This is a genomic window from Oligoflexus sp., assembly GCF_035638955.1.
In the GTDB taxonomy this organism is placed as follows: Bacteria; Bdellovibrionota_B; Oligoflexia; order Oligoflexales; family Oligoflexaceae; genus Oligoflexus.
Window position 1 is genome coordinate 1 of sequence record NZ_DASQYZ010000486.1, and the last position, 56,588, is coordinate 56,588.

A 56,588-nucleotide genomic window follows, 5' to 3' on the forward strand; every position below is an offset into this window, starting at 1 on the left:
GGCTGGCTTTTGCATCTTTACCAAGCACTCAAACGGACGCTTCAAAATTCAACTGTATTTTGATCACCAACTGCGGGTGATGAGGCAGGATACGATCAGGTGGGGACGGAGTCTAACCGTGACTTGCTGGGGCGCTTACAATTAAATAACGCGGTGTCGCTGGATGCACCTGAAGGGAAGGGTAGTGAATATTCCTTCTTATTGAAAACGAACGTGTACTTACCCGCACCATCACAATAAACGGGAATTCCATTTAGGCGGTCGCAGAACAGTCCGTCGTCATTGAAAAGGCTCGATTCACCTTGAGAAGCAGCACCTGAAGGTCCACATCCTGACTGTGAGAGTAGCGACAGCGCTAAACAGAGAGGAGCAAGCGTTGAAAACCTTGATTTTAAATCTCTGGATTCCACAGCAAGCAGTGACCGTTCGGGGGAGTGGGTAGGTCTTTTAAGTGCAGCGAATGGGAAGGAAGCCGAGGAAATTTTGGAAGCTAGATTGCGGTATGCTTGAAGTGAGTGTGGTGTCATTGCTGAATCTCCGTCCATTAGCCGTGCAAACCACGGCGGTGCAATGGAGATAACAACCCGCCTATCGTTCTCGCAACAAACTCATGAATCGAATCCGCAAAATCATCTTGCATTGAAAACTTTTGAATAGTCGATTTTGACTACTGCTGGTTCTCACGATGGAAAGCTTAAACAAATACCAAGGGTTCATTTTTTTAATCTGCAAACTCAATAAGTCAATTTTGCCAACGCAAATGACTTATTTTTTCAAATGATAAACCAAATTAACCGTGGCAAATTTTTGGTTGGAGAACGAAATTAATCGTCCCGGTTCATCTACCCGTTGACCCGCCATAGCTTCACGGGTAAGTCCATTGTTTCAAGTTGAAGTCGGGAGGGATGATGGAACCCATCGCAAGATTGCTCTCACTTCGGGTGAAAGAGTACGTTGATTCCAAGCATGCCGGGAATATCAACAAAGTCGCAAATATCCTGAAAGCTGATTATAATAACGTGTATCGCCTCTATCATGGCACACTCAGTAATGCCCCGTTCTTCCTTGCATACGAAATCCTCAAAAAAACAGATCCAGACCATTTTAGAACTATCATGTTCGACTACTTTCCAGTGGAAATGGCAAAGGTCGCTGAAATAGCGACACCAGATACTGATCCATTGGAGGATTTAAACAAGAAGATGATGGTCGCTTTTGGCTCGGACGTGGCTTTTATTCTTTATATCCGATCTCAGGAGCAGGAAAACCTTCTAACGATATCAAACGTTAAAGAGGAATTTGGCACACTGGGGTTATCAATTATCGACAAGATGGCCTCTGTTGGTATAGTGGTAATCGAAGGTGACCGAATCCTGAGCCCGTTAAAAGGCAAGAATTTGACCCCGTCTGAAACACACATTAAAGAGCACGCCAAGAAGCATCTTCAGTTCATAAACTTGGCTCTGCCAGGAACTTTGGTTGTGAATCGGTTTGGTGGGCTCAATGATCACGGTTCAAGACAAATATTCAAGATTCTTGAATCGGCGGTTGAAGAAATTGATGCTGTCTATGCAAACAGTGCATTTTCAGGACCCAACATAGTCCTAAGCACGATCGCAAGTGGCCTTTTTCTAGCGACCAATAACGGGAGTGAACAATGAAATCTATATCACTCATCTCCATATTAGGCATCTCTACAGCCGCGGCAGCTGGTGGTACAGGAGGAATTAATCCGCCTGCACGAGAAAAACTGTTAGAGGAGCTAGTACAGGCTCAACCTGGGTCCGGTGGATTGTTCGATGCCGGTAACGGTAATCTGGGCTTGGGAATCAAACACGCGCTGAACCCTGAGCTTATTCTATCTCGTTACAATCCAATGTCTGGGATACCCCTAACAGATATTGATTTTTCGGCTTTAAATGCCCGAAAAGGCAACATTCATGTCGAAAGTATTTCTGCTAGCAACACTTTGAATTCGACATCTGGCGTTCCATCTACCCTTCATGCTTCATACAGAATTGAAGATGGGAATACTGCAGACACATTACTACTCAAAGACCGTCGCGTGCTTATGCGAAATAGTGTCAATGAAGAAAGCGCTGTCAAAACACCTGAAGCCGCGAAAAAATAGAGGGATCGATCTATGATCCATTGGTGCTACAGCCATCTTTCCTCGCTTAACATGGCTTATGGCTGCAGCCCATCAAACGTCAGGTGTGGACGGCTGGCCTGCTCAGCCCAAACATGGGGAATACGATCAATCGGTGTCCAAGCTTGAACGCAAAGACAGTTTCCTCTTTCGCCCTCTTTTGACTAGCATTGGTTGGAGTTTCGCATTATGTATTCTTCGCAAGTGAAATGCTCGAAGACGGTTTCGCAGAAGTGCCGAGATTGAGCGTTACAACACAGCCCATAGTCGCAGTTAAACTTTCCATAGTGATCACACTGGAAGCACTGACACCCGCTTTGGTAAAGATTACGAACCTGGGGTTCACCTTTCCACTCCTCACAGTACAATCTGTAAGATGCAGAGTTGCTCCAACCATCCGCGTAAATCATGTTTCGATTGCCGCCTAGCGGTCTGGTCTTTGATTTCATCGGTTGGCTCTCTGCATAGCCTCTAATCGACACTTAGAAATGGCCACTCTATAGACCGGCTGCGTAAAGATATGTCCAGCAGATTCATCCACGATGACGATAGCTCTTAGTAGCATTTTTCCACCCCAATTGATTTGGAAATCTAAAGACTTACTCTGTCGAAGATAAACTTATACTGATAACGATAGAGCTTTATTGCTGGAATGGTTTTCACTGCAAACACTATTTTTTTGTCGAAATCACTGGCAACCAGGATTCCGCGAACAAGCTCATTTTGCTCGTCGTTAAGAGAAGACATATATGCCAGGATTTGAGTCAATGAGGATGGTCTGGCTGGCCCAGCTTTCAGCTCAATCACGACCGTCTTGCCTGAAGCATCTTTTGCAGTTATATCAATTTTTCCTGCTTTAGTTTCTCGTTCCTTCCCACCATCGCTGATCTCCAGGCCTTCTTCGAGAGCGCCAATGTTTTTTCGAAGGGCGACTTGCAGATCTCGTTCCAACTTAAAAGTAGATGTCAGTGCTGGGTCAATGCCGTTAACAAGAGTGCCGTCCGGCCGAATATCAACATAAGTTTTGGTGGCTAGGTCGAAGATCCGAAGGGTTCCATCATCAAGCTCATCCCACTTTACTTCGTTTTCCTCTATCTCTTCCTTCTCTCCATCTTTGTATGACGTTTCTGATTTAACGTGCCCATTCTCACCAATGATGTATATATCGATACATTCATACGTAATTCCGGTTGGCTTGTGTGTGTAATAGTAAGGATCACTCTTGATGATTTTAGTCATGAAAATTTTCCATTCGCTTAATCAATAAACTCAATAGTGATGCGATGGGCATTTTGAAATGTCATGCTTCTTAAAGATTTCTTTGGATGTTGCATGTCTTCAGGTTCTTCGGATCCAAAAATCAGATATTCGAAACCGCATCCTAGTGCCCGAGCAACCTTCCTAACGTCGGAAAGGTTGTGGGGCTTAACACCAGTCGCCCAACCCCCTATGGTACTCCTAGGAACGTTCGATTTCTGGGCCAATGCTTTTGCCGTAAGGTTCTGCTCCTTCATGAGCTTGTGAAGAACTTCTGGTAGTCGATAGGGATAGGATTTTTCTTGCTTTTTACGCACCAAGCTCTTCCACCTCGCGCGATGAAGCACTGGAATTGAGTTAGTTGACAAACCTATTTTTCTTTCGCTGACGTAAATTGGAAAGAGCATGCTGTACTTACGGCAGGAATTCCGTACAGTCGGCTCAGAGAGCGGCTCGCCAACGGCCTCTTTTGCGAGTGGACTCAGGGTACTGTAACAATGCTGGGTTTCAAGGTTGTGAGCAGAATGTTGAACTGGTAGCTGTACTCCCGGCCTTTGAAGTGTTCCATGTCTCTGCATTGAAGAGCGACTTGCCTGCCGCAAACAGTCCGACATTTCATCGCTGCTGCGTGTGATCCATGCGAGAACGTTAGCTGAGATGCGCTGGAATAAGCCCTGCCCATTTCTGCTCGGAAGACTAAATTGTAAAGAGGGCAGGTCTGCAGACATGCCCCCTCAATAATTTGGCAAACAAAACTTACTTTATGTAGCCCTTGCTGGAGATGAAAGGGGTCGATCGCAGCTCTCAGCGAGTACTACACTTCAAGAACCTCTGCAAACCAGCCCTTCTGACCACTCTCTCGATCACTGTTGGAGAATGGTCCTGGACTTTCATCCAAGCCTCACCAGCTCATGCACAGAGATCTCTGACCCCTCCCAGATTAACCCGAGGGTGCTGGTCTTCGCAGAAACCATTGCAATCACAAAGCGAGAAGATTTTGCCGTCGACTGGAAATTTCGCAGCAGACGTTTTACACGTGGAAGAAAAAGTATGCCGGCCTTGGAACATCGGATGAGGAGGCTGAAGCTGCTTGAGGACGAGAATCGCAAGCTCAAACGTCTTGTGGCTGACCTGCCCGTTATCCTCTGACGTGACCCCAGGGTGTTGCATCATCTGACCCGCCCGGTAGTAACGTTGTCCAGCTTTCCGATCTTATCCAGCGTCCCCAAAAACGGGATCTACTAAAAACACCACTGAATGCTGACATATTTTTCGTATGTTAAAATCGTCTAATATATTATATTTATTATGATTTTTTAGACTACACGCATTCGAACTCACATCGAGTACCCGTGGATTTTTTTTCTATTTGGGAGAATTTGAAAACATAAGCATGCACTTTTTCGTTTTCGAATGCTTACAGGCCCTTCACTAGTTTTTTCAAACGGTCACGATTTCTATTGCACATTGTTGAACGGAGTGAAAGTTGAGCACAGTTAATCGCAGAGCAAAGAAGTTGGGAGTGTCATATGATCGAGTCAGTACACACGACCAGGCATTCGAGGAAGACGGTTCGGTCAAACATGATGGTTCAACAGAGGCGCAGCAGGTACGCTGCCACCATCATGTAACCTATCTTTCTCAGAAGACCGGCATCACCCACAAATTGACCGAGCAACTTTCGGATAAGGCATTCTCTGGTAAGGATACGAATCGACCAGGATACCAGCGACTTTGGAATCTCATTAGTGAACAAAAAATTGACTTCGTGGTGGCAACGGAACTCAGCCGGCTAAGCCGTTCGGTCATCGATTTCCTTGCTTTTGTCGCACACTGCGAGGTCAATAAAGTAGATTTGTTTATTATTGGATTGGATCTCGACACATCAACTCCTTTCGGAAGGATGATGGTGGTTGTTCTCGTCGCCTTGGCTCAATTTGAAAGGGAGATGACGGCGGTTCGAGTTCGGGAAAATGCGCTTGCGCGGTTACTGCGAGATGGGAAAATCAATGGAGCTGCGGAAATCTTGGGCCTCGACCGTGACCCTCAACTTAGGGGGCATTTCGTTGCCAACCACGACGAACTCCTTCAAGTCGAAAGAATCCTGAAAATGTTCGTGACTTTATCCAGCAAGAAAAAGGTGCTCGACGAAGCCAAACGGCAGGGGATCACCGGCAAGGGTGGACGGGATTTGAACCTCTTCATGCTAGAGCAGATCCTGGAGAACGTCCGTTGGAGATACCGAGGTCAGTGGTTTGCCAACCGCGAGAATCAGGACGAAGACACACTCGATCTCCCCGAGTCGAGGAAGTACCAAACCGTTAGCCTGCCTCACGGCCAGTTGATTGATGCTACCTTGCTGGATAATGTTCAAAGAATCCTGGACGATCCCGACCGGAAGTACAAACGCACCGGAAAGGACGAGTATGTCTACTTACTGTCTCATCTCCTCTATTACCATGACGGGACGAAATTCACCGGAGCAATAGGCAATAGCACATACCGCTATTACCACAACAGTAAACGTAAACTGAGAATCCACTGCGACCCGCTGAACGCGGCAATCGAGGAAGCCCTCCAGCAACACCTGCTTAACCCACAACGGTTCTCCGAACTCCTCGACGTTGCCCACGAACGCAGAAGCCAGCAGCTACCCGCTCTGGAAACTCAGATCGAGGAATGCCAAAGGGAATTGAAAGCCATCGACAGCGGCCTAGCTACCGCACGACTGCGGCTAGTCGATCCCGACACAACTGCCAAAGCGGCCAATGTTTGGATGATGGAAATTGAGGCCTATCATGAACGAAAGGACCAGAAGTCGATGGACCTGGAATACCTGCATCGCTTGCGGGAAGAGATATTGACGAAGGACAACCTGTCCCAACTGAAGTTCACAGCGTCGGAGCTGCTTAAAACATACAACAGGCAACCTGGAACGGAGCAGCGAAACATTATAGAGCGATTGGTTAAGAGAATTGTAGTTGGAGATAACAATCTGATTTCAATAGAGCTTTATGGGGTTCCGCCAGCCACTCAGGAGCTGAGTGTTAATCTACGGAAAAAGAGTTCAAGTGGTGGGAAGCATGGCTCCTCAGGACGGGCTCGAACCGCCGACCAGGTGATTAACAGTCACCTGCTCTACCAACTGAGCTACTGAGGAACTTGCTAGGCTTATGTAACTACATGGGTTGCTTCGGGCTGTCAAGACTCGAAGCGGAGAAATTGAATGAAAAGTTCAAGCCTGCACACGCTTCAGCGCCTTAGAGACGGCGTGGGCCATGCTCTCCAGTTCGAATGGCTTGGTGATATAGTCATCACAACCCGCTTCGAAACCGCGCTCCACGTCTTCCTTGCCACGACGACCCGAGCAAAGGATAAGCGGGGTCAGGCGTAACACCGGATGCTTCTTCAGCAGGGCACACAGCTCGAGACCATCCACCCATGGCAGATTGATATCCAGCAGGATCAGATCGAGCTGGGTATGCTCCAGGACCTTCGACAGGGCCATGGCATCTTCAGCCAAAATGACTTTATAACCTTCGTTTTCAAGGATCCGCTTCATGGCATTGCGCATGATTTCCTCATCATCGACGACGAGGATCGTGGGCGCCTGAAGTTCCTTGCGCAGGTTCCGGAAGTCGTTCAGATCGACGACCTGCTCGCGGACCATGCGTTTACGTTGAATCGCTTCGATCTGGCGTCGTAGCGAAGATTCACCTTTTGAACCAAATCGTGGACCGCTCATGCGTAACTCACTCCATCCCTTCCTGGGCGATGCAACTACATAGCTGCACCGGTAAGACATCCTTTCTCACTCCTCGACATTCTGTTATGAAACCTGAGCGGCAGGTATGAGTCTGCCTTTGGTTGCTTCCGCAAAAAACAGGAGGACTCATCCCATATGTCGGCTCCTTACCCGATCGCGCCGCTCACAGTCAGCTGGGCCATGCCGGATCCACCTATGCCGGCCAAGGAATATTTCAAATGGCCGGATTTGCCATTAGGCGACGCCACAGAACTGGAAAAAAAGCTGGGCTGGCCGGCAGGTACCCTGCGTGTTCTGGATGAGGCGTTCCAAAGGCAGCTGACCCGGAAATATGGTTGGGAAATCTCCCGCAGCTCGCGGCAGGCACCGTTTCAAACGGCCGCTCGGGTCTTTCGCCGAGGCGTAGCCATGAAAGATCAGAAGCCGGAGCAAAAACAAGGGCAGTATCCCATCCGCTTTATCAAGGCGCTGAACTGGAATGAACTCCTGCCCCACAATCAACTCTGCATCATCGATCAGACCGTGGCCACAGCCCATGATATCAAACCCAGGCCCAATCGAATTTTCATTCGCCTGGATGAGCACAGTAAAACACTCGATAGCGTGGCCGAGCTGCGGCTGCTCGCTAAAAAATCCGGACTCCAAACACCGTGGACGATTGTTGGTGGCGGCATTCTCGCTGATACTGCGGCCTTCGCGGCGGCACTCGACGGTCAAAGCTTTCGCCTGATTCCAACCACACTTTTATCCATGGTCGATGCCTGCATCGGCGGTAAAACGGGTGTGAATTTTTCTCCCTATGGAAAAAATCAAATTGGACTGTTTGCCTTCCCGCAGGAAGTTCTGATCGCTTTGGATTGGCTGCAGACTCTGCCGCCGCGTGAGTATCTCGCCGGCCTTGCAGAAAGCTGGAAACATGCGGTTCTGCGCGGCGATCCCATACTGGCGGAAAAAGTCGCTCAACTCGATCGCAGGACTCAGGATCTCCATCTGTATCTGCGGGATCTCGTCGCCGTGAAAGCCGAGGTCGTAGAGCAGGATCCAACAGAACAAGGCCTGCGTGCGTGCCTCAACCTCGGCCATACCCTGGCCCATGCGATCGAACGCATCAGTCAGGATAAAAATCCCCAGAATTCCATTCTTCATGGCGAAGCGGTTGGCATCGGCCTGCTCTTTTGCATCGATATGAGTCATTCCCTGGGTTACTTGAAGGACGACGCCTGGCAGTCGATGACCACGCAGTTGAAACAATCGAGGATTGTTCCATCCCCGGACGCCTTACGCCGTTTTTTGGCCGCAGATGATCTGCAGAATCCCGATCTCATCCAGGAATTATTAGTCGGCATCAAGCAGGATAAAAAGAATATGGAAACCCATGCGAGCGAGTGGGTGCTTCTGCAGGGCTGGGGAACGCCGGTCCAGGACAAAGGCCGTTACACGATTACTGTTACCGATGACGACTGGCGCCGATCGTATCAGTCTTTCATCCATGAATGGCAAAACAGCCAATAAAAAACCTGCCGACTCGTGCCGGCAGGCACTGGAAATTGCTCCTGAAAAAAGAAAGAACAATCAGACCAACTGTTTTTGAACAGCCATCAGTTCTGCTTCCAATCCAGTGACCACCTCAGCGACTCCCATGAAGTCGCCAATGCGCGCTAAAGCCTGCATTTCAATGGCTCCCGTGAGCATGCGAACCGCACCGATTTTCAGTGCGTTCTGCGTCAGAGCCTGGGCTAATTGATCCAGACCCGCTTGGTCTCTTTGCAAAACCAAATGCTGAGCGAGGCGCAAATCATAGCCAATCTTTTGCACATTCGATGTGAGCAAATCAGCAAAACTCTGGTTGCCGCCCGCTTCCTGGAGGCTACGCAGCATTTCCAAAAGGCTGGTATCCACAGCAGCAGCTACCCCATCTTCATGAACCGTGTTCATTTCCTTTGGCCGGACAACTTTCGATTTCCTGGCATTAAAATCCATAATACCCCCTTGGTTCATCGGTCTGCCCGATCAAGTTTTTCTCGTCAGCCTGATTTGGTTATGAAGTTGTCAAGATTTCCTGATCGCTAAGGATCAGTTGTATCATAGGTCGGGACAGCGAGCCAAGATCATGTCTTTGGATAAAATAAGATGGGCAAATGAACTCCAGGGCAACTCGCAGGGGTATAGGTACGGAAACAGCAGGAGTACAACAGGAACGTCACAGCATTTCGTGAGAACATCCCCCATCTTCACTATGTATAAAGCAAAGCGCGTTCCACTTGGAGCGATTCTGAAATTTCCGTATAGATCAATCATTCCTAAGCATTATAAAGTCTTACACGGCATCAGAAAAAAGGCCCACTGTCAGAATTTTGACACCCATTTACATCGCGCCTGCGTAGTTGGTGAGAACATAGCGGAATGAGCCAACAACTGTCAGCCTCTCCTTTTTCATGCCCACCGGCAGCGGTGTAAAAGGAGCAGCCAGACGAATCGCTTCAACCACTGCATCATCCAGAATACGGTGTCCGGAGCCATCGAGTACTTTCACGCGCGCTACGGTTCCATCTTTCAGAATGGTGAATTCAACTTTTACTTCACCCTGCAGTCCCCGCTGGACAGCCTCTGAAGGGTAAGTCCAAACCAACTCAAACGCTTTGCGAAGGGATGTGAAATACGCCAGGTAACGGAAGTTGCTGGTATTCAGATCAACGCGTTCGCCTTCTTCGACATTATCATCCACATAATCCTGATAGCCCGCGGCCACCTGCTTGCGCATTTCTTCGGCCTGCGGCATCAACGATTCGTAGACGTTACGTGGTTTGCGATCAGGCTTGTTCACGCTAACGCTGCCATTCGGCGATAAAAGCAGTTCCGTTTTTTTCTTCGGCGCAAGACGCTCAGGCGTCACCGTCATCTGCTGAGGATGCAAAGGCTGGGCCTGCTGCGCTGCAGTCTTCTGTTTTTCCTGCTGAGTTTTTTTGTCAGAGCCAGTTGAACCAGCATCAGCAGCTTTGGGCCGCGGTAACAGATTGGAAACACGGGTTTCCTTTTCTGCGATGTGATCCTGCGCTCCATCAAAACGCGAAACCTTCGGCGCCTCGGTGGGAGTCATGGGAGTTTCAATGATCTTCTTTTGCTTTTCCGCAGGCGATTCTTCTTCGACCTTTTCTTTGAGCTTGGGCTTCTCTGTGATCTTGACCGTCACTTTAGAAGGCCCGGCTTTAGTGCGCGGAAGAGGCATAGAGGCGCGATGCGGCAACTTGTCCAAATTGATCAATGAAATCAAATGGATAAACGCAGAGAAGACGATCGTCAAGACCAGCCAGAACCAGCCCTGGCGTGGCAGGCCGAAGAACAGTCCCTCTTTTTGGCTTTCCCTTTTCATGTCCGGCCCTTATCAACTGTTCGTGGCCATGGCCCCTAAAAAGCTTGTCAAATACTGAATACAACACCTAAAACTATTCATCAGTTAGCCCAGGGTTGACCCAGCTTCTCTGACCTTATGTTAGTTTATCGGTAAAAGTTCAAGCACTTGAAGGGCCAGGCATGCTATTAAGCAAAAAAATCTGCAACATTCTTCAGCTATTGATTATTTCAGCCCTGTTTTCTACCGCTTGTGTCGAGAAAGATGTCGACCCTAACGATCCCGCATCGGCTTTTGCCAAAGCTCGCGAGTCGTATGATGATGAGATGTACGAGATTGCCATCCAACGGCTTGGCGAATTCAAATCACGTTTTCCGTATTCCAAACACGCTCCCGATGCGGAATTGATGGTGGCCGATGCTCACTATCAGCTGGGCCATTTCAGCGAAGCAGCCAGTGCCTATGAACAATTCACAAGACTGCATCCCAGGCACGAAAAAGCTGAATTTGCCCAGTTTCGCGTGGGCGAATCCTATTGGGCGGAAGCCCCGGATTCGATTGATCGCGAACAGGACTATACCATTAAAGCGATCGCGGAATGGGACAAATTGGTGAAGAATTATCCGCAAAGTCCCAATCTAAGCAAGGCTCAGGAGCTGTTGAAACAAGGCCGCCGACGTGTGGCTGAACATTCCGAATTCATCGCCAAGTTCTATTGCAAGCAGGAAATCTATCACGCCTGCGCTTATCGCTATCTGCAGCTGGCTGAACAGTACCCGCAGTTTAAAGATCTATTAAAGACAGCCTATGACCGGGCATCTTTTGCCTTTGACGAAATGTCCAAAACGAAATCAAAGGACGAACAAAGTGATGCCAATATTTATTTCAAATCGATGTCATCCAACGAACTGAAGCAGAAATCGGATGAACTGAGAAAGAAAGCCGACAGCGTCGCGCTCTAAAAGCTCAGGCTCAAAAAGAAAGCCGCTGGCTTCATCGTTTAAAAGCTCAAGTCTCTCCCCCAAGCTGTCGAGAAGCTTGGCATGCCGGGAGGGGCCTCTGCATGAATATGCGTCTTTTACCAGTTTACCTTGTCTGCTGTCTCACGGCAGCATGTCAGACAGCACAGCAACCAGATTCTTCGCATTCAGATCTGGCTGTCCAGGAACCAGGAAAAATTGCGGAAATGCAGGCCGAAACTGGCCTTGGTGAAGAAGCGTCATACAACAGACGCTTTTGCCACGATGATATCTATAGTGTTTATATAAAAGAAAGCTACCTGGATCAATTCAGTTATGAGCCTTCAAAAAAAGATAAAAATGCCCGCCGCCTGAACCAGGAAGCCAACCTGGAAGCGTACAAAAAGCTGAATCAGCATCTGCCACTTTTTTTCGGCGGTATGCCGGTGGAAGCCACTCCACGTGTTTACGCCTGGATACAGTATTTTACAGGCCGAGGCCGCATGGAATTTTTGCAGTGGATGGTGCGCAGTGAATCGTTCCGTCCCCTGGTGGTCCCCATGCTGGAAAAAGAGGGTTTACCGCAGGAACTTTTCTTTCTCGCCATGATCGAGTCGGGTTTCAGCAACACGGCCTTCAGTCGTTCGGCAGCGTCAGGAACCTGGCAGTTTATGAAACCTACCGCAAAACATTACGGGCTCCAGATCAATTACTGGGTCGACGAACGCCGAGATCCGGTGAAGTCCACGCTCGCAGCCGCCCGCTATCTCAAAGATCTGCATAAGCAGATGCGCAACTGGTACCTTGCTGTCGCCGCGTATAACGCAGGTCCCGGCAAAGTCATGCGCGCGATGCAAGCCGCGCAAACACGTGACTACTGGACTCTGACCAAAACCCCTTATCTTTTGCCGGAAACTAAAAACTATGTGCCCAAGCTCCTGGCGGCCCTGATCATTGCCAGCCACCCGGAAAACTATGGATTTCAGGTGTCGCAGGACATTCGCAATACCACGCCTCTGACCACGATCACCGTGGAGCAACCCTACAGCCTGGTTGATATCGCCGAAAAGCTGGCGATTCCCGCCCGGGCTTTGCAGCGCTGGAATCCCGAAATCATGCGCGGCGTCACGCCTCCACCCAAGCACTTGAAGCCCGTTCCCTATCAACTGCGTTTGCCCAAACCCTTGGCTGATCAATTCGCAGGAATTGAAAGTGAACTGCAGCAGCTGACCGTTCAAGACGTTCAGATGCATCGCATTCAAAAAGGCGAAACGCTGGACAACATTGCCAAGCGTTATCGCATCAGCATCAAAGACCTTCTGCACATGAATCCTGACCTGCACCCTCAGCGCCTGAAGCCAGGACGCACGATCGCCGTACCCGTCCCAGCGATCATGACGGGAATGTTGTAAACCCCGCCTCGCCTGCTGGAAAAAGGCAGGACGAGCCTAAAATTCATGCGTATAACGGTGGAGCATCCAACCCTAGTTGTGAGGACTCCATGCGCGAAAACCCTTTTGTCAAACCAAGGCTGTTTTGCCCGGGTCCGACCCCGGTGCCGCTGGATATCAGTGCGGCCGCTCTGCAAACCAATATCTATCACCGAACAGATGCTTTTCGGCAAATCGTTCTCGATTGCCGACGCCTCCTGCAGCCCTTCTTTGGCAGCGCCGAAGCTCCCTTGATTCTGAGCAGTTCCGGCACAGGAGCGCTCGAAGCCGCACTGGTCAACCTCACCGACGTTGGCGACAAGATTATTGTCATCAATGGCGGCAAATTCGGCGAACGCTGGGAGAAATTGGGGCAGGCGTATCAGTGCAAAGTCATCAGCTATACCATTCCCTGGGGTTCCGCGCCGGATGCCGAGGTTCTGAAAAAGCACCTTCGTGACAATCCCGACTGCAAAGCAGTCTTTTTCCAGGGCAATGAAACGTCGACCGGAGTGGCTTATCCTGTCAAGGAATTGGCCGCGGCCATTCGGTCGGTTTCGGATACCATGATCGTGGTGGACGCCGTGTCATCACTGGTCGCACAATTCATTGATATGGAGAACTGGGGTCTCGATGCTGTCGTTGCCGGCAGCCAAAAAGGCTTTGGAATTCCTCCCGGCCTCAGTTTCATCAGTCTTTCCAAGCGGGCCTGGACCCGGATTTCCAAGCGCCCCAAGTTTTACTTTGATCTGGCCAAAGAAAAATCCGGCCAGGATAAAGGCGAAACGGCCTGGACTCCCGCGATCTCGCTCATTCTCTCGTTAAAACCCGCGCTCGATATCCTCAGTGAACTGGGACCGCGAGGTTGTGATGAATATCACGCGCGTATGGCCAAAGCCTGTCGCAATGCTGCTGAGGCGATAGGGCTGCCTTTGCTGGCCCAAAGCCATCCTTCGCAAGCGCTCACGGCTGTTCGCCTGCCTGATACCCTCGATGGGTCGGCCCTGGTCAAAACCTGTCGCGATAAATACGGAGCGATCTTTGCGGGCGGGCAGGATCAATTAAAAGGCAAAATAATTCGCGTCGCTCATTTGGGACTGGTCGATCATCTCGACCTGATAGGCGCTGTTGCCGCCCTTGAAATGGGCTTACATAATCTGGGCTACAGCCATGCGCTCGGCTCTGGGGCCGCGGCTGCAATGCGGACACTGGCGTAAGATCTTTCCTCATGCATTCTGCAGGACCCCTGGACGAGCAGTTGCCAAGGCCAGGACTGCCTGCTACAGTCACTTTTTCGACAAACCCTAGAAGATTAGGCAGATCGAGGTTTTTCTATGAAAATTTTGGTTTTTCTCAAAAAGACACCTGATACCGAGACCAAGATTCAGCTCACCAGCAACAACGCTGCCATCAATAGCAGCGATGTGAAATTCATCATAAACCCTTATGATGAGTACGCCATCGAAGAGGCGATTCAGATCAAGGAAAAGAATGCTGGTACTGAAGTGGTCATCGCTAGTTTCGGTGACGAGAGCATTCGTGAACTGATCATCAAAGGCCTCGCGATGGGTGGTGACCGTGGACTTCTTATTAGCAATGAAGGTCTGCAGGACGCTGATTCCCTCACGGTTGCAAAAGTTTTGGCAGCTGCCGTGAAAAAAGAGAATCCTGATCTGGTTCTCCTTGGTAAACAGGCCATCGACGATGACAACATGCATGTGGGTCCCATGCTCGCGGAACTGATGAGCTGGCCGCATGTGAACGTCGTGAACAAGCTGACGCTCGATGGCAAGAATGCAACTGCAGAACGTGAAGCAGAAGGCGGACTGGTGGAAGTTTACAAATTCCCACTGCCGGCCGTCATCGGCGCCAACAAATCTCTGAACACACCCCGCTACGCAGCTCTTCCTGGCATCATGAAAGCCAAGAAAAAACCTTTCGACGTGAAAACGCCGACCGACTTCGGTCTGGACAAGGGTCAGCTGCAAGGCAAAGTGAAAGTTGCGATCAAAGCGTATCAGTACCCACCGCAGAAGGCAGCTGGTCAAGTCTTCAAGGGCGAGCCCGTTGAAGCCATGGTCGCTAAAGTTGTCAAATTGCTGCGCGAAGAAGCGAAAGTGCTGTAAGGAGAGGCCACATGAAAATTTTGGTTTTCGTTGAACAACGTGACAATAAACTGAAAAAAAGCGCCTTCGAAGCCCTCGCAGCGGCGCGTAAACTGGCTGGCTCCGCGTCCCAGGTCGGAGCTCTGGTCGTCGGCGGTAGCGTCGAAGGTCTGGCCGGTGAATTGAAGAATTACGGTGCGGATACTGTGTATGTTGTCAATGGCCCTGCCTTTGATAAATACAATGTCATGGCTTACGCCGCCGCAGCTGAGCAGGCCATCAAAACCTTCGCTCCCAAACTGGTGCTCGGCATCGCCAGCCCTATGGGCCGCGATCTTTTCCCGCGCCTGGCAGCCCGTTTCGATAGCGGTATCGCAACCGACTTGATCGAAATCAAAGCCAACGGTGATTACATCTCCGGTCTGAAGCCGATGTATTCTGGTAAAGTATTTGCCGAGCTGACTCTGCAAAATACCGAATTGCAATTTGCCACCCTTCGTCCCAACGTCTTCAAAGGCGAAACCAGTGGCGACGGCGCAGCGACTGTCAGCAAATTGGATGTGGCGGCTCCAGCTGCCACTCTCCAGACTGTTGAAATTCGCGCCGGCAAGAGCAACAAGGTTGACCTGACCGAAGCCACCATGATCATCTCGGGTGGTCGCGCTCTGGGTTCGGCCGATGCTTTCAAAATTCTGACCGAAGCTGCTGATGTGATCGGCGCCACTGTGGGTGCCTCGCGTGCGGCTGTGGATGCTGGTTTTGCGGCTCATGATATGCAGGTTGGTCAAACAGGCAAGACTGTGAACCCAACTCTTTATATCGCCGCGGGTATCAGCGGATCGATTCAGCACATGGCCGGCATGCGTTCATCCAAAGTGATCGTGGCCATCAACACCGATCCCGAAGCGCCAATCTTCAAGATTGCCAACTACGGAATCGTGGGCGATCTGTTCCAGGTCATGCCAGCCATGACCAAGGCTCTGAAAGAGCTGAAGGGTTGATCATCCGACTCGACTGAACAAAAAAGCAAAAAAAGCCCGGTGTCATCACCGGGCTTTTTTGTTTTACGCTTCCCCATCGAAAAGTTCGCGCCAATCCTCGCCTTGCAAAACGGTCTGCGGGGGGCCTTGATAATGCAGGCGTCCCCGACGCAGGACGATTAATTCATCGGCTATTTTTAAAGCGGACAGGCGATGGGCCACCATCAGGATTGTGGAACCTTGCCGCACCATGCTCTTCAAAACAGAAAAAATCAGTGATTCCGTTTCCGGATCGAGCGCGGATGTGCCTTCATCGATAATAATCAAAGGAAAACGATGATAAAAGAGTCGCGCCAGCTGCAGCCTTTGCGCCTGGCCTCCCGAGACTGTAAGCGCCCCATCACCGACTTCGGCGTGCCAGCCCTGGGGCAACTGCTCGACAAATTCCAGCATGCGAACTTCCTGCAAAGCTTGTTTCAGTCGGGCTTCATCCACTTCCTTATCGGGATAGGTGATGTTGGCCGCAATGGAAGCCGGCATCAACTGAATCGTCTGCGGCAGGTAGCCAATATCTTCCGGCCCGTTGACACCATAGAGCAGCGCTCCACCCGGCGCACGCCACAGGCCCAGGATCAATTTTAAAAGTGTACTTTTTCCTGAACCGGATGGACCAGCGATCGCATAGATACGGCCCCGTTTGAAGTTTAAAGTCAAATCGGACAGGGCCTGTTCGGTCGTGCCCGGATAACGGTAGCTGAGTTGATTCAAAATCAAAGGATCAGCGGAATCACCTGCAAAACGTGTTTGCCAGGTTGGGCTTGCCCCTTGCTTCATGGCCTTCATGGTGGATTCAAGGCGATGCAGAGCTGCCTCCCCCTCCTTATTGCTATTGAAATAGCGCCCCAGCTTCGAAGCGGATTGGGACAGGATGCCAAGGAGCGAGAAGAACGACATCAAAATGCTGCTATTGAGGTCGCCCCGATCGATTTCCTTGATGCCATAGCCTATAACCACCATCATGGCAGCCACGGCGACGACTTGCAGAAGAGGCGAGGTTCGGGCTTTGACCCGGGCGGCCTGAACAAACGTCCGAAACAGCGATTTCGAGAGCTGTTCCATATGCACGACTTCGTTGCTTTCCGTACGAAACTGCTTGATCGTTTCCAGACCCGATAAACGCTGCTGCAGCCATTCCGAGAGCTGACTGACATTGCTTAAGACTTTTTGGGAGCGTTTCCGTAGTTTTTTGCCGAGTCTGGAGAGGAGCAGGCCGGCAGGACCAAGGCCCAGCAAAAAGAATGCCGCTAGACGTGGTTCCAGCAAAAAGAGAGTGACAAGGTAAAGAAGACACTGAATCAGTTCCCGGGGAAAGCCGCCAAAGAAATGAACCAGGTACTCGCGCACCATGCGGATATCGGTGCCGATATTCGCCGCCAGCTCCACATCGATATTCGAGGCGGAATCGCGCCGCGCCTCTGGGTGCAGGTCCAGAAAGTTTTCGACCAGGTCCTGGCGCATTTCCCGGGCCACCAGCTCGCTGCTCCGCTCCCAAAGGAACCATTGGATTAAAGTCAAAAGAGCCCGGACCGTGGCGGCGCCCGCGATGAGATAGGGCAGCAGGGTCCAAAGTTCCTGGGCGGGAAAACTATCCCGCTGCACGACCCAGGACACAAAAGCACCAAGCCGTTCATTGAACAGCTGGTCCATGCGGATAATTTCGACATTTTTAGGCTGAGTCAGAACCTGCCAGGCAGGGCCGATAAGAGCGAAGGTGAGCGCCGATACGATTCCCAAGGCGAAAGTACATAGAGTTGCAATAACCAGGGAAGTCAACCGGCGCTGCAGGTATCGATATACCAAACTCAACTCGAAGTGGATTGTCTCGGGATCTTCAGTCTGGTGGTGCGAAGGGGGGGACTTGAACCCCCACACCGTTAGGCACTAGCTTCTGAGACTAGCGTGTCTACCAATTCCACCACCTTCGCAATTTTCTCTCTATGGAGATGGAGAAAATCCTTTTACACAATCTCTTTCAGGTTGCCAACGATTTTTGTAATCAAACCGTATTCCAAAGCTTCCGGAGCCGTCATCCAATAATCACGAGAAGTGTCTTCTTCAACCTTTTCAAAGGGTTGCCCGCACTCCTTGGAGAGCATTTGGTTGATTTTAGACCGTGTCTTTATGATCTCTTTCGCAGTGATTTCCAGATCAGAAGCCTGACCCTGAATGCTTCCACCAATCAACGGTTGGTGAATCAGAAAACGAGTGTTCGGCATGCTGTAGCGATGTTTTTTGGGAGCACCGAGCAGCATGACGGTTGCGATACTGGCGGTGAGGCCTGTGCACACGACGCGAACTTCCGAGGTCAGAAAGCGCATGGTGTCATAAATTGCAAAGCCACTATTCACTTCCCCGCCAGGACTATTCAAATACATGTAGATAGGCTGGTTGGATTCCTGAGCGTCCATCGCCAAAAGATTGCTGACCACGCGCTTGGCCACGTTGGAGTTGATCGCTTCCGATACAAAGATAACGCGCTTTTCCAGCAATTTGCTTTCACTTGCCTGACCTGCCAACTGCTCAAGGTCCATTCCGCTCATATTCATGCTAGCTCCTTCGTGCTGGCGAAAAGGTTCGTACTCAGGCATCGGGTTGATGCGAATACCCTGTATTTTATAGTCGTGCGATCGGCAAATGCAAACCGCTTTTCACATAAGGCTTTGTGGATCCACATCAATTCTGAGTCGCAGGTCGCCTTTGAGCTCAGCAAAGGCTGATCGGAGCTGCTGAGCAAACCAGGCAAGAATTTTTCGATCCGCACTTACCAGGAGCAGCGTACGCCGCAGCCTGCCGCGTATCATTTCGATCGGTGGAACAGCCGGCCCCAGGACCTGCAGAGCTTGAAGGGTCGAAGCGGATCGTTTCAAACTCTCGCTGATCCAGCGGTCGATCGATCGCATGAGTTCATCCAGCTGATCTTTGCGGGTACCGGAGTATTCAAACAAGATCATCCGGCCAAACGGTGGATAACCATGTTGGCGGCGAAACGGTTCCTGGTCCTGCCAGAAAGCCTGAAAGTCATGCTGAATTCCGGCCTGCAGAATCGGATGATCCGGCTTTTGAGTCTGGATCATGACGCAGCCGCTGTGTTCCCCGCGACCGGCGCGGCCTGAAGCCTGGACCATGAGTTGAAAGGCCCGCTCACCCGCACGGAAATCCGGTAAATTAAGAACCTGATCCACTTCCAAAATGCAAATCAAGGTAACTCGCGCAAAGTCATGCCCCTTGGCCAGCATTTGGGTCCCGACCAAAACATCGATGCGACCCTCGCGGAAATCGTTAAGCATGGTCGGCAGCGCCTCGCGATTGCCAACGGTATCAGAATCCACGCGTTGAATGCGGGCCCCAGGAAGGGCCTCACGCAGATAAAGCTCCATCTGCTCGCTGCCGTAGCCGACCATGACAAAGGCGTCACGTTCCTCGGGAGCCACCAGATCATCAACCCTTTGGCTGAAATCACAGTAGTGGCAGCGCAGGATGCTCGAATTCTTATGCACGGTCATCGAAATGCTGCAGTGGGGGCAACTGACGGCTTTGCGTTCTCGCAGCGAAAACAGAAAATAAGCAAAACCGCGGCGATTCACAATCACCATGGCCTGCATGCCCCGGGCGTGATTGGCCCGCAGAGCCTCGACGATGCGAGGATCGATCGGCAATTCCAGAAGGCGGGGGACTTGCCCACGCGGACTCAAGCGCCGCGCAAAAGCTTGTTCAATGCTGGCCTGAATCAGCTGCACATCAGGCAGGCCACGGCCATGGACTCGATTCGGCAGTTCCAATAAATTATATTTTCCCTGCTGAGCATTGGCATAGGATTCGAGGGAAGGTGTGGCGCTCCCCAGGACGACCACAGCTTTTTCCAGATAACCACGCATGACGGCAACATCACGACCGTTGTAGGTTAACCCCGTCGTCTGCTTGTAACTGCTGTCATGCTCTTCATCCACGATCAGAAGTTTGAGTTGCACAAACGCTGCAAAAACCGAGGAACGGGGGCCAATGAGAATTTGCCGCTCCCCGTTGCGAATGGCTTCCATCTGGGCCCAGCGCTCGGTGTCGGCCATCGCGGAATGGACGACCGAGACCTGATCGGGAAAACGCGCTTTGAAAATACGGGTCATCTGGGGGGTCAGGGCAATTTCCGGGACCATGACCAGCACCTGGTTCTGGGGATTCTGCTCCAAAACCTTGGCAATGAGATGTAAATAAACTTCGGTTTTGCCAGCCCCAGTGACGCCATGGAGTAAAAATGGCTTGGACTGAGCTTGCGTGATGCCGTCATCCACGAGCTTTTGATAGACAGCACGTTGCTCGGCGGTCAGGACCTGCGGCACAATTACAGGAGAGACCGTGGGTACATCGTCTTCGGCCGCATCGGGTCGTGAGGTTTTACTGGAGGCTCCACCCCGCGCGCGGGTTTCATTTTTATCCTCTTTAAGGACAAGACCGTCCTTCTGCAACCGCGCCAGTGTGACTTTAGGCAAGCCGGCCGCCAGACCCTCCTCCATGCGGGTTTTGAAAATTTTCAGCGAGCAGCTGCCAGAGGCCTTTTTCCAAATCAGTCGAAACAAGGCGCCCCTGGGATCCTCCTGATCCTTCCAAAGCAATTTGCCCGATTCCGTCAAAACGACCTTGGACGTTTTCGTCTTCACCCGCGACGCGGGCAGCATGGTCCGCAGCACCTCGCCGAGCGGGTGCATATAGTAAGAACTCATCCATCGCGCCAAATCGAGAAGGATGGAACTATAGATCGGGATCTCATCGAGTCTAGCCAAAATCGCCTTAAGTTTATAAGCTGGATCCGGTGCTTTTTGGCTGATCCCGAGCACGACGCCGACCGTTTGTCGATTCCTTTCACCAAAAGGCACGGTCACGCGACAACCGCTTGGAATCTTCTCGGCGGCGAGGTAAGTAAAGCTCTGTTCCAAGGCCACCGGCATTGATATGTCGAGATGATACTGTTGCACCGGGACCCTTCTCACCACAGGTGATTCGGAAATCTATTTACTTGCGTATAGCTTGCGCTTAGGTTAATTTTCAACACCCTTTAGGGTGAAGACCCATCAAGGTAGTTTTTACGTGCCTGCTTCCCTCGTCCCAAACGCAGACAGGAAGAGGCTTACGATGATTTAAAAGTTCTCTTCCCCAGGCGGAGAGTACACTGGATAATTCGGAGGCTGCATGGCTAACTCGAGAAAGAAAAGACGTCTGATGTTCCGTCGGAAGCGGACGTTGGATCCTAGCATCATCATCGATTACAAAAATCCCGACGTTCTGCGCCGTTTCATCACGGATCGCGGCAAGATCATTCCTCGTCGGATCTCTGGCGCAACTGCCAAGCAACAACGCGCGATCTGTAACGCCGTCAAACGCGCTCGCTACCTCGCTCTGTTGCCTTACAGCCTTGGCCACCGCCAGGAACGTAACTTTGCAACCGAGATGTCGGCTATCGCTACTTCAGCCATGGGCACTTCCAGCCGCGGCGGCCCACGTGGTCCTCGTTCGGATGAAGATAAACGTCCCCCTCGTGACGCAGGAGAAGAATAATGTCTCGTCGCTGTGAACTCACAGGTAAAGGCGTTCAGGTAGGCCATCGCGTTTCGCACTCGAATATCAAGTCGAAACACCGCTTCCTCCCGAACCTCCAGACCAAAAGATTCTGGTCGACTGAAATGAAAAAATTCGTGACGCTCAAAGTTGCCACGTCTACTATCCGTACCATCGATAAGTTGGGTCTGGATGTGTTCGCTCGCAAAAACGGCATCAAACTGAAGTAAGGATGAAACCATGGGTCGCGGTGATAATCGTAGAACTCCTAAAGTCAGACAGCACAAAGCTCGCCGCAAACTGAAGGCGCGCATAAAGCGTAAGATCGAAGCAGCTAAAGCTGCAAAATAAGGCTCACCCTGCCTTGGTCCATTGGATCTGAGGTCAGGCGGCACAAGCCATGACAGCGAGCGTTCCCGTCCAAGGAGCGCTCTTTGTTTTCAAGGGGACAGCGCTTGAAGCAAGTGACTGTGATCACTGATGGGGCCTGCCTTGAGAATCCCGGACCTGGAGGATGGGCAGCGTTGCTGCGCTTCGGCCAGCATGAAAAGATGGTCTCCGGATCGGAAGCCGGGACCACCAATAACCGCATGGAACTGATGGCGGTTATCAAGGGTCTTGAGGCGCTGAAAGAAAGCTGTGACGTCACGCTCCTGGCCGACAGCCGTTACGTGCTGGATGGGTTTGACAAGGGCTGGCTCGCCAATTGGAAGGCCAATGGCTGGAAGACAGCCGGAAACAAGCCGGTGAAGAACCAGGACCTCTGGGAGGAACTGGAGCGTCAGGTCAAGCGCCACAGGATCAAATGGGTTTGGGTTAGAGGTCACAATGGCCATGAAGATAATGAACGCGTGGACGTGGAAGCCCGCAAACAGGCGACTGCACTACGCGATGCGCGCGGCTTCACAGCCGTGGATGATGAAGTATAAAGCTTGACGAATGGCGTCCGGCTTGTTATTCGACATACTCTCTGAAATTGAAGAGAAAAGAGGAACGACACAGTGGCACAGCATAAATCCGCAAAAAAGCGTATCCTTACCAACGCTAAAAAAAGAACGCGCAACCAGGCATATATTTCCAGCGTTCGCACCGCTGTTAAAAAAGTCCGTACTGCGATTGAAAAAGGTCAAGCAGCCGAAGTTGCTGGCCTGCTGGAAAAAGCTCAATCCTTGCTGCACAAAGCAGCTTCGCGCGGCCTGATTCACCGTAACACCGCTTCCCGCAAAGTTGCCCGTTTGGCAGCTGCTGTGAAGACCAAGGCACAAGCCTAATTTTAGGCTGATGACTTGACGGTAAGGCACATAGAAAAAGCCCGAGTCACTGGACAACGGGCTTTTTGTGCGTTCATCTTTCCAGGGACTTGGCGTCCTTCCACAGAGCTTCCAATTCATCCCGCGTCAAGTGACTGACATCCTGATTCCTGACCCTGCAGATGTCTTCCATCGCCGCAAAGCGCCTTAGAAACTTCGCATTGCCCTGCTGAGCCGCGACCTCGGGTTCAACCCCCAGATGTCGACTGAGCTGAGCGAGACTAAAGAAGACGTCCCCCAGCTCGTCGTGGAGCCGATCCTGGTCCGCGCCGACCATCTCGTGTTCGAGTTCCTTAAGTTCCGCCTGGCACTGCTTGAGCACTTCGGCCGCTGTATCCCAATCAAAACGAATGGTGTGGGCCCTTTTGCCTATTTTATAGGCCTGGGTCAAAGCCGGAAGAACCTTGGCGCAGTCCGAGAAATAACCGGCCTTCTGCAGTTTGACAGCTTTCTCCTTGGCTTTAATCTTGTCCCAATTGCTTTTGATTTCGGCCTGATTGATCCCCTGCCCCGCCAGCTCACCGAAAACATGCGGATGGCGCCGCAGCATCTTACTGTTGATGGCGGTCACCACATCGCGGATATCCCCCTTGTTTTGATCAACAGCCAGCTGCGCATTCAGAACGACCTGCAAAAGGACATCACCGAGTTCCTCAAGCAGATGGGCTTCATCGGTCCCTAGCATGGCCTCAGCAGCCTCGTAAGCTTCCTCCAGCATGAATCGCCGCAGACTCTTGTGGTCCTGCTCCAAATCCCAGGGACAGCCCCGTAGCGGATGCCGCAGGGTGGAGACCGTTTTTACAAATTCGGTAAAGAGGCGACCGGCTGCCTCAGCTCGTGCATCGACTTCCTGTTGCCAGGCCTTTTCATCAAATGTCATATCCATTCCACTCGCACATAAGATGCGTCAAATCATTTCAATCAAAGACGGAAGATAATTTTCCTTGGGCGGCACACCGAGGATGGTGATCACCGTCGACGCAATATAAGCAATGCTTCCCTGCTCCAGTCCTGGAACCAGCCGATAGCCATTGGGCCCCCGAGGATCATAAAGATAAAACGGAACAGCATTCAAGGTATGCGACGTCTTGGGTTTGGGACGCCAGCTGAAGGGCAGATCCAGCCAATCGGCAGGACCTTCCTTGTTGGTATCAAACATCTCGTCGGCGTTGCCATGATCGGCGGTAATGATCAGAACCGTATCGGTTTCCTTGGCCGCCTGCACCAGCCGTCCGATGCAAAGATCGACAGCGGAAACAGCCAGAATCGAGGCTTCCAGATTTCCCGTGTGGCCCACCATGTCGCCGTTCGGGTAATTGATACGACCAAAATCAAAGCTATTGCTGCGCATGCGGGCAATGGTGGCTTCGGTGATTTCATAAGCCTTCATCCAGGGCTTCAAATCAAATTGAATGACATCACTCGGAATTTCCACATAATCCTCGAGCTTTTCATCCATGATCCCCGAACGATTGCCATTCCAGAAATAAGTCACGTGCCCATATTTTTGCGTTTCTGAACACGCAAACTGCTTAAGACCCTGATGCAGAAGATGCTCGGAAAGGGTGTCATTGATCGCCGGTGGCGTAACGAGATAACGCGGCGGGATATGCAGATCGCCATCGTATTCCATCATGCCAGCAAAATAAACCTGCGGCCAGCGTACACGATCAAAGACCTTAAAATCCGCTTCGGTGAAAGCGCGGCATATTTCGATGGCGCGATCACCACGGAAGTTGAAGAGCACCACGGCATCACCATCCTGAATGGTTCCAACCGGTTTTTCCTGCTCCATGATCACAAACGGCGGCAGATACTGATCGATGAGTTTGGGATCCTGACGAAAACCCATAATCGCCGAACGCAGGCTGGGAAATCGATTCGGCGCTTCGCCCATGACATGCGCCTTCCAACCGCGATCGACCATCGACCAATCCGCTTCATAACGATCCATGGTTGTCGTCATACGGCCCCCGCCCGACGCCACCTTCACATCAAAATCCGAGCTCTGCAGCTCGCTCATCACTTTTTCCAACCGCTCGACATAAACCTCGGCGGTCTTTTCTCCAACATCGCGGCCGTCGATTAAAGCATGGATCCGGACCCGTTTGATGCCGGTGCGCTTGGCTTCGCGCAGGAGCGCATGCAAATGTCCATCATGGGAATGTACGTTGCCGTCCGACAGGAGTCCGATCAGGTGGAGCGTGCCTTCGTGGGATTGAACGGACCGCACGAGGTCCAGCCAGGTTTGACCGTGGAAAAGGCTACGATCGGCTATAGCATTTTGCACGAGCTTGGCGCCCTGATCGAAGACTCGACCGGCACCCAAGGCATTGTGACCAACTTCACTGTTGCCAATGTCAGAATCGCTGGGCAAACCCACATAGGTGCCATGGGCTTTGAGCGTGCGATACAGCCCGATTTTTTCCAACTGACGGAGCTGTGGCGTGTGAGCAAGCTTCACGGCATTGCCGTACGAACTGGCCCTGACACCCACACCATCCATAACGACGACGAGAACTTTACGCTTTGCTTTTGACACGACCAACTCCCTGCGATTATGGTTGGCAACGTGCTGACAGTAGCCGATAGGATTCCAAGAAAAAAGCTTTTTCCCGAGGAAAATAACCACAACGCATGAGAGCCGTGATTCAAAGAGTCAGCCGCGCTGATGTTAAAGTTGAAGACAAAGTTGTAGGCAGCATCGAGGCCGGCCTGCTGGTGTATCTGGGCCTTCATCAAAGCGATGGACCCGAACTCATACCGGTTCTGGTCGATAAGATCATCAATTTGCGCATTTTTCCGAATGAAGAGGGACGTTTTGATCGATCGCTGCAGGATGGAGGCGGCGGACTCCTGGTTGTCAGCCAGTTCACGTTATACGGTGATTGCCGCAAAGGCCGGCGGCCGAGTTTTCAGGATGCAGCGCCACCCGAACGCGCGCGAGCGCTTTATGAAAAATTTCTGGAGTGTGCGGCGGGCAAAGGCATACAGATTGCAGCTGGCGTCTTTCAAGCTCATATGGAGGTCTCGTCCGTGAACGACGGACCGGTGACCATTATCATGGATCTTCCCAATCAAGGAGCCGACACATGATCAGCGTACTTTATGTTCCCTGCGGCAATCGCGAAGAAGCCGAAAGCATCAGCCATAAACTTATCGAAGAACAATTGATTGCCTGCGCGAACATCATTCCAGCTTCGGACTCTCTGTATGTTTGGGAAGGCATGCTGGAGCAAACGCAGGAAAGCATCCTGCTGGTCAAAACCAGCCCGGAATATCGGGGCAAGGTGATGCAGCGAATTGAAGAACTGCACAGCTACAGCTGTCCGTGCATTATCGAATGGAAGATTGAGTCGGTGAATCCAGCTTATGCGGCTTGGGTGCAGGAGTCGCTGAAGACAACACCAAAACCCGAAAGCCTTTGAGGCCTTCGGGTCTGGTCATTTTTGAGTACTGAGAAAGAGGATCAATCGTTATTGGACTCGCTGTCATCAACACCGATCTTGTTGTAGAACAGCTCGTCGATGGTCTTCTTGATCAGGATCCAAAGCAGTTCCTTATCCGAACATTTGCCAAAGACCCCGAGCGGGATTTGAAAACCACCTTTATCCTTGCGGCCACCACCATAGTACACACCATGCTGGTCCTGGCCAAATACGTCTTTTATCCATTTATCAGGATCAAGGGTATGCGACTTGGTGCGCAGGGATCCGTCGACGAATTCACCGCCGACCACACCATAGACGACAACCGTATCAATCCCTTCGCGATTCAGAAGGTAATCGGCGCACTGGCCAATGCCATCGCGATCCTCTTCCCGAACATAACCCACGCCCGAGAACATGAACGTGCCGCGGATATCCTTGCGCTGCAGGGCGATCTGCGTGAGGTCCATGGTCTTGGCGGGAATCGACTGCCGTGAGATCAAAGCCAAAAGATCCTTATCCACATAACGGGATAAAAACTCGGAGGCTTTGTAATCCGCGGGCGTTGCATTCACAAAGTTATCGGTATCCGTGCGCACACCGTGCATCAAGGCTGTGGCAATCTTGGCTTCTTCCAAGGTATCGCCTTTAAACCCAAAGCGCGGATCACAGAGATACTCACCATAGATGGCCGACGTGGAACCGACGTTTTCCCGGATGTCCAGGAAGTGGCCTTTGATGGTCCCCAGCTTTCTGTGGTGATCGACAAACACGAGCAGCTCGCAGGTTTCCGGCAGTTTGATCGGCAGCTCGGTATTCTGCGAGTCATTCACAGCATAGTAGTCGTACGAGGAATAATCGAATTGATCGTTATATTCCTCGATATCCAGATCCAGTTTTTTCACGAGCGCGCGGTTCTCATGGTGTGAGATCTGCTCGAAGTGAAGAATCGTGGATTGAATATCAAACTGAGCACCCATGTAAGCGAGGGCAAGAGAAGTTGCGATGTTATCAGGATCTGGATAACCCTTGATGCAGATCAGCAGCCTTTTGCCGCGAGCCTTATCCAGGGTTTCGATGAGTTCCTGAGTCTTGCTTTTCTTTTCCACGCGTACGGGATCCGTGCCATTCGCTTCAGCTTCCATCAGATCAGTGTCGCCACCGCTGAGTTCTTTCTGAGCTTTGACTTTCTTCTTGAGACTGATCAACTCAGCCTCTTTTTCTTTGAATCGCGTATCCATCGTCGACAAAGGGCTTACTCCTTTCACGTGCTCGCCTGGGTCCGGCCCTCTTTACAGTCTGCACGTCCGCAAGGATCGCGGCTCTAATTCATTATAACACTGCAATCTAAACTTTCACCTTGGGCAGGTAGGTCAATATTGCCTTGACCGTCGGGAACTGCCGAAACGTGAAAATACTTATGCCAGTTTCCTTGGCGCGCGCAAGCAGTCCTTCCACATTGGGATCCTTCGCCAAATCCTGACTTATGCCGAGTATCAGTGGGGCTTCTTTGAAATCGGCGAGGACGGTCAGGCGTTTGCGAAGCTCCGACTCATGCCACTTATGAAACAATTCCAGGTGCCTTTGAACTCCATTCTTGTGACGAAGTGTAAGATCAGGAAAACTATAGCACTGCTGGCCAAGATTCAAATGCTCCTGTCCTTCTTCCACTAACCAATCTTTTCGATCCACGGCCGGAAGGGCGTTAAAAGCCCTGATAAATGCCTGAAACTCTTCAGGAATGTACCCGCTAAAGCTACGGTAATGACTGCGGATCGGCTTGGAACTATCGATTTTCAGATCATAGTAATTTTCACCAAGCTTTACCGTCGCTTCCAACTCCCACTTGGGCATCAGCAGAACATAAGGAAAGAACTGACAAAGTCGCATTCCATAACTTTGGACTTGATCGAACATGGACAGAGGGCCGGAAATCTCCAGAGTCAACGCACCCTCTGGATTTTCAACAAATTCAGCCAGGAGTCGACAGAATCTTAGTTTCTGCAACAATCGTCGACGGGTAACGATATCCTTTTCGTGGATGGAAAATCGAACCTTTTGCGCCCTGAGGAGCAGTCCTTGAATCTGGGCCGCGTTGTAACGGTGAACCAGAGCCTCGCCCGAGATATCCTCGAACGTTTGAATATTGCGAAACTCCGGCAGATCAGCATAGAGCTGTTCCTGCATGGCTCCGAAACTGCGACCGCTTTTTTCCGCCATTTCCCGTTCAAAATCCGCCCGGCTCGGCACACCCTGGGCGCGCAAGGCGCGGCTCGTCTCAAACCACGTCCAGCGCTGCTCTTCCAGGGTCTCATCCGATTCCCCGAACGTGCAGCGATCCTCCAGCAGTTTGCCAAAGCCTTGAAACACACCATCCGATGACTCCGGGTGCTGTTTCAGCTGATCATTCAAATCACGCCAGCTCTGGCCCACATGCAGGCGATAGAGCGCTGCCAGGTCATCACCGAGCTGAATGAGATTCTTGTCATTCGGCTTCAGATACTTGGGATGGACGCGACTCTCACGTCTTGAATATTTGAGAAGGTCTTTGGTAAGCATGATGGTTCCTGCGCCGCTTGTTGACGTAGAATTCGTTGGTGTCCTTCGAAATCACTTCGTAAAGGACCGCTCGTTTGCCTTCCTGATGCCTCAGGATGCGGCCCAGCCTTTGCACGTGCTCCCGTACCGCAGCGCTGCCTGAAATCACAATGCCAATACTCGCTTCGGGGACATCCACGCCTTCATTGAGAACCTTGGAAGTCACCAGCACATCGATGCGCCCGGCACGGAAATATTCCAACATCTGTTTGCGTTCTTTGGGCCGCGTTTGATGGGTCAACACGGGTAACATGAAATTTTTGCCAATCTGATAGGCCATGGCATTGTCCTGGGTGAACACAATAATGCGATCACCGCGGTGCTTCATCAAAATATTCCAGAGTTCATCCATCTTGCCCGTGGCGGCCTGGGCCAAACGCTTCTGCTCGCGCCAGGCTTCAATCGCGTCCTTGCCTCCGGGCAGCGTTGCCGATTTGCGGATAAAATCCTGCCAACCTTCCGGTCCCGAGAAGTTGATGCGATTGTTTTTGATAAAGGCGGTATAGGTGCCGCGGGCCTTCTGATAGGCGGCCATTTCCTCAGGCGTCAGCGGAACTTCCACGCTCACGACATCATAGGGCGCGAGCACGGTTTCCACCATCTCGCGAATGTGGCCTTCATAGCAAAGGTCACCCAGCAACTCGTAGATCATCTCTTCCTTGCCATCCGCGCGCTCAACGGTTGCCGAAAGGCCCAGACGGAAAGGAGCAATCGATGCGCGAGCAATCATCTGGTATTGAGTCGACGGCAGATGATGGCATTCATCAAAGATCAGAAGCCCAAAACGATTGCCGATCGTTTCAATGCTAAGGTAAGCGGAATCATAGGTCGAGACGGTCACCGGCCGAATATCCTTCCAGCCGCCGCCCAGGGCTCCTATGTCCATGCCGAAGAAATTTTTAAGAACGTTCTGCCACTGCAAAAGCAGATCAATCGTTGGGACAACGACCAGCGTCGGCCGTTGTTTGGCAACCATGGCAAGGATCGCAAGAATGGTTTTACCAGCGCCTGTCGGCAGAGCGACGACCCCTCGTGAACTCTGCTGCTGCCAGGCTCTGAGAGCCTCGGATTGATGCGGCCTCGGGATAATGGGCTGCTGCAGTTTTAATTCCAAAGCCTGATACACGCGGGCTCGATCGACCAACGGTTTCTTGTCTTCGATCGCTTTCAGCACCACATCACGATAACAGAAGCCAGGCGCGCGCCACTGTTTGGTTCGGCTATCAAAACGAAAACCCGGCCATTCCTCGCTCACGTCACCGAGAGCGCCGTCCAAAAGTAAGGTTCCCAGCTCATACTGCAGCGTCGTCATCCGGTTCCTTTTGGATTTGGTGCTGAATCATCTTAAATCCCATACCGCAGCCAGCCAAAATAGTCCAGATCATGCATGCAGTCAAAGAATAAGACAGCCAGGCCGCACCACTCTGGCCTGTTAAAAACACAACCAGCCAGGCGTTGCCCAGCAGAATCATCACGATAAAACCAAGAGCGGAAGCTTTGGTAAAGATGGAACGTCTTAAGTAGGGTTTCATGCCCGAAAATGCCTCAATGTGACATCAGGATACCGATGCTCACGAGGGCCAGCACCACGCGATAAATGGCAAAGACACCAAAGCCATACTTGCGCAGGTAGCGCATCAGAAAACCGATCACCAGCCAGCCCGTGACGGCTGACACTAGCATGCCCACGTAAAATTCGGGAAGGTGAATACTGGCGAGGATTTCATCCGCCTTCAAAAGAGCGGCCCCGGCTGTGATGGGCGTGCCCAGCAAAAAGGAAAAGCGAGCGGCCTCACTGCGGTCGAGCCCCATAAGCCGGCTGGCAATGATGGTTGCACCGGAGCGGGACGTGCCTGGAAAGAGGGCACACGCTTGAGCCACCCCAACCAGAAGGCCGTGAATGGGTTTGAATTCCAACATTTTGCGATGAACGGGAGCCTTGCGATCCACCCACCAGAGTAGAATACCGACAATAATCAAAGGAAAGCATACAAGGATGGCACGGGTGGAAAAGAACTCTTCAATCTGATGCTCAAAGAGTTTGCCGATGATGGCCGCGGGTACGGTGCCGACAATCAGATTGATCAGCAGCTGGCTGCGTGGGTTGATTTTCTTTTCCTTGAGGCTCAAGACAGAGCCCTGGAGGAGATCAATCCAGTCTTTCCAAAAATAAACCAAAAGAGCCAGAAGGGTGCCGACATGCAAAGCCACCTCGAAGCTCATTGACAAGGCTCGGCCCTGCAGCATGGTCGAGACAATAATCAAATGTCCCGAACTGGAAATGGGAAGAAATTCGGCCAATCCTTGAATGATCCCCAGGACGACGGAATGCCACAGCTCCATCCTTCAACTCCTCTAAAAAATAAAGCCCGTGATGGTCACGGGCTCAAGCTTAACAGAAAATGTTAAATTCGCTTAGAACTTGCCAATCAAACCAGCCACAAGGTCGGTTCGCGTCAGATCTTTTTTCTTGGTGGCATCGCTCGGGTCAACGAATTCACCGGAAGACATCGTCACATCAATAAAAGGTCGATAGAAAGTTCCCCACGCGTCGTAGTGAGTCCCAACCGCGACCGTCAGTTCGTTCTTGTTCAAGCTGCCGGCCGTATTGCTTTCGGCCGTTACGATCGCCGCATCGGTTGCACCAGGAGCTGTATAAGGATCGGTGCCCATCGTTGAAACATGAACAAAGGGCGTGTAGTCACCGGTCTTGTATTCAGCATAGGCAACCATGCCGGTGTACACGTCTTTCTTTTCAATAAACCGGGTTGGATCCGCGGGATCCACACCCTTGTTATTGCGGGTATCCATGGTGTAGTCCAGATAAGCATCAAGAGCCTCGCGCTTGAAGCGAACGCCCACCGAAGCTGTGCTGCTCTTGCCCAGATCGTAAACAGCGTACTGCACCAAAGGCGAAAACTCGCCAAAGGCTCCGTACCATTCCAAAGCAATCGCCGGCTGCTTCTGAGCCGTTTGCGTTTCCTTGCTGTTGGTGACGATGCCTTCTGCATTGCCCTGATTCCAGCTCGTGCAGCTGGTGCTGCTGCTGGCTGTGACGGCATTGGTTGTGGGATTATTCGTATAGGTCGTGGCACTCGCACATTTACTATAATCATCGACCAACTGAAGCGAGAGGTTACCCGCCAGCTTGTAGGTGATATCGAGAGCGACTTTGTCTTTGAGAGGATTGCTATTCAGGTAAGCCGCGATCACAGGAGTCGTGACGCCGCTGGTCAATTTGCGATGCAATCCGTAGGTTTTTATCTTTTGTTTACCAATGGTGACTTCGAGATTTTCATTGACCCGATTGGTCAGGTAGAAGCGCTCCAGCTCACTTTCCTTGGCCTTATACAAGACCGTCCACGAGATCTCCTCAGAAAGTTTGCCTCGAAAAACGAGTTTCGCACCCTTCAGATTAAAGGTCGTGGTTTTGGTTTGCTTGCCCAGATCCTTGTCATTCAGCCCATCATTGGTGTTGACGACATTCACTTGATACTCAGCACCAATTTCAATCTCAGGTGCTGCCTGCACGGTGGACGTCAAAGCCAGGCCCGCCAAACTCAAGGAAACGCTAGAGACTTTCACAGAGAACCTCCTGGTTAGGAAACAAAAGTGGCCCATCATAGCCAAGGCTTTATTCCAGCATCAAGTGTAATAAGCTTATAACTAAATGTCTAAACCATCTGGCTGACAGCTTCGAGGTGAATCAAAGCCTGCGATGTGAGCTCACGACCACGGGGTCCGCGTCTGATAAATCCTTGGTGCGTAAGAAAAGGTTCGTAAACGTCTTCAATTGTGGTGCGTTCCTCACCAATGGTTGCCGCCAAAGCTTCAATACCGGCCGGGCCTCCGTTATAACGCTCATGGAGAATGCGCAAAATCCGGCGATCCATGCGATCCAATCCAGCAAGGTCAATATTCAATCGAGTCAGCGTTAAATCAACGATATCGCGATCCAGACGTTCGACGCAATGGAAGTCGGCAAAGTCCCGAACCCGACGCAAAAGTCGGTTGGCAATCCGTGGGGTTCCACGCGAACGTCGGGCCAATTCAAAGGCCCCTTCCTGGGCCAGCTCCACACCCCAAAGGCCGGCGCTTCTTTGCAGAATTTTGGCAAGCGATTCCGTATCGTAAAATTCCAGGTGTTCCTGAATGCCAAAGCGGCTTAAAAACGGCGCGGAAAGACTGGCAACACGGGTGGTGGCGCCTATCAGGGTAAAAGGATTGATCGGCATACGCACGGTGCGGGCGGTGGGCCCTTGACCGACCAGAATGTCGATACAGAAGTCTTCCATGGCCGAATACAGAATTTCTTCCACCGTGATGGGCAGGCGGTGAATCTCGTCAATAAACAGCACGCCACCCGGCTCCACGCCAGCCAAAATTCCAGCCAGATCACCGGGTTTATCGATGGAAGGCCCGCTGGTCTGATAAAAGGGAACGGCCATTTCATGGGCCACAATTTTCGCCAGCGTGGTTTTCCCAAGCCCCGGCGGTCCGTGCAAAATAATATGATCCAAGGGCTTGCCCCGCTTGCGGGCGGCGGCAACATAAACTTCCAGATTGTTTTTGACCGATTCCTGGCCCGGATAATCGGCAAATCGATGCGGGCGCAGTTGCTGCTCCAGGCCGTCATCCACATCATGAAAAGTCGATTGGGTCAGCTCTTCGGTGCGTCGCGGGGGGAGTTCCTGCAACTGAATATGTATGGGATCCATGTGTTTGATTCCTTAACAAAGCCTTTTAAAAAGGCTCGTTGTCGGCAAGTCCGAGGTCACGGCCCTTGGCGCCTTTGACGTCGCGTTCCTTGACCTCACGCTTTTTCTCTGGGCCCAGGGTTCCCTGGCTCAGCTGCTTGAGAGCCTGCCGCATCAGATCCGGAAAGGCAAGATGCGCCGATTCCTTTCTGAGTTTGGTGAGGAGTGGCGTGATGGTTTTATCCTTGTAGCCAAGATTTTCCAAAGCTGATTCCAGATCGGAAAAGACCATGTCCTCGTGTTCGCGACTGCTCTGGCTATGATCCAGGGGCAAAGGTCCGTCGAGGTCATCGGAATCCAGGCGGCCGCTCCTTTCGCGCATGTCGAGGAGCTGGGCAGCCTTCAGTTTCAGAAGTTTCGGCCGCAAATCGACGATAATTTTTTCCGCAAGACGTGGACCCACACCGGGGACGCTCTCCAGAATTTTCCCATCGTCCTGCGTCACCGCGCGATCGATGGCATTCACCGTCAGGGTTGAAAGAATAGCCAGAGCCACCTTGGGGCCGACACCGCTCAGGCTCAGAAGGATTTCAAAGGCCTGGCGGTCTTCATAACTCCGGAAACCAAAGAACCGAATGGCGTCCTCACGAACGTAGGTATAGATCCACAGCGAAATCTTCTGACCAACTTTAGGCAGCTGACAGAGTGTGGAAAGCGGCAGCTCCAGGCCGTAACCGACGCCCTGGACATCGAGGATGATACCGGTCGGAAGACTGGCGAAAAAGGTTCCTGTCAGTCGTTCAATATACATGAGTCAATCCAGGAAAAAGTAGGTTCAGCGCAAACGCGTAGGAGGTTCCGTTTCCGCTTCGATATCATGCTCGGATTCAGCATGCAAACGCTCACGCATTTTTTCATCAAGGTTCTTCAATTCGAGCAAGGCGTTGGCAATGCGCTCGCCCTCATTGCCCTGGTCCGAGACCAGAAGCTCCCGCACGTGCCGGAGTTTTTCAAAATCCATATGGGTCTGCTTATTGATGGCATCCAGCATGGCATTGAAATTCCTCACGACATAACGCATGTCATCACCGTCGCGAATTTTCATTTGGCCGTACCAACGGCCTTCCTCGACGCGACGAAACTGCCTGACCAGCGAATACATGGGTCCGGCCAGCCGATGCGTTATTAAAATTCCCATAAATCCGACCAGGAGAATATTCAAAATTGCAGCCATCGCCATCACACCCAGGACAGGCCCAGGAAGAAAACGGGGAATGCGCAGAATTTCAAATTGAAAAAGCGGATAGAGAATGACGCTCGTGGTCAGAGCCGTGGACAGAAGACCGACCAGGATAGCCGCACCTGTATAACGGAACTGAAAGTCCCTATTGATCAGGATGAGCCTTTGCTTTTGACGCTGAAATTTTTGCTTCATAACCACCACTATAACTGGCGGCCGGGGAGTTGGGAATGGCTAAAGAGGGGTCGAGAAGGCCCTGCGCGTGCAGGGCCCGTCCCAGCTTTATTTCAAGCAGGCTTTGATAGCGTCGACTTTGTCGAGACGTTCCCAGGGGAAGATATCGCGACCAAAGTGGCCATAGGAAGCAGTTTTCTTATAGATAGGACGCAGAAGGTCGAGACTTTCGGTAATTCCGCGTGGGGTCAGCCGGAACACTTCACGGATCACGTTGGCCAGCTTCTCTTCAGAAACTTTGCCGGTGCCGTAGGTATTCACAAAAACGCTGACCGGTTCCGCAACACCAATCGCGTAAGCCAGCTGAACCAGACACTGGTCAGCAGCGCCCGCAGCCACGATATTCTTGGCAATGTAACGGCCCATATAAGCAGCCGAACGGTCCACCTTCGTCGGATCCTTGCCCGAGAAAGCACCACCGCCGTGGGCGCCGTGTCCGCCGTAACTATCGACGATGATCTTACGGCCGGTCAGACCGCAGTCACCCTGAGGTCCGCCGATCACGAAGCGACCGGTGGGATTGATATGATATTTGGTTTTGGCGTCGAGCATGTGCGCGGGGATGGTTTTCTTCACCACTTCCTCGATCACAAAAGCTTCGAGATCCTTGTGAGCCACTTCAGGAGAATGCTGGGTCGAAACCACAACAGCATCGATGCGGCTCAGCTTGCCGTCGCGATATTCGGCTGTCACCTGGGACTTGGCGTCCGGGCGCAGGAATGGAACGGTCTTGTTGCGACGGTGATTCGACAACTTGCTCAGCAGCTGGTGCGCGTAGCTGATGGTCGCCGGCATATATTCGGCTGTTTCATTCACAGCGTAACCGAACATCATACCCTGGTCGCCTGCGCCTTGCTCCCCGTGCAGGCCTTCGCCCTCGGTCACACCCATGGAGATATCAGGAGATTGCTGTTCAATGGAAAGAATCACACCGCAGCTTTTCGAGTCAAAGCCGAGAGCGCCATCGTTGTAACCGATCTCTTCGATGGTTTCACGAGCGATCCGGGCATAGTCCACAACAGCTTTGGTCGTGATTTCACCCGCGATAACCACCAGACCGGTTTTCACCAGGGACTCGCAGGCAACGCGAGAATACTTGTCCTGAGCCAGCAAAGCATCCAGGATGGCGTCACTGATTTGGTCACAGACTTTGTCTGGATGACCTTCGCTGACAGATTCCGAAGTAAAAAGATAATTCTTGAGTTGTGAGCTCATGCGAGTCCTCTCTTCATTCTAACCGCGATACGCCCCGTATTGAGCACGTGGGCGCTACCAATTCCGAAAGACTTTCCATTGTTATCAATTAAAATCACGTGGTCAAGCGATCTAATTGTGGCTCGCCGCACGCCATCATGGGTGAGTCCGCCTTCAAAGGTCTTCATTTCCACGTGCATTTCCTGTCCCATCTTCAAACGGTCGACCAGAGCGGTGTCCAGAGCTCGCCAGCTCGGGATTGCCAAGTTGATATCCTGAATGGGAATGATACGTTCGTTCAGATTCTCCAGATTATTTTCCAACTCGTCCAGCTTAAAAGCTTGCTCGCAGGAAAGATCACCGCTGCTCAAGCGCAGAAGTCGTGTGATCGTGCCTAAAGAACCAGCCTGCTCTGCGATCTGGCTCGCCACGACCCGCACGTAGGTGCCTTTTGAGCAACGAATTCGGAAGGTTCCCACGCCATCAACAAGCCGCAGACAGTGCAGGCTTTCGATCTGAATGATCTTGCGCAAAAGTTGCAGAGGCACCTGATCGGCCTTGCCCTGCCTTGCATATTCGTAAAGGGGTTTGCCCTGAAATTTAATGGCGGAATACATGGGCGGGACCTGCATGAAGTCGCCGACCATCGATTCGCAGATTTTATGCAATTGCTCTTCGGTAATATGCTCTTTCGGAGCATGCGCCACGACCTGACCATCGGCATCCAGCGTGTCTGTCGCCACCCCAAAACCAACGTCAAATTCATAAGCCTTGGTGCCAGCGAGCAGGAAATCCTGGATGCGCGTGGCTTTGCCAAAGAGCAGCGGCAAGAGACCTTCGGCCAGGGGATCCAGAGTTCCCACGTGGCCCATCTTTACCTTGCCGATACGCTGCTGAAACCAGCGCGTCACATCCTTGGAAGTCATACCAGGTGGTTTATAGACGAGCAGCAATCCATCGATCGGAACAATCTTACGTAATTGAGGACGATTCACTCTTGGCTCCAGGGTCATTCTTCTTCGGCTATCTTGTGCAAAATCCCTTCAATGCGTTCTGCGGATTCAAGGGTACTGTCATAGATAAAGCGAAGTTCAGGAACCCGCCTGATGTCCAGGACCTTAAGCTGCTTGCGCAGATAAGTCGCCGCTGACTCCAGGCCCTTCTGGGCCCGGTCGGGTTTGCTGCTATCATAGGTCCGGTAATAAACCGTGGCCACCTGCAGATCCGATGAGATTTTCACCGCGGTGATGGTCACAAATTCCAGACGGGGATCGTTCATCCGGCCGCCTTGAAAATTCGAAGCTAGAATATCACGAATTTCATCAGCCATTCGTTCGGTGCGTAGACTCATAACTTTCTATCCTTAACAAAAAAGGCTCAAAAACAGCCAATTGAGTGGCGGCCGTCCTGAGCCCTTGCCCCCTGATAAAATCAGGGGATCCATAATGTATTTTCCAATTACAGCGCTGGTGCGTGCTCTTCGATCACAAAGGCCTCGATCACATCGCCTTCGCGAATGTCGGTGTAACCTTCGATACTGATACCGCACTCATAACCTTGCACGACTTCCTTGACGTCATCCTTAAAGCGGCGAAGCGATCCGATTCTACCGCTGTAAATGACGACATCATTCCGGACAAGTCGCAGCAGCGAGCTTCTCGTAACCTTGCCATCCAGAACCGAAGTACCGGCGATAAGGCCAATTTTCGGAACCTTGATGGTGGCACGAACTTCGGCGTGACCGAGGATAACCTCTTTCTGCACCGGAGGCAGCTTACCAGCCATGATCGACTTCAGAACGTCGACAATGTCGTAAATGATGCTGAAATACTTGATCAGCACACCTTGCTTCTCAGCTTCCTCATCCAGACCGCGAGCGGCGCGAACGTTGAAGCCGATGATCACAGCACCCGATGTCGCTCCAAGAGCCATATCGGATTCATTGATCCCGCCGACCGCTTTGTGAACAATGCGGTTCCGCACGCGATCGGTATTGAGTTTCATCACGGCTTCCGCGATGGCTTCCACCGAACCCATGGTATCAGCTTTGATAATCACAGGGACTTCAAGAGCATCAGCAACCTTGGCTTTAGCCAGCAGCTGCTCGAGCGTCGCAGCCGAAGAACGGTTCTGCGCTTTGCTCATCTCCTGATCGCGGCGCCAGCTGGCCACTTCCTTGGCGGTTTTTTCGTCTTCCACCACATCGAACTGATCACCCGCCATAGGCGCTTCGGACAGACCGACGATCTCGATAGGAGTCGAGGGACCGGCTTCCTTCAGGCGCTTGCCTGTATGATCATGCATGGCGCGGACGCGACCCAGGGTGGTACCAGCCACCACGTAGTCACCGACACGAACCATACCTTTTTGAATCATCATCGTGGCCACAGGACCGCGACCTTTATCCAGGTGGGCTTCCACCACAACACCTGAAGCCGGTACGTCGATCGGGGCTTTCAGTTCCAGAACTTCAGCCTGAAGCAGGATGGCATCGAGGAGTTCGTCGATACCAATGCCTTGCAACGCGGAAACTTTCACATACTGCGTCTCGCCGCCCCACTCTTCCGACTGGATGCCTTGATCTGCAAGTTCGCGGTTCACGCGATCGAGGTTCTTGTTAGGCTTATCGATCTTGTTGATGGCAACAATGATCGGCACATTCGCAGCGCGGGCATGCGAGATGGCTTCAATGGTCTGAGGCATCACACCGTCATCGGCAGCAACGACCAGAACCACAATATCGGTAACTTTTGCACCGCGGGAACGCATGGCCGAAAAGGCTTCGTGACCCGGGGTATCCAGGAAGGCCACCTTGCGACCGTTCTTTTCCACCGTATAAGCACCGATGTGCTGGGTAATACCACCGGCTTCACCGGCTGCAACCTTGGCTTTACGGATGGCATCCAGAATCGACGTTTTACCGTGGTCGACGTGACCCATAATCGTAACGATAGGCGGACGCTCTTCCAACAAGGCGGTGTCCTGGGCTTTTTTCTTGTCCGACAGGATGTCTTCGATGGAAACCACGTTGCTCTTCACTTCGAATTGATATTCCGAAGCCAAAAGGGTGGCCGTATCGAAATCCAGAGGCTGGTTCATCGTTGCCATGACGCCTTGCGTCATGAGCTTCTTAATGATTTCAGCCGCTTTGACCGACAGCTGTTTCGCCAGCTCGGCCACAGTAATTTCGCTGCCCATTTTCACGATACGGTACGAAGCCCGTGGCGTGGTCAGCTGGGTTTTCTTGAGATCCTTACGACGCTTCAGATCTTTCCGGCGACCGGAAGCCTGCGGCGTGTAGATCATTTTTTTCTTTTCTTCAACGACCGGCGCTTCCGGCACCACTTCAATCTCTTCGCCTTCTTCATCCAAGGGTTCAGCCTGGTTGAGCAAAGCTCTGAGGTTGAGCTGATCGCGCTTGGCTTTCTGCGCTTTTTTCAGGACGTTTTCTTCCGGTCCTTCGACATTGGCAAAGGAACGTTTTTTATCTTTTTCTTTGGATTTCGAACCATCATCCCGCCAGGTCTTGGTACCGATGCCGAGGCCACCATCTTCTGGCAGATCCAGACTGGGTCCTTTGGCAATTTGTCCCATAGGACGCTGGCCAACACGAGGGCCGATGGTGATGCCGCTTCCGCCGCTACCTCCACCTTCGCTGCCGCCGATGCGGGGCGCTGGACGAGTACCAACCGGCATAATGCGGGCTGTTGACGCCGAACGGGGTCTTGGTTGTTCTTCTTCTGTCGGAGCACGACGAACGATCGTTGCTCCACCTGGCCTTTGAGGCGATGGCGACGGCGATGCCGATGCCATGGTCGAGGGCGGTGGCGTCAGCGCTTCGCGCCTGACGATTTTCGCCGTATCGTTAGGGTTCGTACTCTCTGGAGCGCGCTGCATGGGTCGTCCTTCGCTGACAGGCGCTGGGCTGGGAGCACGCGCCTCTTGACGCACGGGGGGAGGAGTGGGGGCCGGAGGCCGTACATCCATCCGCGGGCTTGGGGTTTCTGGCTCCTCTACGTGTTTAGGAGCCTCAGCTGCAGCAGGAGTCACCGGAGCGGCGCTGGCTGCAGGTTGTTCGATCTGGGGAGCAGTCTGAATAGGTTCGGGCTCGCTGATTTCGTCTTCAGGTTCATAGTCAGCTTCAGCGGCTACTTCGACGGCAGGTGCCGACGGAGGAGCAGTATCCATAACAGGTACAGGCGCAGCAGCAACAGGCACGACTTCGTCTTCGGCTTCCACTTCATGATGGGTGGAGTCAGAACTCGCCGCCGCCACCTCATGATCGACGTCACTTGATGACGCAGCTGCTTCTCTCTCTTCGTCCGGGCCTTTTCGGCGCCGAATGACTGAAGGGCTTGCTTTGGGAGCTTTTCCCGCACCTTCCCCACTCAACTCGCGCTTGACACGGACAATCTGGTCAGCCGTCAAAGTACTTTGATGGCTGGAAACCTCGATGCCGATATCCTTCAGCTTGTTGACAAGCAACTTACTTTCGATCTTTAGCTCGCGGGCTAATTCGTAGACACGAATTTTGGACATTCGCTCTGAGTCCCCCAAGGTATCTCTTTAGCATTCAATCTGTATTTTTAGTGCAAATGGGAAGGGAAAAGTGGTTCGTTTTTCGAGCCGCTTCTCCTTTGCCTTTGCTTATTCGGATTGCAGGTAGCGATCAGCAGCCATTTGAATGGTCCGTGCGACGCCTATCGACAATCCTGTCTTCTGAGCTACTTCTTCGGCAGAGTCCGCCACAATATCACCTATTGTGACGTAGCCACCTTCAGCCAATGCATGGGCAGTTGCCTCACCGACCCCAGACAGCTCCAAAAAGACCTTCACACGCTCGCTAATTTGAGAGTCTTCGGCCTTATTGTCAAGTGTAACGGGGGACGCAGAGGAATTTGCCAGCACATCATCCACAGGAGGATACTTTTTAGGCTCAGCGCGGCCCGATGTCGGGGTACTGCTGGCCACACGCTTGGCTCGTTCAATGAGTTCCAGCGCTTGCTCCTGATCCATATTTAACAGGCGGTTCAGGGTCCTTGGAGACATTTGGGCTACTTCTGAAGGGGTAGTAAAACCTTCCTGCAGCAAAAGGTCGGCCATCATATCGTCCAAGCCCTCAATGCGAACCAAGTTCGTTTTGGCGCCTGCCATTTTTTCTTCAATCGACGATTCGCTCTTAATGTCGAGACGCCAGCCCGTCAGCTGAGCTGCCAGACGTACGTTCTGACCTCTTTTACCGATCGCCAGCGACAGCTGGTCATCACCCACAATCACTTCCATGCTGTGATTATCTTCGTCGACAATCACTTTGCTCACGACTGCAGGGGCCAGAGCGTTACACACGAGGCGAGCAGGGTCATGATCGTAAGGAACGATATCAATTTTTTCACCATTGATTTCATTCACAACGGCCTGAACACGCGATCCTTTCATACCCACGCACGCGCCGACAGGGTCGACAGCGGAATCGCGGGAATAAACAGCGATCTTCGAGCGATAACCGGGATCACGGGCAGCACTTTCAATCGTGACGATACCATCATAGATTTCCGTCACATGCTGACTGAAGAGGGCCACCAGGAAGCCGGGATGAGCGCGTGACATGATGATCTGCGGGCCGCGGCTCGAACGCTTGACGTCCACCACATAGGCCTGGATCCGATCCTTCACGCGGAATTTTTCCGTAGGAACCTGTTCTTTATAAGGAATCACAGCTTCAGTGCGACCCAAATCAACGATGATATCGTTACGCTCAAAGCGCCGAACATACCCGCTGAGGATTTCACCAACGCGATCCTTGAATTCATCAAAAACTTGCGCACGCTCAGCGTCACGCACTTTCTGCACGATGATTTGTTTCGCCGACTGGGCTGCGATACGACCGAATTTGGTGGTATCGATCTTGATACCGATGGCATCACCCAGAACAGTTTCGGAATCCAATTTACGGGCGTCCGATAGGGCGATTTCCAAACTTTCGTTGGCAACATCATCATCATCGACAACAGTGCGAAACTGATAGAGTTCGATTTCGTCCGTTTCTTCGTTATAATGAGCTTCAAGGTCGGCCGTCGCTCCCAAAGTCCGGCGTGCGGCATGCACCACCGCCTGCTGGAGAGCGTCGATGATCACTGCCTTGTCCAGATTTTTGTCGCGGCTGACGCCGGAAATGACTTTGCGGAGCTCGGATTCTAATTCTGAACTATCGATTAGAGTCATCGTCGGTCGTTCCTTCTCAAGAAGTTGTCAAAAAAGTTAAAAAAGATCCGTAGTTCCAACATCATGTCAGTGTTTTTCACCACTCAAACACAACGTTGGCCTTGCGAATCGCTTGGAATGGAAAGTTCCAGACACCTGCCGGCAACTCTAAGGATACGATATCATCCTGGTCTATTCCAAGAAGCTTCCCTGCACCTTCCATTCTGTTCTGCGTTCTTTCAAGCAAACGCACCTTTATTTTTTGGCCGATCACACGTGAAAAATGATCACGTGTACGGAGAGGGCGTTCAATACCAGGCGAACTGATTTCCAAACGATAATCTCCAGGAACCAGCACATCCAGGTCGTTCGCTTCAATCAACAGATCATTGACACGAAGACAGTCTTCCATCTTGATGCCATCAGGCCTGTCAATGTAGACGCGCAGTGTTTCTTCCGTTCCATCCCATTCAACTTCGACACATTCATAGCCGAGAGGGGCAATCTTCGGATTGATAAGCGCGATAATCTTGTCGTATTGCTGGCGATTCATTTTTCAAACACCACAAATAAAAAAGCCCAGCACGCACCATCACAGTGAGCAAGGCATTCATATAAACCATGATTGATTTGGGTCAACATGAGGGCCGATCGCCCGCTGGTACTTGCGAGCTGACGTGCAGAAGCCGTACGCTGAACCTCTCCGTGACTCGCAGGGAGTATAATAGGGTTCACGGCGTACAATCTAACGAACGACGTTTAGCAGGTCCCCCTGAGAAAGTCAACTCTTTTGACCTATTTCTGCAAGCCCAAGGCGCTGCCATAAGAGTTGTAAATTGGCCTTCCCTCCATAAAGCGCTAGGATGTTCTGAACTTTTCCAAGCCTGTTACTCTCATGAATTAATTTAAATAATTTTCGCAACTTATACGTTGGAGTCCCCCAGCCTTGGCACCCCATCGAGCCGACCACCGCCAACACCTCGACGAGAAGAGCCGCCGTCAGCTTATCGAAGGACTGGTCCGTGACTGGGATTTTCGCCGCCTGATGACATGGGCGGATCAGCAGCCCGAGCGTCTGAGCACCCGTGAGGAATTGCTCGTGTGTTACGCCCGTGAACGATTGAACGAAACCGACGCCTGGCAGAAAAGCATGATGCGTCTACGGCAGCGAGTCTTTCACGATGAACTGGAACACCTGGCCTGGCGTGCGCTCAGTCTGCAAACGCTGAAAGACCTTCGTAAGGTGGCGAGCGATCTGAGGCAGGCCGTTTGCTTTCCTCACGACCTGCTCCTGCAGGCCGCTTGGGTGCGCGTGGCCGATCGTCTGGCCGCCATGCAGCAAACGGATGAGGCTTGGGAGCTTTACGCTTGTTTCCCAGGGTCAGGCGAGCCAAGCGAGTGGCAGCGGCTGACGGAATTGAAAGCCACCATCGTCAGCTATTTAAACGGCAAGCTCGACCATGAGATGGTCATCGCCCTGCTTCGAAGTTCATGCGCGCAGTGGTCGGGAACACCTCTGGCTGAGGCTTACGGCGTCGCGTTTCACCTTTACATTGCCAGCATTTCAGCAAGGTGGTTTGAACAGGTCCGCCTGCAGAATCAGTTGCGCAAGATTTTGGATGAATTGTCACATGCCGAGGATCAGCCCGAACTGCTTGAGGTCGCTGCTTATCTCCTGAATCCCGAACAGGGGCTTGGTGCCGCCCTTTGGAAAAGCCAGCTGCCTGATGCCGCCACGCCGGAACATTCAAGTTTTGTTCACGTTCCTGAAATGCTCTGGCTGACTCACTGCATGGAAGGACTGGAAACTATTCAAAAAGCCTCACAGGAACAGAGTCTCCCCGCGCTTAAGGAGGCTCTGGCAAAGCAGGAAAGGCTGGGCAATGGCCTGCTCGCTGCGTGTGCGCGTTCCAGGCTCCTGGGCCATATTCTGCATCAATATCCGCTTCGCGATGAACCGGAGTTGGCTGCTTTTTGGTTTCAGGAACTTCGACTCCTGCAGAGCATGCCCTACAATGAGCTGCAAAGTTTTGGAGCTCTGCTTCTGGCCGCGTATCTCTATCGGCGGGGAGAGTTTCATGATTGCATTCAAACGCTCCGCCGCGCCCGACGATTATCTCAGGATCGTCTGCGTCGTCGCATTATCAGTTTATGGCTGGCCCACGCCCGTGGGCGCATGCCTCGCCATGTGGATCCTGAACTGAGTGCCGTAAGCTTGCAGCTTTTGCGATACTTTTTCGCACCAAGTTTGAAAAGCCTGGGGCATAGCCTGTATTTGATCAACGACGTCTATAAAGTTGACCTCGGCCCCTATCCGGTTTTGAATCGCCTGCTTCAGGAAATTTTACGCCATCCGCAAAAAGCTCTTGCCACTCAGGATGTTCAGGATCTCGTCTGGCGCCAGACCGCGTCTTTGGAAGGATGGAAACAGAAACTGCGTAATACGGTCTCGCGTCTGCGTTTCCAGTTTCGCTTTATGATGGCGCCCCTGGTCATTCAATCGCAAGGCATGCTGCGGCTGAATCTGGAGGCCCTGAGTTTTGAACCGGTCCCCGCGAATTTACAGAGCGAGCGCATGCAGGATATCCTGCGCGCCCTGCAGCATGGGCCACGCTCGATGGAAGGCCTCAAGGACGCCACCCGCATCCCGGACAGCACCCTGAGGCGCTATTTACGCGAGCTGCAGGACCAGGGATTGATTGAGGCGGATTTGAAGCACCATCGTCTGCTTTTTACGTCCGTTTGCGCTGCAGATGCCAGAGGTTGAGAATCGAGTAGGCCATAAGAATGACATCGGCTGACCACGCGGCCGGTATGGGCGGCAACAGTCCTCGCTTGGCGAGGGCACGGGCGGCGTTGAGGAAGAACCAGTAACTCATCCCTATCGCGACTGCGAGCAGAACACCTCGTGCCGTTTCCATCGAGCGTTCTGATCGATAGCCAAAACGCAAACCGATCAGGCAGACCACAAAGGGCGCAAGGTGAAAGGCGAGTTTGGTATGCAGCTCCACCTTGTAAGAAAGGATGTCCACACCGGATGCTGAGCCCTTGCGAATGGTTTCGATCAGCTCAGCCGACGAAAGCTCATTGGGTGATCGGCGTTCTTTCTTGAGTTTCACCGGCTCCACGGGAATACTGACCGGCATCACGTCTTTCCTTTCGGTGTAAGACAATGTGCCTTTAGGCCAGAAATATAGGATTTTCACGTCCTCCAAAAGCCAATCCAGACTCTCCGCTCGATAGGTGGCAAGACGGGCTTCCAGGCTTTTTTTCGGCCGAAAGTTTTCTCCAGTCTCGATCACACGGACACCGGTCATCACATTGGTAATGGGATCATAATCGCGAAAGTTATAGAGGATATTTTCATCCTTCACCCAGCGGGCCCCTTCTGCGATTTGGGTTTCCGAGCCTCTCTCGATCTGGACTTCAGAAATATAGTGCATCCTCTGCGACCAACGGGGCAGGATGTATTCGCCAAGAAAGATGTTAATCAGACAAAGAAAAAGCCCACCGATGACGATCGGCATGCCAACCCTTAAGGGTCCCATGCCGGCGGCTCGCATCGCGGTGATTTCGTTGGTCCGGCTCAAAAGGACCATTGTGATGACAGACGCCAGAAGCGCAGAGATCGGCAGAGCCTGAATAATCATGCTCGGCAACGAGAAGATATAAAGTTTGATGAGAAGGCCGGTTTCTGGATTAAACCGCGGGATATATCTCGTAGTCTTATGGATAAAGTCGAAAAGCAAAAATAAAAAGACGCAGAGCAGCAACGTCCCTACAACATATCGAATAAAATCCCGCAGCACATAGAAAAATAAAGTCATGTTCCGCCTTCGTCGCTACCACACTACTGCGACGACTTTACTCCCGGCCTGACCGCCTTCGCAAGCAGATATGGGAGTCCTTTCTTCCCGCGCTCCAGGCGGCCCAATATTTTCACACGATTCACGGATTCCTGAGCCAGGATCTGATAGGACTCGTCCACGGCTGTCAGCACCACCAGGATGCGGCCGTCCTGATCGGACATGACAAGGTGAGTGCTGGACTCGCCGCGTTCCAGGATGTCACCTTCCAGGATCACATCCTTGCCAAAGAGATCACCCGTATCAAAATGCAATTGCTTGGTCGTGACCTGAAATGGTTCACCGAAAACGGTTCCACCGGTCCATGAGAAACTGGTTTCATCAATGTCGTCTTTGATGCCCTGAATTTTCTGGCAGGAAACATGAGTCAGCGCGAGCGCCAACAGAATGGCAACCAGACCTGGCTTGGAAACAGACATAGACCACCTCCCGGTACATATGGCAATTTTACCATAAGACGGGATGCCCTGGCAGGGGACGAGCTGATTTTGGGCAAAAAAAACCCGCCGGAGAGGGCGGGTGTTTTCACTTACTTCGCGTCAGCAGTCTTTGGTTTGAGCTCGAAGTCCACGAATTCGATCATGCACATCTGAGCGCCATCACCAACGCGGAGTCCGCGCTTCAGGATCCGGCAATAACCGCCTGGACGGTCTTTAAAACGAGTCGCGAGGTCGCCAAACACTTTGGCAACAGCTTCTTTTTCGAAGAGATAAGCACCGGCCTGACGGCGGTGGTGCAGACTGCCCTTCTTACCCAAAGTCACCATTTTCTCAACAACGCTGCGCAGTTCTTTGGCCTTTGGCAAAGTCGTTGTAATACGCTCATGAGTGATCAACGACGTGGCCAAGTTCCGCAAAAGAGCTTTACGGTGAGCTGAATCGCGACCGAGTTTCCGATAGCCGTGCTTGTGTCTCATAACTAGCCTCTTAACCTTTAATTGCTTTCGCTTTCTTTTTGTCTCAGCATCGAAGGATCAAATCCGTCGATCTTCATACCAAGGGATAGGCCCATTTCAGCCAGGATATCCTTGATTTCGTTGAGAGACTTACGACCAAAGTTTTTGGTTTTCAGCATCTCAGCTTCTGTCTTCGTGACCAGCTCGCCGATATACTTGATATTGGCGTTTTCCAGACAGTTGGCAGCGCGTACCGAGAGTTCCAACGAGTCGACCGTCTTGAACAGGTTTTCGTTCAATTGCGGACGAGCTTCAATGGTTTCTTCCGAACCGCGAGCTTCCACTTCTTCCGATTCATCGAAGTTGATGAAGATCGTCAGCTGTTCTTTCAGAATCTTTGCTGCGTAAGCCAGTGCATCATCCGGCCGAACCGCGGCATTAGTCCAAACTTCCAGCGTGAGTTTATCGTAGTCAGTCATCTGACCCACGCGAGCGTTCGATACGGTGTAGGCCACGCGACGAACGGGAGCGAAGATCGAATCGGTTACTATATAGCCCGTAGGAATAGTTTCCGTACGGTTGGCATCAGCCGAAACATAGCCGCGACCATGACGAACGATCATTTCCATCGACAGCGAACCATCGGAACCGATCGTTGCAATGTGCTGCTCAGGGTTCAGGATTTCCACATCGCTGCTGGCTTGAATATCGCCAGCGCGCAGGATGCCATCACCTTTGGACTTCAGCGTAATGCGGGCATCGTTTTCGCCCAAATAACGAATATTGACCTGCTTCAGGTTCAATATAATATCTGTCACGTCTTCCTTGACGCCCGTGATCGTGCTCAGCTCGTGCTCGACGCCCTCGATCCGAACGGCAACAATAGCCGCACCATTGATGCTTGAGAGAAGCACGCGTCGCAGCGAGTTACCAAGCGTGATACCATAACCGCGCTCGAGCGGCTTCGCAATAAACTTGCCATAGGTATCGGTCAAGGCGGCAATTTCTACGTTATTAGGAGTGATCAAGTCTTGCCAATTGCGATGCATGAACGCTTCTCCGTCTTGATTCCGTTAATGATGAATAAGACCTGATTTCATTAGCGCGGCTCTTCGAATCGTCTAATGAACGCGGCTGTTTTGATAGTCCAGTACTGTCATTCTACCAGCATTTTTCTGCTGGTCTAGAAATATCGCGGCCTTCTGCAAATCAGGCCGCGGACTTGGACCACTTTAGCCCCAGATCAGACCCTACGCCGCTTTGGCGGTCTGCAACCATTATGCGGAACTGGAGTGATGTCTTTTAGCAAGTTGACCTTCAGGCCGACAGCCGACAAAGCGCGAACGGCGCTTTCACGACCCGAGCCTGGTCCCTTAACAAGAACCGAGATCGAACGCATTCCTGCGTCCATGGCTTTACGGGCAGCTTCTTCTGCAGCAACCTGGGCTGCAAATGGGGTGCTCTTACGAGAACCCTTGAAGCCTTTGGCACCCGCGGTCGACCATGCAACCACTTCACCGTTAAGGTCGGTGATGGTAACGATAGTATTGTTAAAGGTGGCTTGAATATGAGCGACCCCCATGGGGACGTTCTTTTTCGTTTTGCGCTTTTTAACGACAGTAGCCTTTGCCATATCAACCTATTCCTTTTAACGCGGTTACTTCTTCTTGTTAGCAATCGTCTTACGAGGACCTTTACGCGTACGCGCGTTGGTCTTTGTACGCTGACCGCGAACAGGAAGGCCTTTGCGATGACGCAGACCGCGGTAATTGCCCAAGTCAATCAGGCGCTTAATATTTAGCGAAACTTCACGGCGGAGGTCACCCTCAACCAGAATACCTTCACCGTCGATTACTTTACGGATGGAGTTGACCTCTTCGGCGCTCAATTCAGCAGCCTTCTTGGTCGCAGGGATTCCAGCTTTTTCGGCGATAACGACAGCAGAACGACGGCCGATGCCGTAGATGCTCGTCAATGCAATATCAACTCTTTTTTGACCAGGAAGGTCAACACCAGCAATACGTGCCATTCCCTAACTCCTTAGCCCTGTCTCTGTTTATGCTTTTTGACTTCACAGATCACGCGCAGCACGCCACTACGACGAACGACCTTGCACTTATCACAGATAGGCTTCACACTTGCTCTAACTTTCATTCAGAACCCTCTCGTATGACTAGGGCACGATTGCGTCGTCATCCTTCGCTGTGCCCGCCGTATTCTTTTACTTTGCGCGATAAACTATTCTTCCACGACCCAGATCATACGGAGAGATCTCCAGCTTGACCTTGTCACCAGGCAGGATGCGAATGAAGTGCATACGCATTTTGCCGCTGATATGAGCTAAGACCTCATGGCCGTTTTCAAGTTCGACCTTGAACATCGCATTGGGGAGTGGCTCTTTCACGACCCCTTCGACCTCAATCACATCTTCCTTGGCCATAAGCCTTCCTCGGATTTACGCCTGAATGCCTGCCCAGGGTTGACAGATGCGAAACTTTACACACTTGCCCCTGGTTCAGCAAGTGAAAACCGCTGATTCCCAGAACCCACAACCGCTTCGCTCAGGCGAGAGAACGAAGCTGAGCGGCGAGAGCCTTATACACACTTTCCGTACTTCCGTTGCCGTCAACACGGTGGTAGAGACCGAGGTTCTTATAAAATTCAAGAACCGGACGGGTTTCACTTTCGTAAACACCCAGGCGAACTTTCACCTTCTCTTCCGTGTCATCAGGACGCTGCACAACTTCAGAACCGCAGCGATCACACATCTTATCCTTTTTCGGAGGATTTGTGGTCGCGTGGTAGCTGGCGCCGCAGTTAACACAGGTTCTTCGGCCACTAATACGCTGAACCAGCGCATTAGGATCAACTTCCAAATGGACCGCGCCGCGAATGCCTTCCTTGCCGACCAGTTCCTGCAGAGCCCGGGCTTGCGCCACGTTGCGGGGATAACCATCCAGAAGGATGGGGAAACCGCGAGCGGCTTCCAATTCCGACTGCAGAATGCCGAGGAGAACATCATCGGGGACCAGCTTGCCTTCGGCCATAATGGACTTGGCTTTGTTGCCGATCTCAGTGCCTTCCTTAATATGCTTACGGAGGGCATCACCGGTTGAAATCTTCTTAAAACCTTCCCGCTGGGCGAGAAGGTCCGCTTGAGTTCCCTTGCCTGCGCCAGGGGCGCCCGTAAGGATGACTATCAACGCCGGCCTCCTCTGCTCCTGATACTGGTATTCTTCATGAACGCCTCGTAACGGAGGGACTGGCGATGCGCATCAATCTGTCTAAAGGTTTCCAAAGCCACACCAACGATAATTAAAAGGCTGGTGCCACCAAAATAGAACTGAACGTTGAAACTATCGGTGATCAATGAGGGGATCAAACAGATCGCACTCAGATAAAGAGCACCGGTCAGGGTCAGACGATTGATGATCTTACCCAGATATTCTGAGGTCCGAGCACCAGGACGAATACCTGGAATGAAGCCACCATGCTTCTTCAGGTTTTCCGCGATATCGTCGGGCTTGAACTGAATCGACGTGTAGAAAAATGAGAAGAAGATGATCATGGCAAGGTAAAGCACATTGTAGAGCCAACCACCAGGAATCAAAACCGTTCCCACGACGCTTGCAAATAGACCTGTCTTGGCAAACTGGGCCACCGTCACAGGAATCTGCAGAAGCGAACTGGCAAAGATCGGGGGAATCACACCAGCGGTGTTAATCCGGATGGGCAGATGCGAAGTCTGTCCGCCGTAAACCCGATTGCCAACCTGACGTTTTGCGTATTGAACCGGTACCTGACGGGCACCCTGCTCCATGAAAACCACACCTGCTGTGACGCCCAGGACGATCACCAGAAGGACAGCGATATGGAGGAAGTCCATTTCCGCACTGTTGAATTTCTCGTAGGTGTTGCCAATGACACTCGGCAAACCAGCCACGATACCGCAGAAGATGATGAGTGAGATACCGTTCCCGACGCCACGTTCGGTGATCTGCTCACCCAACCACATGACGAAAGCCGTACCCGCGGTCAAGGAAATCGTAGTCAGAACAGCCCAGCTGGTGGACGGATCAGTTACGAAAGAACCCGTCCCCATCGAGGATGTCGCCAGCGTCCGAGCGATCATGTAGCCCTGAACCAGAGCGATCAAGATCGTGCCGTAACGCGTGTACTGAGTGATTTTCTTACGACCGGCTTCGCCTTCTTTCGAAAGCGCTTCCAGGTGCGGAACAATAACAGTCAGAAGTTGAGCGATAATGGAGGCCGAGATATATGGCATCACACCTAAGGCAAAAATACTGAACCGTTCGAGGGCGCCCCCAGAAAACATGTTAAACATGCCAAAGAGGTTGGCGCCTTGGCCTCTGAAAAACTCAGCCAAAGCCTCCGAATTGACACCCGGGATCGGAACGTGCACCCCAATCCGGTATAGAGCCAAGAAGCCCAGAGTAAACAGGATCTTCTTGGTCAAATGATTGAGAGTCACCTCAGGCAGAGATGATATCCGCTGTCCCACTATTAGATCTCCTCAACTTTACCGCCTGCCTTTTCCACTGCTGCTTTTGCTGCGCCGCTGGTCTTATGAAGCTTGACGGTCAAAGCTTTAGTCAGCTGACCGCGACCAAGCAACTTGACGGGCATATCCGGCTTGCGCAACATTCCACCTTGAGCCAACAACTCTGCGGTTACAACTGTACCCGCGTCAAAAACGTTCAGAGCATCCAGGTTTATCGGATTGTATTCGATCCGAGAAGGATTTGTAAAACCACGTTTTGGGAGACGACGGTATAAAGGAGTTTGACCACCTTCGAAACCGGCGCGGACGTTACCGCTCTTACGGGCTTTTTGACCTTTATGGCCTTTGCCCGAAGTGCCGCCCTTACCGCTACCGGGACCGCGACCAAGACGCTTTTTGTTCTTGTTCGATCCGGGGGCTGGATGCAAATTTTCCAACGACTTCATGATAGACTCCACTTAAGCATCCTTAGTCGTTTACCAACTCGTATTCAACGAGATGGCGGACTTTGTTGATCATCCCGCGGATGCAATTATTATCCTTATGGACTTTCGTCTTCCCAATCTTGCCCAGGCCCAGCGCACGAACGACCTTACGGTTGTTCGGGTTGTTGCCGATCAAGCTACGGGTTTGTCTCACAATAATCTTCGACATAAGAGAACTCCGCCTTAGGCTTTACGAGAGATTAAACCGGAGCCGCTGCATGACGAACCTGGAGAACCTCATGAGGCTCTTTACCGCGGTTCTTTGCATACTCTTCCAGGCTTTCCAGCTGTTGCAAGCCATTGATCACTGCGCGAACCACGTTCTGGTGGTTACGAGTGCCGTGGACTTTGCATACGATGTCTTGAATCCCTGCGAGTTCTGCGATGATACGCACAGCGCCACCAGCGATGATGCCCTTACCTTTTTTAGCAGGGTACATCAGAACCGTTGCGGAGCCGTACTTGCCGACGACTTCGAAAGGAATCGTTCCACCGGTCTTACGAACAGTGATCATGTTTTTCTTGGCCTGATCCGAACCCTTGCGGATCGCATCAGGAACTTCGTTGGCTTTACCCAGACCGAAGCCGACTTTATCTTTGCTATCACCGACGACGATCAAGGCACTGAAGCTGAAACGGCGACCGCCCTTTACAACTTTAGCAACGCGGGCGATGTTCACAACTCTGTCTTGCAGGTTGTCTTCGCCAGCGCTGTTGCCACTATCGCGGCCGCGGTTGTCATTACCGCGATCACCACGTCTGTTGTCGTCGCGTTTATTCGAATTATCTTTAATTATACTTTCTTTAGCCACTGACTTGCGCCTCCAGCATGACTCTTAGAAATCCAGGCCACCTTCACGGGCACCTTCGGCCAAAGCCATGATCCGGCCGTGATAAGCATAACCGTTTTTATCAAACACAACTTTTGTAATGTTCTGAGCTTTGCAGGCTTCCGCCAGCTTCTTACCCAGATCAGAACAAACAGCTTTGCCAGCACGCTCTTCGCTGCCTTTTTTAAAGCTGTGGACATGAGCCAGTGTCACGCCTTTGGTATCGTCGATCACCTGAGCGTAAACGTGCCGGGCTGAGCGGAATACGCTCAGACGGGGACGTTCAGTCGTGCCAAAGATCTTTTTACGGATCCTGGTTTTGCGCTTATTACGCTGCGCGTATTTCGAATTTGTGCTTGCCATGACGCGATCCTACCCCGTTATTTCTTACCGCCAGATTTACCAACTTTGGTGACGATCTTCTCGGCTTCGTAGCGAACGCCTTTACCGTGGTACGGCTCAGGTGGACGCAGCGAGCGGATTTTCGCGGCTGTTTCGCCAACGTTCTCTTTCGAGGCGCCGGTGACGATAATGGTGGTGTTCTTGTCAACGTTCAGATCAACGCCTTCAACAGCTTCGAAATAAACGGGATGACTGAAACCAAGAGAAAGGTTCAAACCTTTGCCTTGCTTGGCACCGCGATAACCTACGCCGACGAGAGTCAGACGTCTTTCATAGCCCTTGTGGCAACCATCGATCATGTTGGCGATCAGAGTGCGCGTCAGGCCATGGAATTTTTTGTTTTCTTTGGTATCAGCAACTGGAGATACCTTGAGGTTCGAACCATCCTGGACGACTTGAATCGACCGGTGGAGCGTTCTCTCCAGTTTGCCTTTGGGGCCCTTCACCTTGATCAGGCTGCCCTCTATTTTAACCTCGACCCCACCTGGGACCGCGATCGGGTTTTTACCTATGCGTGACATATTACCAACCTCTATTAAAAGACGGAGCAGATATACTCGCCGCCGATTTTAAGCTTACGAGCTTCACGATCGGTCATGATACCTTGCGACGTCGAATAGATACCGACGCCGTAACCGCTCTTTACGAATGGAAGCTTGTCATGCGTAACGTAAAGTCGACGGGAAGCAGTGCTTTCACGTTCGATCGTACGAATACCAGGCTTGCCGTCTTCGGAATAAGCCAAGGCAATCTTCAGAACGCCCTGCTTGTCGTCCCGAATACATTTATAGTTACGTACGAAGCCTTCATCGCGCAGGATATGAGCGATAGCAATCTTCATCTTCGAGGCTGGTACGCTCACGATTTCATGGCCCGCTTTTTGAGCGTTCCGGACTCGTGTTAAAAGGTCTGCGATTGGATCATTTACTTGCATCGTCTCTCTTCTCCGACTGCTCTGTTACCAGGATGCTTTTGTCACACCGGCCAACAGACCATTCAAGGCCATTTGCCGGAAACAGATACGACAGACCCCGAACTTACGATAAACCGCTTTCGGTCGACCGCATTTATTGCATCGAGTATAAGCGCGGGTCGAAAACTTCGGTGTGCGCTTACATTTTTCGATCAAAGACTTCTTAGCCATGGTCGCTCCTTAGCTTTTTCTGAAGGGGAAGTTAAACTTTTCCAACAGCGCCTTGGCTTGAATATCATTCTTGGCGCTCATCACGATCGTGATACCCAAACCGCGGATACGATCAACTTTATCGTATTCGATCTCTGGGAAAATGATCTGCTCTTTCACGCCGAGAGTATAGTTGCCGCGACCATCAAAGGCCTTCGGCGAGAATCCACGGAAGTCGCGGATACGAGGGATCGACACGTTGATAAGACGGTCAAGGAACTCGTACATACGCTGACGACGAAGGGTCACGCTACAGCCGATGGGCAAGCCAGCACGCAGTTTGAAACCTGCGATAGCTTTCTTGGACTTGGTCGTAACTGCTTTTTGACCTGTGATTTTTTCCAGGTCAGCCACAGCGCCTTCCAGAATCTTGTGATTCTGAACAGCTTCGCCTTGGCCGATATTCACAACGATTTTTTCGATGTGAGGGATTTCGTTAGGATTAGTTAATCCCAGCTCTTTCCCCAGCTGTTCGCGGATCTTTTGGTATTGGTCTTGAAGTCTAGGGACGTTAGCCATCACGGACACCTTTATATTCTTCTGTCGATGATTAGAGTACTTCAGGTGCCAGAGACGCGATGCGGACAAAACCCTTCTGCCGCACTTCCCGCGCTACCGGTCCAAAGATACGAGTCCCAACGGGCTCGTTGTCTTTTCCCTTGATCAGCACCGCTGCGTTCTCATCAAACTTGATCGTGCTGCCGTCTTTACGCAGGACTTCTTTTGCAGTCCGCACGATCACAGCTTTGTGAACGCTACCTTTTTTCACTTTGCTATTGGGCAGAGCTTCCTTCACGGACACGACGATGGTATCGCCAACGGTCGCGAAGCGCTTTTTACTGCCGCCCAGTACTTTGAAACACTTCAGGACTTTCGCCCCGGAGTTGTCACCACTGAGTAGTACGGATTCCATCTGGATCATATTAACGCCCTTTGGTCTTGCATCTATCTGCCATTACTCGGCGACAAGCTCGCCCGCTTTTTGCACGATTTTCAAGAGATCAAAGCGCTTGCGAGCGCTATGGGGCCGAGAAGGGATGATCAAAACGGAATCACCGATTCGGCTTTCATTCTTTTCGTCGTGGAACATCAGTTTCGTCTGGCGTTTCATGTACTTGCCATAACGAGGATGTTTTACCAAGTGCTCAACAGTGACAACGCGCGATTTTTGCATCTTGTCAGAGGTGACAACACCGAACACGGGCTTCGACTTCTTTTCATTTTGTTCAGACATTGCTCAATCCCTCTCAAGCTTTCGCACGAGCTTTTTCGTTTTGCACGGTGAGAACACGGGCAAGGGTCTTGCGCAGTTTCTTCACTTTGCTCACATTCACTGCTGGCGCTGTATAGATGTCCATACGAATTTCAGCAAGCTTTTTTCTTACTTCACTTGCAGCAACCTGCAATTCACCTTTGTCTTTGGACCGCAGCTCATCGGCTGTAACTTTAAAGTATTCCATTATGACCAGGGATCCTCCGATTTTTTCAGCAGTTTGGTTCTGATGGGCAGTTTCGACCCTGCGAGTTCCAAAGCTTGCGCTGCGACTTCAGGTGTAACACCGTCCATCTCGTAGAGGACCCGACCGGGTTTAATGTAAGCAACGTAGAATTCCACGTTACCTTTACCCTTACCCATCCGTACTTCAAGAGGCTTCTTGGTTACAGGATGATCAGGGAAGATATTAATCCATACACGACCACCGCGCTTAATGTGGCGGGTCATAGCGACACGGGCAGCTTCGATCTGGCGAGCAGTGATTTTGCCTGCTTCCAGGGCCTGAAGGCCATAGTCACCGAAAGACAGCTTGGCGCCGCGCTCGGCCTCGCCTTTAATGCGACCTTTATGCTGCTTTCTGAATTTCATTTTCTTTGGAGATAGCATCGCACTTTCCTCTTACTGC

Annotated in this window: 61 protein-coding genes, 2 tRNA genes and 3 pseudogenes; 17 read left to right on the forward strand and 49 right to left on the reverse strand. The window is 51.8% G+C overall.

Features of this window, described 5'->3' with window-relative positions; all coding sequences use genetic code 11:
* Window positions 1-905 precede the first annotated feature (905 nt).
* Window positions 906-1,661, forward strand: coding sequence for a hypothetical protein (locus VE954_RS39170; RefSeq protein ID WP_324963454.1), 756 nt, complete (start codon window positions 906-908; stop codon window positions 1,659-1,661).
* A complete protein-coding gene (locus VE954_RS39175; RefSeq protein ID WP_324963456.1) occupies window positions 1,658-2,131 on the forward strand; it encodes a hypothetical protein in 474 nt (157 codons plus the stop codon). Before VE954_RS39170 ends, VE954_RS39175 begins: the two co-directional genes overlap by 4 nt.
* A gap of 609 nt (window positions 2,132-2,740) precedes the next feature.
* Here VE954_RS39175 and VE954_RS39180 read toward each other — a convergent pair.
* Window positions 2,741-3,388, reverse strand: coding sequence for an endonuclease NucS domain-containing protein (locus VE954_RS39180; RefSeq protein WP_324963458.1), 648 nt, complete (start codon window positions 3,386-3,388; stop codon window positions 2,741-2,743).
* 17 nt (window positions 3,389-3,405) lie between these two features.
* Complete coding sequence (locus VE954_RS39185) at window positions 3,406-4,134, reverse strand: helix-turn-helix transcriptional regulator (protein ID WP_324963460.1); 729 nt, start codon at window positions 4,132-4,134, stop codon at window positions 3,406-3,408.
* Between the two features lie 264 nt (window positions 4,135-4,398).
* Between VE954_RS39185 and VE954_RS39190 the strand changes: the two are divergent.
* Window positions 4,399-4,540, forward strand: a pseudogene (locus VE954_RS39190) (transposase); the annotation flags it as partial.
* A gap of 388 nt (window positions 4,541-4,928) precedes the next feature.
* Window positions 4,929-5,369 (forward strand): annotated as a pseudogene (locus VE954_RS44635) (recombinase family protein); the annotation flags it as partial.
* 1,121 nt (window positions 5,370-6,490) lie between these two features.
* Here VE954_RS44635 and VE954_RS39195 read toward each other — a convergent pair.
* Window positions 6,491-6,566 (reverse strand) — tRNA-Asn (locus VE954_RS39195).
* 75 nt (window positions 6,567-6,641) lie between these two features.
* A complete protein-coding gene (locus VE954_RS39200) occupies window positions 6,642-7,151 on the reverse strand; it encodes a response regulator (protein ID WP_324963462.1) in 510 nt (169 codons plus the stop codon).
* A 156-nt stretch (window positions 7,152-7,307) separates the two neighbouring features.
* Between VE954_RS39200 and VE954_RS39205 the strand changes: the two genes are divergently transcribed.
* The gene (locus VE954_RS39205) at window positions 7,308-8,684 is read left to right on the forward strand and encodes a 3-dehydroquinate synthase family protein (protein ID WP_324963464.1); all 1,377 of its coding nucleotides are present in this window, start codon (window positions 7,308-7,310) and stop codon (window positions 8,682-8,684) included.
* A gap of 60 nt (window positions 8,685-8,744) precedes the next feature.
* On the opposite strand, the gene VE954_RS39210 is transcribed toward VE954_RS39205, so the two are convergent.
* Window positions 8,745-9,152, reverse strand: a complete 408-nt coding sequence (locus VE954_RS39210; protein ID WP_324963466.1) for a hypothetical protein — start codon at window positions 9,150-9,152, stop codon at window positions 8,745-8,747.
* 385 nt (window positions 9,153-9,537) lie between these two features.
* Entirely contained in the window at window positions 9,538-10,542 is a 1,005-nt protein-coding gene (locus VE954_RS39215) for an energy transducer TonB (protein WP_324963468.1), read from the reverse strand.
* Between the two features lie 161 nt (window positions 10,543-10,703).
* On the opposite strand from VE954_RS39215, the gene VE954_RS39220 reads away from it, so the two are divergent.
* The 5 genes from VE954_RS39220 (at window position 10,704) to VE954_RS39240 (ending at window position 16,016) form a co-directional block, all read left to right on the forward strand.
* On the forward strand, window positions 10,704-11,483 hold the full coding sequence (locus VE954_RS39220) for an outer membrane protein assembly factor BamD (RefSeq protein ID WP_324963470.1): 780 nt from the start codon (window positions 10,704-10,706) through the stop codon (window positions 11,481-11,483).
* Window positions 11,484-11,584: 101 nt separating this feature from the next.
* Window positions 11,585-12,892 carry a lytic transglycosylase domain-containing protein gene (locus VE954_RS39225; RefSeq protein ID WP_324963472.1) on the forward strand — a complete coding sequence of 436 codons (1,308 nt, stop codon included), beginning with the start codon at window positions 11,585-11,587 and terminating at the stop codon, window positions 12,890-12,892.
* An 89-nt stretch (window positions 12,893-12,981) separates the two neighbouring features.
* A complete protein-coding gene (locus VE954_RS39230) occupies window positions 12,982-14,127 on the forward strand; it encodes an alanine--glyoxylate aminotransferase family protein (RefSeq protein ID WP_324963474.1) in 1,146 nt (381 codons plus the stop codon).
* Window positions 14,128-14,244: 117 nt separating this feature from the next.
* Window positions 14,245-15,036 (forward strand): electron transfer flavoprotein subunit beta/FixA family protein, encoded by a 792-nt coding sequence (locus VE954_RS39235; protein WP_324963476.1) that lies wholly within the window; start codon window positions 14,245-14,247, stop codon window positions 15,034-15,036.
* Between the two features lie 11 nt (window positions 15,037-15,047).
* On the forward strand, window positions 15,048-16,016 hold the full coding sequence (locus tag VE954_RS39240) for an electron transfer flavoprotein subunit alpha/FixB family protein (RefSeq protein ID WP_324963478.1): 969 nt from the start codon (window positions 15,048-15,050) through the stop codon (window positions 16,014-16,016).
* 63 nt (window positions 16,017-16,079) lie between these two features.
* Here VE954_RS39240 and VE954_RS39245 read toward each other — a convergent pair whose 3' ends face one another.
* From VE954_RS39245 to priA, 4 genes are all read right to left on the reverse strand, one after another.
* On the reverse strand, window positions 16,080-17,855 hold the full coding sequence (locus VE954_RS39245; RefSeq protein ID WP_324963480.1) for an ABC transporter ATP-binding protein: 1,776 nt from the start codon (window positions 17,853-17,855) through the stop codon (window positions 16,080-16,082).
* A gap of 40 nt (window positions 17,856-17,895) precedes the next feature.
* Window positions 17,896-17,980 (reverse strand) — tRNA-Leu (locus tag VE954_RS39250).
* 33 nt (window positions 17,981-18,013) lie between these two features.
* Window positions 18,014-18,601 carry an ATP-dependent Clp protease proteolytic subunit gene (locus VE954_RS39255; protein WP_324963482.1) on the reverse strand — a complete coding sequence of 196 codons (588 nt, stop codon included), beginning with the start codon at window positions 18,599-18,601 and terminating at the stop codon, window positions 18,014-18,016.
* 102 nt (window positions 18,602-18,703) lie between these two features.
* Window positions 18,704-21,022 carry a replication restart helicase PriA gene (gene priA / locus VE954_RS39260; protein ID WP_324963484.1) on the reverse strand — a complete coding sequence of 773 codons (2,319 nt, stop codon included), beginning with the start codon at window positions 21,020-21,022 and terminating at the stop codon, window positions 18,704-18,706.
* Between the two features lie 241 nt (window positions 21,023-21,263).
* On the opposite strand from priA, the pseudogene rpsR reads away from it, so the two are divergent.
* From rpsR to rpsT, 4 genes and pseudogenes are all read left to right on the forward strand, one after another.
* Window positions 21,264-21,455: pseudogene (rpsR, locus tag VE954_RS43990) on the forward strand (30S ribosomal protein S18); the annotation flags it as partial.
* Between the two features lie 146 nt (window positions 21,456-21,601).
* The gene (rpmB, locus tag VE954_RS39270) at window positions 21,602-21,832 is read left to right on the forward strand and encodes a 50S ribosomal protein L28 (RefSeq protein WP_324963488.1); all 231 of its coding nucleotides are present in this window, start codon (window positions 21,602-21,604) and stop codon (window positions 21,830-21,832) included.
* Between the two features lie 225 nt (window positions 21,833-22,057).
* Window positions 22,058-22,531 (forward strand): ribonuclease HI, encoded by a 474-nt coding sequence (gene rnhA, locus VE954_RS39275; protein WP_349263869.1) that lies wholly within the window; start codon window positions 22,058-22,060, stop codon window positions 22,529-22,531.
* Between the two features lie 72 nt (window positions 22,532-22,603).
* Window positions 22,604-22,873: a 30S ribosomal protein S20 gene (rpsT, locus tag VE954_RS39280; RefSeq protein WP_324963490.1), complete on the forward strand. Its 270-nt coding sequence runs from the start codon at window positions 22,604-22,606 to the stop codon at window positions 22,871-22,873.
* Window positions 22,874-22,946: 73 nt separating this feature from the next.
* Here the strand turns inward: rpsT and mazG are convergent, their stop codons facing one another.
* Together mazG and gpmI are read right to left on the reverse strand one after the other, a co-directional pair.
* Entirely contained in the window at window positions 22,947-23,792 is an 846-nt protein-coding gene (gene mazG / locus VE954_RS39285) for a nucleoside triphosphate pyrophosphohydrolase (protein WP_324963493.1), read from the reverse strand.
* 27 nt (window positions 23,793-23,819) lie between these two features.
* The gene (gene gpmI / locus VE954_RS39290) at window positions 23,820-25,454 is read right to left on the reverse strand and encodes a 2,3-bisphosphoglycerate-independent phosphoglycerate mutase (RefSeq protein ID WP_324963496.1); all 1,635 of its coding nucleotides are present in this window, start codon (window positions 25,452-25,454) and stop codon (window positions 23,820-23,822) included.
* Between the two features lie 95 nt (window positions 25,455-25,549).
* Between gpmI and dtd the strand changes: the two genes are divergently transcribed.
* Window positions 25,550-26,008 (forward strand): D-aminoacyl-tRNA deacylase, encoded by a 459-nt coding sequence (gene dtd, locus VE954_RS39295; RefSeq protein WP_324963498.1) that lies wholly within the window; start codon window positions 25,550-25,552, stop codon window positions 26,006-26,008.
* On the forward strand, window positions 26,005-26,340 hold the full coding sequence (gene cutA, locus VE954_RS39300) for a divalent-cation tolerance protein CutA (protein ID WP_324963500.1): 336 nt from the start codon (window positions 26,005-26,007) through the stop codon (window positions 26,338-26,340). Before dtd ends, cutA begins: the two co-directional genes overlap by 4 nt.
* Before the next feature lie 41 nt (window positions 26,341-26,381).
* Here cutA and VE954_RS39305 read toward each other — a convergent pair whose 3' ends face one another.
* The 15 genes from VE954_RS39305 to rimP form a co-directional block, all read right to left on the reverse strand.
* Window positions 26,382-27,590 carry a hypothetical protein gene (locus VE954_RS39305; RefSeq protein ID WP_324963503.1) on the reverse strand — a complete coding sequence of 403 codons (1,209 nt, stop codon included), beginning with the start codon at window positions 27,588-27,590 and terminating at the stop codon, window positions 26,382-26,384.
* A gap of 97 nt (window positions 27,591-27,687) precedes the next feature.
* Window positions 27,688-28,899: a DUF790 family protein gene (locus VE954_RS39310; protein ID WP_324963504.1), complete on the reverse strand. Its 1,212-nt coding sequence runs from the start codon at window positions 28,897-28,899 to the stop codon at window positions 27,688-27,690.
* Window positions 28,862-30,250 carry a DEAD/DEAH box helicase family protein gene (locus tag VE954_RS39315; protein ID WP_324963506.1) on the reverse strand — a complete coding sequence of 463 codons (1,389 nt, stop codon included), beginning with the start codon at window positions 30,248-30,250 and terminating at the stop codon, window positions 28,862-28,864. Before VE954_RS39315 ends, VE954_RS39310 begins: the two co-directional genes overlap by 38 nt.
* Window positions 30,231-30,470: a hypothetical protein gene (locus VE954_RS39320; protein WP_324963509.1), complete on the reverse strand. Its 240-nt coding sequence runs from the start codon at window positions 30,468-30,470 to the stop codon at window positions 30,231-30,233. Before VE954_RS39320 ends, VE954_RS39315 begins: the two co-directional genes overlap by 20 nt.
* A 13-nt stretch (window positions 30,471-30,483) precedes the next feature.
* Complete coding sequence (locus VE954_RS39325; protein WP_324963511.1) at window positions 30,484-31,281, reverse strand: undecaprenyl-diphosphate phosphatase; 798 nt, start codon at window positions 31,279-31,281, stop codon at window positions 30,484-30,486.
* Window positions 31,282-31,353: 72 nt separating this feature from the next.
* Complete coding sequence (locus VE954_RS39330; RefSeq protein WP_324963513.1) at window positions 31,354-32,523, reverse strand: hypothetical protein; 1,170 nt, start codon at window positions 32,521-32,523, stop codon at window positions 31,354-31,356.
* An 89-nt stretch (window positions 32,524-32,612) separates the two neighbouring features.
* Window positions 32,613-33,656: a Holliday junction branch migration DNA helicase RuvB gene (gene ruvB, locus VE954_RS39335; protein ID WP_324963514.1), complete on the reverse strand. Its 1,044-nt coding sequence runs from the start codon at window positions 33,654-33,656 to the stop codon at window positions 32,613-32,615.
* A 25-nt stretch (window positions 33,657-33,681) separates the two neighbouring features.
* Window positions 33,682-34,446, reverse strand: coding sequence for a Holliday junction branch migration protein RuvA (gene ruvA, locus VE954_RS39340; protein ID WP_324963517.1), 765 nt, complete (start codon window positions 34,444-34,446; stop codon window positions 33,682-33,684).
* Window positions 34,447-34,470: 24 nt separating this feature from the next.
* On the reverse strand, window positions 34,471-35,070 hold the full coding sequence (locus tag VE954_RS39345; protein ID WP_324963519.1) for a hypothetical protein: 600 nt from the start codon (window positions 35,068-35,070) through the stop codon (window positions 34,471-34,473).
* Window positions 35,071-35,157: 87 nt separating this feature from the next.
* The gene (gene metK / locus VE954_RS39350; protein ID WP_324963521.1) at window positions 35,158-36,324 is read right to left on the reverse strand and encodes a methionine adenosyltransferase; all 1,167 of its coding nucleotides are present in this window, start codon (window positions 36,322-36,324) and stop codon (window positions 35,158-35,160) included.
* Window positions 36,321-37,298, reverse strand: a complete 978-nt coding sequence (truB, locus tag VE954_RS39355) for a tRNA pseudouridine(55) synthase TruB (RefSeq protein WP_324963523.1) — start codon at window positions 37,296-37,298, stop codon at window positions 36,321-36,323. The genes metK and truB overlap by 4 nt, the downstream gene beginning before the upstream one ends.
* 14 nt (window positions 37,299-37,312) lie before the next feature.
* Window positions 37,313-37,654 carry a 30S ribosome-binding factor RbfA gene (gene rbfA / locus VE954_RS39360; protein ID WP_324963526.1) on the reverse strand — a complete coding sequence of 114 codons (342 nt, stop codon included), beginning with the start codon at window positions 37,652-37,654 and terminating at the stop codon, window positions 37,313-37,315.
* 107 nt (window positions 37,655-37,761) lie between these two features.
* Entirely contained in the window at window positions 37,762-40,842 is a 3,081-nt protein-coding gene (gene infB / locus VE954_RS39365; protein ID WP_324963528.1) for a translation initiation factor IF-2, read from the reverse strand.
* Between the two features lie 108 nt (window positions 40,843-40,950).
* Window positions 40,951-42,525, reverse strand: a complete 1,575-nt coding sequence (gene nusA / locus VE954_RS39370; protein ID WP_324963530.1) for a transcription termination factor NusA — start codon at window positions 42,523-42,525, stop codon at window positions 40,951-40,953.
* A gap of 76 nt (window positions 42,526-42,601) precedes the next feature.
* A complete protein-coding gene (gene rimP / locus VE954_RS39375; RefSeq protein WP_324963532.1) occupies window positions 42,602-43,057 on the reverse strand; it encodes a ribosome maturation factor RimP in 456 nt (151 codons plus the stop codon).
* A 393-nt stretch (window positions 43,058-43,450) separates the two neighbouring features.
* Here rimP and VE954_RS39380 point away from each other — a divergent pair, with 393 nt between their 5' ends.
* A complete protein-coding gene (locus tag VE954_RS39380) occupies window positions 43,451-45,271 on the forward strand; it encodes an ArsR family transcriptional regulator (protein WP_324963534.1) in 1,821 nt (606 codons plus the stop codon).
* Here the strand turns inward: VE954_RS39380 and VE954_RS39385 are convergent.
* The 22 genes from VE954_RS39385 to rplP form a co-directional block, all read right to left on the reverse strand.
* A complete protein-coding gene (locus VE954_RS39385) occupies window positions 45,237-46,331 on the reverse strand; it encodes an LptF/LptG family permease (RefSeq protein WP_324963536.1) in 1,095 nt (364 codons plus the stop codon). The two genes, VE954_RS39380 and VE954_RS39385, sit on opposite strands and share 35 nt — an antisense overlap.
* Window positions 46,332-46,354: 23 nt before the next feature.
* The gene (locus VE954_RS39390) at window positions 46,355-46,789 is read right to left on the reverse strand and encodes a hypothetical protein (protein ID WP_324963538.1); all 435 of its coding nucleotides are present in this window, start codon (window positions 46,787-46,789) and stop codon (window positions 46,355-46,357) included.
* A gap of 110 nt (window positions 46,790-46,899) precedes the next feature.
* Window positions 46,900-47,286 carry a 50S ribosomal protein L17 gene (rplQ, locus tag VE954_RS39395; protein ID WP_324963540.1) on the reverse strand — a complete coding sequence of 129 codons (387 nt, stop codon included), beginning with the start codon at window positions 47,284-47,286 and terminating at the stop codon, window positions 46,900-46,902.
* Window positions 47,287-47,303: 17 nt separating this feature from the next.
* Window positions 47,304-48,314: a DNA-directed RNA polymerase subunit alpha gene (locus tag VE954_RS39400; protein WP_324963542.1), complete on the reverse strand. Its 1,011-nt coding sequence runs from the start codon at window positions 48,312-48,314 to the stop codon at window positions 47,304-47,306.
* A 194-nt stretch (window positions 48,315-48,508) separates the two neighbouring features.
* Window positions 48,509-48,898: a 30S ribosomal protein S11 gene (gene rpsK / locus VE954_RS39405; RefSeq protein WP_324963544.1), complete on the reverse strand. Its 390-nt coding sequence runs from the start codon at window positions 48,896-48,898 to the stop codon at window positions 48,509-48,511.
* 24 nt (window positions 48,899-48,922) lie between these two features.
* Entirely contained in the window at window positions 48,923-49,294 is a 372-nt protein-coding gene (gene rpsM / locus VE954_RS39410; RefSeq protein ID WP_141736451.1) for a 30S ribosomal protein S13, read from the reverse strand.
* Window positions 49,295-49,305: 11 nt separating this feature from the next.
* Entirely contained in the window at window positions 49,306-49,419 is a 114-nt protein-coding gene (gene rpmJ, locus VE954_RS39415) for a 50S ribosomal protein L36 (protein ID WP_141736452.1), read from the reverse strand.
* A gap of 67 nt (window positions 49,420-49,486) precedes the next feature.
* Complete coding sequence (gene infA, locus VE954_RS39420; RefSeq protein WP_141736453.1) at window positions 49,487-49,705, reverse strand: translation initiation factor IF-1; 219 nt, start codon at window positions 49,703-49,705, stop codon at window positions 49,487-49,489.
* A gap of 121 nt (window positions 49,706-49,826) precedes the next feature.
* Complete coding sequence (locus VE954_RS39425) at window positions 49,827-50,468, reverse strand: adenylate kinase (RefSeq protein WP_324963548.1); 642 nt, start codon at window positions 50,466-50,468, stop codon at window positions 49,827-49,829.
* On the reverse strand, window positions 50,465-51,787 hold the full coding sequence (gene secY, locus VE954_RS39430; RefSeq protein WP_324963550.1) for a preprotein translocase subunit SecY: 1,323 nt from the start codon (window positions 51,785-51,787) through the stop codon (window positions 50,465-50,467). Before secY ends, VE954_RS39425 begins: the two co-directional genes overlap by 4 nt.
* 2 nt (window positions 51,788-51,789) lie before the next feature.
* Window positions 51,790-52,233: a 50S ribosomal protein L15 gene (rplO, locus tag VE954_RS39435; protein WP_324963552.1), complete on the reverse strand. Its 444-nt coding sequence runs from the start codon at window positions 52,231-52,233 to the stop codon at window positions 51,790-51,792.
* Window positions 52,234-52,255: 22 nt separating this feature from the next.
* Entirely contained in the window at window positions 52,256-52,441 is a 186-nt protein-coding gene (gene rpmD / locus VE954_RS39440; RefSeq protein ID WP_324963554.1) for a 50S ribosomal protein L30, read from the reverse strand.
* Window positions 52,442-52,472: 31 nt separating this feature from the next.
* Window positions 52,473-52,967, reverse strand: coding sequence for a 30S ribosomal protein S5 (gene rpsE, locus VE954_RS39445; RefSeq protein ID WP_324963601.1), 495 nt, complete (start codon window positions 52,965-52,967; stop codon window positions 52,473-52,475).
* 141 nt (window positions 52,968-53,108) lie between these two features.
* Window positions 53,109-53,465 carry a 50S ribosomal protein L18 gene (rplR, locus tag VE954_RS39450; protein WP_324963556.1) on the reverse strand — a complete coding sequence of 119 codons (357 nt, stop codon included), beginning with the start codon at window positions 53,463-53,465 and terminating at the stop codon, window positions 53,109-53,111.
* Between the two features lie 17 nt (window positions 53,466-53,482).
* Window positions 53,483-54,025, reverse strand: coding sequence for a 50S ribosomal protein L6 (gene rplF / locus VE954_RS39455; protein ID WP_324963558.1), 543 nt, complete (start codon window positions 54,023-54,025; stop codon window positions 53,483-53,485).
* Window positions 54,026-54,039: 14 nt separating this feature from the next.
* Complete coding sequence (gene rpsH, locus VE954_RS39460; protein ID WP_324963560.1) at window positions 54,040-54,438, reverse strand: 30S ribosomal protein S8; 399 nt, start codon at window positions 54,436-54,438, stop codon at window positions 54,040-54,042.
* 24 nt (window positions 54,439-54,462) lie between these two features.
* A complete protein-coding gene (locus VE954_RS39465) occupies window positions 54,463-54,648 on the reverse strand; it encodes a type Z 30S ribosomal protein S14 (protein WP_324963562.1) in 186 nt (61 codons plus the stop codon).
* A gap of 9 nt (window positions 54,649-54,657) precedes the next feature.
* Window positions 54,658-55,206 carry a 50S ribosomal protein L5 gene (gene rplE, locus VE954_RS39470; protein WP_324963564.1) on the reverse strand — a complete coding sequence of 183 codons (549 nt, stop codon included), beginning with the start codon at window positions 55,204-55,206 and terminating at the stop codon, window positions 54,658-54,660.
* Window positions 55,207-55,237: 31 nt separating this feature from the next.
* Window positions 55,238-55,609 (reverse strand): 50S ribosomal protein L14, encoded by a 372-nt coding sequence (rplN, locus tag VE954_RS39475; protein WP_324963565.1) that lies wholly within the window; start codon window positions 55,607-55,609, stop codon window positions 55,238-55,240.
* 33 nt (window positions 55,610-55,642) lie between these two features.
* A complete protein-coding gene (gene rpsQ / locus VE954_RS39480; RefSeq protein ID WP_324963567.1) occupies window positions 55,643-55,921 on the reverse strand; it encodes a 30S ribosomal protein S17 in 279 nt (92 codons plus the stop codon).
* Window positions 55,922-55,934: 13 nt separating this feature from the next.
* Window positions 55,935-56,147 carry a 50S ribosomal protein L29 gene (gene rpmC / locus VE954_RS39485; RefSeq protein WP_324963569.1) on the reverse strand — a complete coding sequence of 71 codons (213 nt, stop codon included), beginning with the start codon at window positions 56,145-56,147 and terminating at the stop codon, window positions 55,935-55,937.
* The gene (gene rplP, locus VE954_RS39490; protein ID WP_324963572.1) at window positions 56,147-56,569 is read right to left on the reverse strand and encodes a 50S ribosomal protein L16; all 423 of its coding nucleotides are present in this window, start codon (window positions 56,567-56,569) and stop codon (window positions 56,147-56,149) included. The genes rpmC and rplP overlap by 1 nt, the downstream gene beginning before the upstream one ends.
* Between the last annotated feature and the right edge of the window lie 19 nt (window positions 56,570-56,588).

Coding starts and splice junctions, on each gene's coding strand:
- VE954_RS39170 (WP_324963454.1), top strand. CDS start 906: ATGATGGAACCCATCGCAAGATTGCTCTCACTTCGGGTGAAAGAGTAC.
- VE954_RS39175 (WP_324963456.1), top strand. CDS start 1,658: ATGAAATCTATATCACTCATCTCCATATTAGGCATCTCTACAGCCGCG.
- VE954_RS39180 (WP_324963458.1), bottom strand. CDS start 3,388: ATGACTAAAATCATCAAGAGTGATCCTTACTATTACACACACAAGCCA.
- VE954_RS39185 (WP_324963460.1), bottom strand. CDS start 4,134: ATGTCTGCAGACCTGCCCTCTTTACAATTTAGTCTTCCGAGCAGAAAT.
- VE954_RS39200 (WP_324963462.1), bottom strand. CDS start 7,151: ATGAGCGGTCCACGATTTGGTTCAAAAGGTGAATCTTCGCTACGACGC.
- VE954_RS39205 (WP_324963464.1), top strand. CDS start 7,308: ATGTCGGCTCCTTACCCGATCGCGCCGCTCACAGTCAGCTGGGCCATG.
- VE954_RS39210 (WP_324963466.1), bottom strand. CDS start 9,152: ATGGATTTTAATGCCAGGAAATCGAAAGTTGTCCGGCCAAAGGAAATG.
- VE954_RS39215 (WP_324963468.1), bottom strand. CDS start 10,542: ATGAAAAGGGAAAGCCAAAAAGAGGGACTGTTCTTCGGCCTGCCACGC.
- VE954_RS39220 (WP_324963470.1), top strand. CDS start 10,704: ATGCTATTAAGCAAAAAAATCTGCAACATTCTTCAGCTATTGATTATT.
- VE954_RS39225 (WP_324963472.1), top strand. CDS start 11,585: ATGAATATGCGTCTTTTACCAGTTTACCTTGTCTGCTGTCTCACGGCA.
- VE954_RS39230 (WP_324963474.1), top strand. CDS start 12,982: ATGCGCGAAAACCCTTTTGTCAAACCAAGGCTGTTTTGCCCGGGTCCG.
- VE954_RS39235 (WP_324963476.1), top strand. CDS start 14,245: ATGAAAATTTTGGTTTTTCTCAAAAAGACACCTGATACCGAGACCAAG.
- VE954_RS39240 (WP_324963478.1), top strand. CDS start 15,048: ATGAAAATTTTGGTTTTCGTTGAACAACGTGACAATAAACTGAAAAAA.
- VE954_RS39255 (WP_324963482.1), bottom strand. CDS start 18,601: ATGAATATGAGCGGAATGGACCTTGAGCAGTTGGCAGGTCAGGCAAGT.
- rpmB (WP_324963488.1), top strand. CDS start 21,602: ATGTCTCGTCGCTGTGAACTCACAGGTAAAGGCGTTCAGGTAGGCCAT.
- mazG (WP_324963493.1), bottom strand. CDS start 23,792: ATGACATTTGATGAAAAGGCCTGGCAACAGGAAGTCGATGCACGAGCT.
- dtd (WP_324963498.1), top strand. CDS start 25,550: ATGAGAGCCGTGATTCAAAGAGTCAGCCGCGCTGATGTTAAAGTTGAA.
- cutA (WP_324963500.1), top strand. CDS start 26,005: ATGATCAGCGTACTTTATGTTCCCTGCGGCAATCGCGAAGAAGCCGAA.
- VE954_RS39310 (WP_324963504.1), bottom strand. CDS start 28,899: ATGCTTACCAAAGACCTTCTCAAATATTCAAGACGTGAGAGTCGCGTC.
- VE954_RS39315 (WP_324963506.1), bottom strand. CDS start 30,250: ATGACGACGCTGCAGTATGAGCTGGGAACCTTACTTTTGGACGGCGCT.
- VE954_RS39320 (WP_324963509.1), bottom strand. CDS start 30,470: ATGAAACCCTACTTAAGACGTTCCATCTTTACCAAAGCTTCCGCTCTT.
- VE954_RS39325 (WP_324963511.1), bottom strand. CDS start 31,281: ATGGAGCTGTGGCATTCCGTCGTCCTGGGGATCATTCAAGGATTGGCC.
- ruvB (WP_324963514.1), bottom strand. CDS start 33,656: ATGGATCCCATACATATTCAGTTGCAGGAACTCCCCCCGCGACGCACC.
- ruvA (WP_324963517.1), bottom strand. CDS start 34,446: ATGTATATTGAACGACTGACAGGAACCTTTTTCGCCAGTCTTCCGACC.
- VE954_RS39345 (WP_324963519.1), bottom strand. CDS start 35,070: ATGAAGCAAAAATTTCAGCGTCAAAAGCAAAGGCTCATCCTGATCAAT.
- metK (WP_324963521.1), bottom strand. CDS start 36,324: ATGAGCTCACAACTCAAGAATTATCTTTTTACTTCGGAATCTGTCAGC.
- rbfA (WP_324963526.1), bottom strand. CDS start 37,654: ATGAGTCTACGCACCGAACGAATGGCTGATGAAATTCGTGATATTCTA.
- infB (WP_324963528.1), bottom strand. CDS start 40,842: ATGTCCAAAATTCGTGTCTACGAATTAGCCCGCGAGCTAAAGATCGAA.
- nusA (WP_324963530.1), bottom strand. CDS start 42,525: ATGACTCTAATCGATAGTTCAGAATTAGAATCCGAGCTCCGCAAAGTC.
- rimP (WP_324963532.1), bottom strand. CDS start 43,057: ATGAATCGCCAGCAATACGACAAGATTATCGCGCTTATCAATCCGAAG.
- VE954_RS39385 (WP_324963536.1), bottom strand. CDS start 46,331: ATGACTTTATTTTTCTATGTGCTGCGGGATTTTATTCGATATGTTGTA.
- VE954_RS39390 (WP_324963538.1), bottom strand. CDS start 46,789: ATGTCTGTTTCCAAGCCAGGTCTGGTTGCCATTCTGTTGGCGCTCGCG.
- rplQ (WP_324963540.1), bottom strand. CDS start 47,286: ATGAGACACAAGCACGGCTATCGGAAACTCGGTCGCGATTCAGCTCAC.
- VE954_RS39400 (WP_324963542.1), bottom strand. CDS start 48,314: ATGCATCGCAATTGGCAAGACTTGATCACTCCTAATAACGTAGAAATT.
- rpsK (WP_324963544.1), bottom strand. CDS start 48,898: ATGGCAAAGGCTACTGTCGTTAAAAAGCGCAAAACGAAAAAGAACGTC.
- rpsM (WP_141736451.1), bottom strand. CDS start 49,294: ATGGCACGTATTGCTGGTGTTGACCTTCCTGGTCAAAAAAGAGTTGAT.
- rpmJ (WP_141736452.1), bottom strand. CDS start 49,419: ATGAAAGTTAGAGCAAGTGTGAAGCCTATCTGTGATAAGTGCAAGGTC.
- infA (WP_141736453.1), bottom strand. CDS start 49,705: ATGGCCAAGGAAGATGTGATTGAGGTCGAAGGGGTCGTGAAAGAGCCA.
- rplO (WP_324963552.1), bottom strand. CDS start 52,233: ATGAAGTCGTTGGAAAATTTGCATCCAGCCCCCGGATCGAACAAGAAC.
- rpmD (WP_324963554.1), bottom strand. CDS start 52,441: ATGTCGAAGATTATTGTGAGACAAACCCGTAGCTTGATCGGCAACAAC.
- rplR (WP_324963556.1), bottom strand. CDS start 53,465: ATGGCAAGCACAAATTCGAAATACGCGCAGCGTAATAAGCGCAAAACC.
- rplF (WP_324963558.1), bottom strand. CDS start 54,025: ATGTCACGCATAGGTAAAAACCCGATCGCGGTCCCAGGTGGGGTCGAG.
- rpsH (WP_324963560.1), bottom strand. CDS start 54,438: ATGCAAGTAAATGATCCAATCGCAGACCTTTTAACACGAGTCCGGAAC.
- VE954_RS39465 (WP_324963562.1), bottom strand. CDS start 54,648: ATGGCTAAGAAGTCTTTGATCGAAAAATGTAAGCGCACACCGAAGTTT.
- rplE (WP_324963564.1), bottom strand. CDS start 55,206: ATGGCTAACGTCCCTAGACTTCAAGACCAATACCAAAAGATCCGCGAA.
- rplN (WP_324963565.1), bottom strand. CDS start 55,609: ATGATCCAGATGGAATCCGTACTACTCAGTGGTGACAACTCCGGGGCG.
- rpsQ (WP_324963567.1), bottom strand. CDS start 55,921: ATGTCTGAACAAAATGAAAAGAAGTCGAAGCCCGTGTTCGGTGTTGTC.
- rpmC (WP_324963569.1), bottom strand. CDS start 56,147: ATGGAATACTTTAAAGTTACAGCCGATGAGCTGCGGTCCAAAGACAAA.
- rplP (WP_324963572.1), bottom strand. CDS start 56,569: ATGCTATCTCCAAAGAAAATGAAATTCAGAAAGCAGCATAAAGGTCGC.